The sequence below is a fragment of the Nitrobacter sp. Nb-311A genome, from assembly GCF_000152905.1.
Lineage (GTDB): Bacteria > Pseudomonadota > Alphaproteobacteria > Rhizobiales > Xanthobacteraceae > Nitrobacter.
The window spans coordinates 1-57,671 of record NZ_AAMY01000009.1; the positions used below are offsets into that span (position 1 = coordinate 1).

50 protein-coding genes and 3 pseudogenes (1 of these 53 running past the window's edge) are annotated in these 57,671 nt (G+C 61.5%); 37 read left to right on the plus strand and 16 right to left on the minus strand.

Going from position 1 to position 57,671, the window contains the following annotated elements; translation table 11 throughout:
* The first annotated feature begins 120 nt into the window (after nt 1-120).
* Genes istA through NB311A_RS04785 form a run of 4 tightly spaced genes read left to right on the plus strand, consistent with a single transcriptional unit; the run spans nt 121 to nt 3,151 of the window.
* The gene (gene istA, locus NB311A_RS04770) at nt 121-1,620 is read left to right on the plus strand and encodes an IS21 family transposase (RefSeq protein ID WP_009796680.1); all 1,500 of its coding nucleotides are present in this window, start codon (nt 121-123) and stop codon (nt 1,618-1,620) included.
* Nucleotides 1,620-2,483: an IS21-like element helper ATPase IstB gene (istB, locus tag NB311A_RS04775; RefSeq protein ID WP_009796681.1), complete on the plus strand. Its 864-nt coding sequence runs from the start codon at nt 1,620-1,622 to the stop codon at nt 2,481-2,483. The genes istA and istB overlap by 1 nt, the downstream gene beginning before the upstream one ends.
* A gap of 54 nt (nt 2,484-2,537) precedes the next feature.
* Nucleotides 2,538-2,930 carry a recombinase family protein gene (locus tag NB311A_RS04780; RefSeq protein WP_245256927.1) on the plus strand — a complete coding sequence of 131 codons (393 nt, stop codon included), beginning with the start codon at nt 2,538-2,540 and terminating at the stop codon, nt 2,928-2,930.
* Nucleotides 2,927-3,151 carry a WGR domain-containing protein gene (locus NB311A_RS04785; RefSeq protein ID WP_009797327.1) on the plus strand — a complete coding sequence of 75 codons (225 nt, stop codon included), beginning with the start codon at nt 2,927-2,929 and terminating at the stop codon, nt 3,149-3,151. The genes NB311A_RS04780 and NB311A_RS04785 overlap by 4 nt, the downstream gene beginning before the upstream one ends.
* A gap of 325 nt (nt 3,152-3,476) precedes the next feature.
* Here NB311A_RS04785 and NB311A_RS04790 read toward each other — a convergent pair whose 3' ends face one another.
* From NB311A_RS04790 to NB311A_RS04805, 4 genes are all read right to left on the minus strand, one after another.
* A complete protein-coding gene (locus NB311A_RS04790; RefSeq protein ID WP_009797328.1) occupies nt 3,477-4,055 on the minus strand; it encodes a Fic family protein in 579 nt (192 codons plus the stop codon).
* A gap of 11 nt (nt 4,056-4,066) precedes the next feature.
* A complete protein-coding gene (locus tag NB311A_RS04795; protein WP_009797329.1) occupies nt 4,067-4,273 on the minus strand; it encodes a hypothetical protein in 207 nt (68 codons plus the stop codon).
* A 221-nt stretch (nt 4,274-4,494) separates the two neighbouring features.
* A complete protein-coding gene (locus NB311A_RS04800; RefSeq protein WP_245256928.1) occupies nt 4,495-5,436 on the minus strand; it encodes a methyl-accepting chemotaxis protein in 942 nt (313 codons plus the stop codon).
* 112 nt (nt 5,437-5,548) lie between these two features.
* Nucleotides 5,549-6,097, minus strand: a complete 549-nt coding sequence (locus NB311A_RS04805; RefSeq protein WP_009797331.1) for a PAS domain-containing protein — start codon at nt 6,095-6,097, stop codon at nt 5,549-5,551.
* Between the two features lie 441 nt (nt 6,098-6,538).
* Between NB311A_RS04805 and NB311A_RS04810 the strand changes: the two are divergent.
* The 5 genes and pseudogenes from NB311A_RS04810 to NB311A_RS04835 form a co-directional block, all read left to right on the plus strand.
* Nucleotides 6,539-6,856: pseudogene (locus NB311A_RS04810) on the plus strand (type IIL restriction-modification enzyme MmeI); the annotation flags it as partial.
* 84 nt (nt 6,857-6,940) lie between these two features.
* Nucleotides 6,941-8,292, plus strand: a protein-coding gene (locus tag NB311A_RS04820; RefSeq protein WP_086008678.1) for an IS3 family transposase whose coding sequence is annotated in 2 segments (ribosomal slippage) — nt 6,941-7,283 and nt 7,283-8,292 — 1,353 coding nt in all. Because the reading frame shifts where the segments join, the coding sequence is not laid out codon by codon here.
* A gap of 73 nt (nt 8,293-8,365) precedes the next feature.
* Nucleotides 8,366-9,013 (plus strand): annotated as a pseudogene (locus NB311A_RS04825) (GIY-YIG nuclease family protein); the annotation flags it as partial.
* A 672-nt stretch (nt 9,014-9,685) separates the two neighbouring features.
* A complete protein-coding gene (locus tag NB311A_RS04830) occupies nt 9,686-10,042 on the plus strand; it encodes a hypothetical protein (RefSeq protein WP_009797336.1) in 357 nt (118 codons plus the stop codon).
* 2 nt (nt 10,043-10,044) lie between these two features.
* Complete coding sequence (locus NB311A_RS04835; protein WP_009797337.1) at nt 10,045-10,677, plus strand: DNA methyltransferase; 633 nt, start codon at nt 10,045-10,047, stop codon at nt 10,675-10,677.
* Between the two features lie 111 nt (nt 10,678-10,788).
* Here NB311A_RS04835 and NB311A_RS04840 read toward each other — a convergent pair whose 3' ends face one another.
* The 4 genes from NB311A_RS04840 to NB311A_RS04855 all read right to left on the minus strand — a co-directional run bounded on the left by NB311A_RS04840 (nt 10,789) and on the right by NB311A_RS04855 (nt 14,397).
* The gene (locus tag NB311A_RS04840; RefSeq protein ID WP_165475221.1) at nt 10,789-12,135 is read right to left on the minus strand and encodes a type IV secretory system conjugative DNA transfer family protein; all 1,347 of its coding nucleotides are present in this window, start codon (nt 12,133-12,135) and stop codon (nt 10,789-10,791) included.
* A gap of 151 nt (nt 12,136-12,286) precedes the next feature.
* Nucleotides 12,287-12,778, minus strand: a complete 492-nt coding sequence (locus NB311A_RS04845; RefSeq protein WP_009797339.1) for a hypothetical protein — start codon at nt 12,776-12,778, stop codon at nt 12,287-12,289.
* 65 nt (nt 12,779-12,843) lie between these two features.
* Nucleotides 12,844-13,164, minus strand: coding sequence for a hypothetical protein (locus tag NB311A_RS04850; RefSeq protein WP_009797340.1), 321 nt, complete (start codon nt 13,162-13,164; stop codon nt 12,844-12,846).
* 54 nt (nt 13,165-13,218) lie between these two features.
* The gene (locus tag NB311A_RS04855; protein WP_009797341.1) at nt 13,219-14,397 is read right to left on the minus strand and encodes a protein rep; all 1,179 of its coding nucleotides are present in this window, start codon (nt 14,395-14,397) and stop codon (nt 13,219-13,221) included.
* Between the two features lie 181 nt (nt 14,398-14,578).
* Here NB311A_RS04855 and NB311A_RS04860 point away from each other — a divergent pair, with 181 nt between their 5' ends.
* The 27 genes and pseudogenes from NB311A_RS04860 to NB311A_RS04990 all read left to right on the plus strand — a co-directional run bounded on the left by NB311A_RS04860 (nt 14,579) and on the right by NB311A_RS04990 (nt 42,555).
* A complete protein-coding gene (locus NB311A_RS04860) occupies nt 14,579-14,986 on the plus strand; it encodes a phage major tail protein, TP901-1 family (RefSeq protein WP_009797342.1) in 408 nt (135 codons plus the stop codon).
* 15 nt (nt 14,987-15,001) lie between these two features.
* Nucleotides 15,002-15,322 carry a gene transfer agent family protein gene (locus NB311A_RS04865; protein WP_009797343.1) on the plus strand — a complete coding sequence of 107 codons (321 nt, stop codon included), beginning with the start codon at nt 15,002-15,004 and terminating at the stop codon, nt 15,320-15,322.
* Nucleotides 15,319-15,531, plus strand: a complete 213-nt coding sequence (locus NB311A_RS04870; protein WP_009797344.1) for a rcc01693 family protein — start codon at nt 15,319-15,321, stop codon at nt 15,529-15,531. Before NB311A_RS04865 ends, NB311A_RS04870 begins: the two co-directional genes overlap by 4 nt.
* Nucleotides 15,524-16,108: a phage tail tape measure protein gene (locus tag NB311A_RS04875; protein ID WP_009797345.1), complete on the plus strand. Its 585-nt coding sequence runs from the start codon at nt 15,524-15,526 to the stop codon at nt 16,106-16,108. The genes NB311A_RS04870 and NB311A_RS04875 overlap by 8 nt, the downstream gene beginning before the upstream one ends.
* A 3-nt stretch (nt 16,109-16,111) precedes the next feature.
* Nucleotides 16,112-16,754, plus strand: a pseudogene (locus NB311A_RS04880) (TIGR02217 family protein).
* A 153-nt stretch (nt 16,755-16,907) separates the two neighbouring features.
* A complete protein-coding gene (locus NB311A_RS04885) occupies nt 16,908-17,801 on the plus strand; it encodes a DUF2163 domain-containing protein (protein ID WP_009797348.1) in 894 nt (297 codons plus the stop codon).
* An 11-nt stretch (nt 17,802-17,812) separates the two neighbouring features.
* A complete protein-coding gene (locus tag NB311A_RS04890) occupies nt 17,813-18,259 on the plus strand; it encodes an NlpC/P60 family protein (RefSeq protein WP_040674020.1) in 447 nt (148 codons plus the stop codon).
* Nucleotides 18,259-22,116 (plus strand): glycoside hydrolase/phage tail family protein, encoded by a 3,858-nt coding sequence (locus tag NB311A_RS04895; protein WP_009797350.1) that lies wholly within the window; start codon nt 18,259-18,261, stop codon nt 22,114-22,116. The genes NB311A_RS04890 and NB311A_RS04895 overlap by 1 nt, the downstream gene beginning before the upstream one ends.
* Nucleotides 22,117-22,122: 6 nt before the next feature.
* Nucleotides 22,123-22,671, plus strand: coding sequence for a DUF2793 domain-containing protein (locus tag NB311A_RS23030; RefSeq protein ID WP_009797351.1), 549 nt, complete (start codon nt 22,123-22,125; stop codon nt 22,669-22,671).
* Complete coding sequence (locus NB311A_RS23035; RefSeq protein ID WP_009797352.1) at nt 22,592-24,049, plus strand: hypothetical protein; 1,458 nt, start codon at nt 22,592-22,594, stop codon at nt 24,047-24,049. Before NB311A_RS23030 ends, NB311A_RS23035 begins: the two co-directional genes overlap by 80 nt.
* Nucleotides 24,050-24,229: 180 nt before the next feature.
* Nucleotides 24,230-24,895 carry a glycoside hydrolase family 19 protein gene (locus tag NB311A_RS04910; protein WP_009797353.1) on the plus strand — a complete coding sequence of 222 codons (666 nt, stop codon included), beginning with the start codon at nt 24,230-24,232 and terminating at the stop codon, nt 24,893-24,895.
* 14 nt (nt 24,896-24,909) lie between these two features.
* Entirely contained in the window at nt 24,910-25,209 is a 300-nt protein-coding gene (locus NB311A_RS04915; RefSeq protein WP_009797354.1) for a hypothetical protein, read from the plus strand.
* A gap of 57 nt (nt 25,210-25,266) precedes the next feature.
* Nucleotides 25,267-25,506 carry a hypothetical protein gene (locus NB311A_RS04920; RefSeq protein ID WP_009797355.1) on the plus strand — a complete coding sequence of 80 codons (240 nt, stop codon included), beginning with the start codon at nt 25,267-25,269 and terminating at the stop codon, nt 25,504-25,506.
* A gap of 20 nt (nt 25,507-25,526) precedes the next feature.
* Entirely contained in the window at nt 25,527-25,919 is a 393-nt protein-coding gene (locus NB311A_RS04925; protein ID WP_009797356.1) for a hypothetical protein, read from the plus strand.
* A 3-nt stretch (nt 25,920-25,922) separates the two neighbouring features.
* Entirely contained in the window at nt 25,923-26,174 is a 252-nt protein-coding gene (locus NB311A_RS04930; protein WP_009797357.1) for a hypothetical protein, read from the plus strand.
* Between the two features lie 127 nt (nt 26,175-26,301).
* Nucleotides 26,302-26,973, plus strand: a complete 672-nt coding sequence (locus NB311A_RS04935) for a response regulator transcription factor (RefSeq protein ID WP_009797358.1) — start codon at nt 26,302-26,304, stop codon at nt 26,971-26,973.
* Complete coding sequence (locus tag NB311A_RS04940; RefSeq protein ID WP_009797359.1) at nt 26,963-28,360, plus strand: sensor histidine kinase; 1,398 nt, start codon at nt 26,963-26,965, stop codon at nt 28,358-28,360. Before NB311A_RS04935 ends, NB311A_RS04940 begins: the two co-directional genes overlap by 11 nt.
* 254 nt (nt 28,361-28,614) lie before the next feature.
* Nucleotides 28,615-29,064 (plus strand): RT0821/Lpp0805 family surface protein, encoded by a 450-nt coding sequence (locus NB311A_RS04945; protein WP_040674022.1) that lies wholly within the window; start codon nt 28,615-28,617, stop codon nt 29,062-29,064.
* Nucleotides 29,065-29,320: 256 nt separating this feature from the next.
* A complete protein-coding gene (locus tag NB311A_RS04950; RefSeq protein ID WP_009797361.1) occupies nt 29,321-30,712 on the plus strand; it encodes a hypothetical protein in 1,392 nt (463 codons plus the stop codon).
* A 162-nt stretch (nt 30,713-30,874) separates the two neighbouring features.
* Nucleotides 30,875-31,978, plus strand: a complete 1,104-nt coding sequence (ccmI, locus tag NB311A_RS04955) for a c-type cytochrome biogenesis protein CcmI (protein WP_009797362.1) — start codon at nt 30,875-30,877, stop codon at nt 31,976-31,978.
* 31 nt (nt 31,979-32,009) lie between these two features.
* A complete protein-coding gene (gene ccmE / locus NB311A_RS04960; protein WP_009797363.1) occupies nt 32,010-32,498 on the plus strand; it encodes a cytochrome c maturation protein CcmE in 489 nt (162 codons plus the stop codon).
* Nucleotides 32,495-34,477, plus strand: coding sequence for a heme lyase CcmF/NrfE family subunit (locus tag NB311A_RS04965; protein ID WP_009797364.1), 1,983 nt, complete (start codon nt 32,495-32,497; stop codon nt 34,475-34,477). Before ccmE ends, NB311A_RS04965 begins: the two co-directional genes overlap by 4 nt.
* 19 nt (nt 34,478-34,496) lie before the next feature.
* On the plus strand, nt 34,497-35,048 hold the full coding sequence (locus NB311A_RS04970) for a cytochrome c-type biogenesis protein (protein ID WP_050752065.1): 552 nt from the start codon (nt 34,497-34,499) through the stop codon (nt 35,046-35,048).
* Nucleotides 35,049-35,326: 278 nt separating this feature from the next.
* Complete coding sequence (locus NB311A_RS04975; RefSeq protein WP_009797366.1) at nt 35,327-36,877, plus strand: Do family serine endopeptidase; 1,551 nt, start codon at nt 35,327-35,329, stop codon at nt 36,875-36,877.
* Nucleotides 36,878-37,223: 346 nt separating this feature from the next.
* Nucleotides 37,224-37,916, plus strand: coding sequence for a response regulator transcription factor (locus NB311A_RS04980; RefSeq protein WP_009797367.1), 693 nt, complete (start codon nt 37,224-37,226; stop codon nt 37,914-37,916).
* A 218-nt stretch (nt 37,917-38,134) separates the two neighbouring features.
* Nucleotides 38,135-39,595, plus strand: coding sequence for an ATP-binding protein (locus NB311A_RS04985; protein ID WP_040674024.1), 1,461 nt, complete (start codon nt 38,135-38,137; stop codon nt 39,593-39,595).
* Nucleotides 39,592-42,555, plus strand: coding sequence for a bifunctional [glutamine synthetase] adenylyltransferase/[glutamine synthetase]-adenylyl-L-tyrosine phosphorylase (locus NB311A_RS04990; RefSeq protein WP_040673987.1), 2,964 nt, complete (start codon nt 39,592-39,594; stop codon nt 42,553-42,555). The genes NB311A_RS04985 and NB311A_RS04990 overlap by 4 nt, the downstream gene beginning before the upstream one ends.
* On the opposite strand, the gene NB311A_RS04995 is transcribed toward NB311A_RS04990, so the two are convergent.
* The 3 genes from NB311A_RS04995 to NB311A_RS05005 all read right to left on the minus strand — a co-directional run bounded on the left by NB311A_RS04995 (nt 42,504) and on the right by NB311A_RS05005 (nt 47,057).
* Nucleotides 42,504-44,870: a PAS domain-containing sensor histidine kinase gene (locus NB311A_RS04995; RefSeq protein WP_009797372.1), complete on the minus strand. Its 2,367-nt coding sequence runs from the start codon at nt 44,868-44,870 to the stop codon at nt 42,504-42,506. The two genes, NB311A_RS04990 and NB311A_RS04995, sit on opposite strands and share 52 nt — an antisense overlap.
* 207 nt (nt 44,871-45,077) lie before the next feature.
* On the minus strand, nt 45,078-46,460 hold the full coding sequence (locus tag NB311A_RS05000) for a cation diffusion facilitator family transporter (RefSeq protein ID WP_009797373.1): 1,383 nt from the start codon (nt 46,458-46,460) through the stop codon (nt 45,078-45,080).
* A gap of 240 nt (nt 46,461-46,700) precedes the next feature.
* A complete protein-coding gene (locus tag NB311A_RS05005) occupies nt 46,701-47,057 on the minus strand; it encodes a VanZ family protein (RefSeq protein WP_009797374.1) in 357 nt (118 codons plus the stop codon).
* A gap of 284 nt (nt 47,058-47,341) precedes the next feature.
* Here NB311A_RS05005 and NB311A_RS05010 point away from each other — a divergent pair, with 284 nt between their 5' ends.
* Entirely contained in the window at nt 47,342-47,641 is a 300-nt protein-coding gene (locus tag NB311A_RS05010; RefSeq protein WP_040674026.1) for an HU family DNA-binding protein, read from the plus strand.
* 179 nt (nt 47,642-47,820) lie between these two features.
* Here NB311A_RS05010 and NB311A_RS05015 read toward each other — a convergent pair whose 3' ends face one another.
* From NB311A_RS05015 to treS, 5 genes are all read right to left on the minus strand, one after another.
* Nucleotides 47,821-50,316: a glycogen/starch/alpha-glucan phosphorylase gene (locus NB311A_RS05015; protein WP_009797376.1), complete on the minus strand. Its 2,496-nt coding sequence runs from the start codon at nt 50,314-50,316 to the stop codon at nt 47,821-47,823.
* Between the two features lie 321 nt (nt 50,317-50,637).
* A complete protein-coding gene (gene treZ / locus NB311A_RS05020; RefSeq protein ID WP_009797377.1) occupies nt 50,638-52,401 on the minus strand; it encodes a malto-oligosyltrehalose trehalohydrolase in 1,764 nt (587 codons plus the stop codon).
* Nucleotides 52,398-54,476 carry a glycogen debranching protein GlgX gene (gene glgX / locus NB311A_RS05025; RefSeq protein ID WP_009797378.1) on the minus strand — a complete coding sequence of 693 codons (2,079 nt, stop codon included), beginning with the start codon at nt 54,474-54,476 and terminating at the stop codon, nt 52,398-52,400. Before glgX ends, treZ begins: the two co-directional genes overlap by 4 nt.
* Complete coding sequence (gene glgB, locus NB311A_RS05030) at nt 54,473-56,623, minus strand: 1,4-alpha-glucan branching protein GlgB (protein ID WP_009797379.1); 2,151 nt, start codon at nt 56,621-56,623, stop codon at nt 54,473-54,475. Before glgB ends, glgX begins: the two co-directional genes overlap by 4 nt.
* Nucleotides 56,620-57,671 carry the 3' portion of a maltose alpha-D-glucosyltransferase gene (treS, locus tag NB311A_RS05035; RefSeq protein ID WP_009797380.1) on the minus strand. It continues 2,233 nt past the right edge of the window, so the window shows 1,052 of its 3,285 coding nt (coding positions 2,234-3,285); its start codon lies off the right edge, out of view; it ends in the stop codon at nt 56,620-56,622. The genes glgB and treS overlap by 4 nt, the downstream gene beginning before the upstream one ends.

Genomic DNA, 57,671 nt, shown 5'->3' on the forward strand with positions numbered 1-57,671 from the left:
CCTTCTTTGTCATTCGGCATGCAAAATTGACCCCGTAAGCCGGGGGATCGGCGTCCAAAATTGACCCCCTACAGGTTGGCTGTTGCGCTGCCTGCTTTGTCATGAAGCAGGTGGTCGGGGATGCTGATCGTGGAGACGATTGCGCGGATACGGCGCGAACACTTCATCAAGGGCAAGACGATCAAGGAGATCGCCCGTGACCTGAAGGTGTCGCGGAACACGGTCCGGAAGGTGCTGAGGTCGGGCAAGACCTTGTTCGAGTATGAGCGTTCGATCCAGCCGCGCCCCAAACTCGGGCGTTGGGCGGCGGAGCTTGATGAACTGCTGGCGGCGAACGCGGCCAAATCGGCTCGCGAACAGCTGACGCTGATCCGGATCTTCGAAGAGTTGCGCGGACGCGGCTATGACGGCGGCTACGATGCCGTACGGCGTTACGCCAGGCGTTGGAGCAAGGAGCGCGGGCAATCGACCGCGGCGGCCTATGTTCCGTTGAGCTTTGCGGCGGGCGAAGCCTACCAGTTCGACTGGAGCCATGAGATCGTTCTCCTCAACGGCGTGACGGCGATCGTGAAGGTCGCTCATGTCCGGCTGTGCCACAGCCGCATGCTGTTCGTGCGGGCCTATCCGCGGGAGACGCAGGAGATGGTATTCGACGCCCACGACCGGGCGTTCGCACTGTTCAAGGGTACCTGCAGCCGCGGCATCTACGACAACATGAAGACGGCGGTAGAGACGATCTTCGTCGGCAAGGATCGCCGCTACAATCGCCGCTTCCTGCAGATGTGCAGCCACTATCTGATCGATCCGGTCGCCTGCACGCCGGCGTCGGGCTGGGAGAAGGGTCAGGTCGAGAACCAGGTCGGGCTGGTCCGGGAACGGTTCTTCACGCCACGGCTGCGGTTCAAAACCCTGGACGAGTTGAACGCGTGGCTTCTGGATAAGTGCATCGCCTACGCCAAGGCGCACCGACATCCAGAACTGGCCGAACAGACGGTCTGGGAGGTGTTCGAAGCCGAGCGGCCCAAGCTCGTTCCCTATGCTGGCCGGTTCGACGGATTCCACGCGGTGCCGGCATCGGTCTCGAAGACCTGCCTGGTGCGCTTCGACAACAACAAATACTCGGTCGCTGCCAGCGCCGTCGGGCGCCCGGTCGAAGTTCAAGCCTATGCCGATCGCATCGTGATCCGTCAGGACGGGCGCATCGTTGCGGAGCATCCGCGATCGTTCGGACGCGGCGAGACGACCTACAATCCCTGGCACTACGTGCCGGTGCTCGCGCGCAAACCCGGGGCCTTACGTAACGGCGCACCCTTCAAGGACTGGGTGTTGCCGGCCGCGATCGAACGGATCCGGCGCAGGCTCGCCAGCACCGACGACGGCAATCGACAGATGGTCGACATCCTCAATGCGGTGCTGACGGACGGTTTGTCGGCGGTCGAAGCCGCCTGCGCCGAGGCGATCGCTCATGGCGTTCATTCCGCTGACGTCGTTCTCAACATCCTGGCTCGCCAACGCGAACCCGCTGCACCGGCCAACATTATGACGCCGGCGGCACTGACGCTCCGCCATGCGCCGATCGCCGATTGCGCCCGTTACGACAACCTCCGGAGGACCATCTGATGGAACGAACCCAAATCTTCGACCTCATGGGTGAGCTCAAACTCTACGGAATGAGGGCTGCCTTCGACGAGATCATGGCGACGGCCGTCAAGCGCCAGCACGAACCTCAGCACATCGTCGGCGACCTGCTCAGCGCCGAGATCAACGAGAAGCAGGCGCGGTCGATCAAGTACCAGCTCACCATCGCCAAGCTGCCATTGGCCAAGGATCTCGATGACTTCCAGTTCGAAGGCACGCCGATCAATCAGACGCTCGTCAATGATCTCGCCGGCGGCGGCTTCATCGCCCAGCAGCGCAACGTCGTGCTCGTCGGCGGCACCGGCACAGGCAAAACCCACCTGGCCATCGCAATCGCCAGAAGCTGCATCCGATCCGGCGCCCGCGGTCGCTTCTACAACGTGGTCGACCTCGTCAATCGCCTCGAGATCGAGACCCGTAACGGACGTCAGGGCCGGCTTGCCGAACATCTGACCCGGATGGACTTCATCGTGCTCGACGAACTCGGATATCTGCCCTTTGCCCAATCCGGCGGCCAGTTGCTGTTCCATCTCGTCAGCCGGCTCTACGAGCGTGCTTCCGTCATCGTCACCACCAATCTCGCCTTCGGCGAATGGCCCAGCGTGTTCGGCGACGCCAAGATGACCACCGCGCTGCTCGACCGGTTGACCCACCACTGCGACATCGTCGAAACCGGTAACGACAGCTGGCGCTTCAAAAGCCGCGACGACGATCACGCCACCCGCGCTCGTCTCGTCTCCGCAATCCCGGCCAGCTCCGACGAGTCGAGCGCTACCCTCAAACCACGCCGCGCGAAGGGGTCAAAATTGAACGCCGATACGGGGTCAAATTTGCGAGCCGATTGACACTCAGGCAAGAGCCTTGCCGGTCGACCGCAACTCGAACTGGCGATCGAGCAGCTGCGCAAGGGTGACCAGCTGGTGCTGGCCGAATGGGACCGGGCCACGCGATCGATCTGGGACGGGCTGCACATCATCAAATCCGTCATTGAGGCCGGCGCCACCATCCGCGTGCTCGACCGATCTTACATCGACCTCGACACCCCGATGGGGAAGGGGTTCATGGCGCTGTTCTCCGCCATGGCCGAGGACGAGCGCGAGCGCATCCTCAAACGCACCAACGAAGGCCGCCGCCAGGCGAAGGCGCGCGGCGTGAAGATGGGTCGCAGACCGAAGCTCAAGGCTGTGCAGCTCGCTGAAATCCGCGAGCGCCTGGCCAACGGCGAATCCCAGGTGAAGCTGGCCGAGTCCTACGGCGTTCACCGTTCAACAATCGCAAGGAGTCAGGCATGACCGCTATCGTACTCACCCGCATCGACGCGACCCAAAATATGCAGCGGTTTTACAAGCTCGACGTGCAGCCCGATTTGTTCGGGGGCTGGTCGCTCATTAGGGAATGGGGACGCCTCGGCCGTGCCGGACAGGTGCGCATGGAGAACTACCCGACGCGCGGCACCGCCGACCTGGCCATGGTCGGCCACTACACCCGGAAAGCCCGCAAGGGGTATCATTGAGTAACAGCGGCATTTACCTGAAACGACAAAAGACCCGACTGCCGGTTGAGGCAGCCGGGCTAGTTGTGGGGGAAACAGACCCAGAGCGGGCCTGAATACCGCCAGGCAGAGGTCTCTTGCCGGCGATTCATGACAGCCCCGGTAGGGGCCAAATCACAGCATCCACTTAACATCCATTTCAGATACATGTTTTGCGCTATATCAATAGGCATCATCGCACCAGCAGCAGAAGCGTCACTGCAAACAGCACAGCATCCACGAGCACACCCGACGGGCTCTCGCCCATGGTCGGCCATTACAGCCGCAAGGCCCGCAAGGGGTATCACTAAGAACCCTGGACGAGACGTAGTATCTCTGCGCGCAACGACGTTTCGTCACCGCCAAAACTTGCAATCATCGCCTTTAGCAAGGCGTCGGGATTAAGATTGTCGATGTTCAACGGATGGCCTGCCGTATCGGCTAGCAGTGCGAAGAACGTCAGTTGCGTGCGGCCGTTGCCCTCACGAAAGGCATGGATGGCGTTTAGTTCGGTCAGAAAAGTTGCGGCCTTCCCGGCAAAGGTCTCGGTCGTCAAGCCTCGCAAATAATCATCGGACTTGAGTTGGCTGAAAAGCTTGGTTGCTTCGGCCTCGATATATTCAGGGTAACAAAACTGGCTGCCACCTTTGGCGATACGCACCGTCCGTGGCTTGCCCGCCCACTCAAAGACATCCTGGAATAGATGATAGTGGACGGCGCAGTAGTGCGGAAAATCCAGCGAGCCGGTCGGCAGGGACTCGGTTGACCGTTGCGCACTTATTTCGGCCTCGAAATCCTCAAGCTCCTGAGCATCGGTAAGGCCAAGCTTGTTCCGCAGGACGGTCGAGCCCTCATAAGTGTAAGGGTCGTCTATCGCATCGTACATGCGCCGGGCACCTAACCCTTGCGCTTGTACGCATCGATAATGGTTTTGCGGGATTCGCCGGGCGACAGACCTTTTGCGGCCGACATGGCCGCGCGTTTTTCCATTGCGCCGGAAAACCGAATACCCTCGACCGAGCTAATCTTCACGAAGCTAGCACGCCCGACCACATAGCCGGCACGGGGCAGGTTCTTTCCGGTCGGTTTATTATCTCTTGCCATGGCGCATCCTAACACAGACGGCGATAAACCACTACAACCGCAAAGCTGGATTTATTTGGTGGCTGGTCGCTCATCCGGCAATGCTCTCGGCCGCGCCGACCAGGTGCGCATGCAGAACTTCCCCACGCGCGACACCGCCGATCTTGCCATGGTCGCCATTACTCCCGCAAGGCGCGCAAGGGGTATCAGTGAGGGACCTGGACGAGGCGTAGTATCTCACTTCATCGCAGTTGTTTCAGATCGGTCATGAACAACGTCATGCGTTCTCGGAGTTCGGCAAGCTGGTTCTTGGAGCATTGCCCCAGCTCTTCAGCCGCGCCCATCACCTGCTGGGACGCGTCATGGATATGGCCCATGTGATTGCCGATCACGCCAATGCGCTCCGCAAGGCCAGCGTCGCCATCCTTTCCATCTGCAAGGATCATACTGGAAATCTGCTGCGTCGCGTTTTTGATGCTTGATACCTTCTCGACAATGCTTTCCGTCAATTTGGCGGTTTTCAGGGCGAGTTTCTTTACCTCGTCCGCTACAACACTGAACCCGCGTCCGGCATCTCCCGCCCGTGCCGCCTCTATGCTGGCGTTGAGCGCCAGCATGTCGGTTTCACCGGCGATGGTGCGTATGAGATTCACCACTTCGCCGATGGTGTCGCTACTTTCCACGGCGGACGTGATACTGCCCCGGGTACCGTCGGCCATTTGCACGATGGTCAGCGTCTCGCGCTTGGTTTCGTCGGCATTGGACACCATGTCGACGGCCGTCTGCTGGAGCATGGAGATGGCCGCATCCATTTCCCGGCTAACTTCAGTGAGCTTCCTTTCCAGTTCCTCCGCAAGTGTCGTGAAGCTTGCAATGCGTTGCGCGTCTTCCTTCATGGCGGTGTTGATGGCGATGGCGGTACGGCTGATGCTTCCCTGCATGCCCTGGGGAAGAATGCGCCGGAAGGAGCTGTTGCCCGTCATACAGGCTGAGGTTTCGCGCACGAAGGCATCCACGTGATCCGTATGATCGTTGACGGCGTTGGCCAGATCCCGGAGTTCGGGTTGTGCCTTCGGCCGGGTAAGCCGTACTTCGAAATCGCCGGTGCACAGGCGGCGGCAGTCCGCAATGAGACCGTGGAGCGTGTTGAGATGGCGTTCCGTAGACCATGCCATGCCGGCCACGCCTGCCAAGCCGGCAATCATCCCCGCTGCGGCGATGCCCGGCCCGGCGGACGGCCAAAGCCCGCTGCCTGCCGTAAGGCATAGTCCGGCGAAGGCCGCGCCCGCTCCGAGCCTATTTGAGGAGCGAAAAGATAAATTCACCGTAGCTCATTCCTTTTTGTTGGAGCATCGTTTGAAGGAAGGCCACACCGGCTTCCGCTTTATCCTTGGGATTGGAGAATTTCGCCTCGGCGTCGCGCATGGATGCGTAAAGCGGCTCCACCACGTTTTTCCGGACGTTTTCATCCACAACCCGGCGGGTGGAATGGTAGCCGATGATTTTGCCATTGGCGTCGTATGTCGGGGTGACGTGTGCCAACACCCAATAATGGTCGCCGTTCTGGGAACGGTTCACGATGAAGGCGAAGACTTCCTTGCCTTCACCCAGCATATCCCATAGCAGCCGGAATACACCGTGCGGCATGTGGGGATGGCGGATAAGACAGTGCGGCGCCCCGACCGTCTCTTTCTCGGGGTATCCCGCGAGGCGCAGGAATACCTCGTTCGCATAGGTGATGTGCCCCTTGAGATCGGTCTTGCTGACGATCAGCTCGTTAACGCCGAACGGGCGGGCCACGCCGGTCAGGGTCTGCATTGTTTCGCGAAAGCGCACGTGGGCCATCAGCGCGCACCCCCTGAACACTGTGTTGCGAATGGAGCCTGGCACCCTGTCCCAACTCGGTGGTTTGCAACCGGCGCAGCGATGAATTTCATAGGGCCATGCTACGGCGTTCTCGCGTATACAGGCAGCGTCGGTATCGGCTTCATGCGCGGATGTGTGGCTTGCTGGTCGTCCCACGCCACACCGGCGTCGACGGGTCAGGGCAGGGAGCCAGCGCTGCCGCAAGGCCCGCAAGGGGTATCATTGAGCGGGTTGCGGGCCGCGCTCTCATCTGCTCATGTTTTAAGCAGTTACGCCCGCAGCACGTTGACGGATTGTATGCCGCCTTCCCATGGTAGGCGAATGAACCGGCAGGCCATCGTACAGAATACTGAATCCGATCGAGAGCGTGTTCGCAACTATGGCCGCATAGCGCTGCCGGCGGAAAGGGAATGAGGGCAGATGAACGCCGTCGAGATTGAAGAGGCCATATCCAGGCTTGCCGAACAGCCGTTCGATGCAGCGGAATTTCCGTTCGCCTTCCTTCAGGCCTTCGGCGCGAAGGAAACGACGCTGCGCAAACTGCGCAAGGGCGAGTCGAACAAATCGGACTTTACCGGCCCCCTGGGCGGCGTCCTCCAGCGTGACAATATTCATATCGCGGTCGCCGCCCCTGGTGAGGTGACAAGCACGCTTGCCGCGCTCCGGGACAATCCGGCTACGGCGCGCTGGAAGGCGAAGTTCGCGCTGGCGACGGACGGGCAGACGTTCGAGGCGGAGGTGTCCGGGATCAGCACCTATGGCACAGAATTGATGGTGTGATCTAAGGAGTGTTCGGTTCTCGTCGCAGACGAAGGAACGAACATGAGCACGAAGTCGACTGGCGGCAAACGCTCCGCCGAACACGTAGTCAAAGATATCCGCCGTGCGACGCGGCGGCACTTTTCATCAGAGGACAAAATCCGGATCGTGCTGGATGGGCTTCGGGGCGAAGACAGCATCGCCGAGCTGTGCTGCAAGGAAGGGATAGCCCAGAGCCTCTACTACACCTGGTCGAAGGAATTCCTGGAAGCTGGCAAACGGCGGCTGGCTGGCGACACGGCTCGTGCTGCGACGACCGGTGAAGTTCAGGACCTGCGCCGTGAGACCCGTGCCTTGAAAGAGGCGGTTGCCGATCTGATGCTGGAGAACCGTCTGCTCAAAAAATGTATGATCGCGGATGGGGGCGACGACGAATGAGATACCCCGCATCCGAGAAGCTCGAGATCATCAGGATGATTGAGCAGTCGCATGTTCCCGCGAAGAAGACGCTCGATCAGCTCGGCATTGCTCGGCGCACCTTCTACCGCTGGTATGACCGCTACCTTAAAGGCGGGCCCGAAGCGTTGGAGGATCGTCCTTCCCGGCCGAGCCGGGTCTGGAACCGCATCGGCGACAATATCCAGGCTCAGATCATCGAATTGGCGCTGGAGCAATCCGAGCTGTCGCCGCGCGAATTGGCGGTGCGATTCACCGACGAGAAGCGCTACTTCGTCTCGGAAGCCACCGTCTATCGCCTGCTCAAGGCCCACGATCTCATCACCAGCCCGGCATTCGTGGTGATCAAGGCTGCCGACGAGTTCAAGGACAAGACGAAGCGGCCCAACGAGATGTGGCAGACCGACTTCACTTACTTCAAGATCATCGGCTGGGGCTGGGTCTATCTGTCGACCGTGCTCGACGACTTCTCCCGCTACATCATCGCCTGGAAGCTGTGCACGACCATGCGGGCCGAGGATGTCACCGACACACTGGAACTGGCGCTCACGGCATCAGGCTGCGACAGCGCCAGGGTGCTGCACAAGCCAAAGCTGCTCAGCGACAACGGGCCGTCTTACATCGCGGCCGAACTCGCTGAATGGATCTACGCCAACGGTATGAGTCATGTTCGCGGAGCGCCGCTTCACCCGCAGACCCAGGGCAAGATCGAGCGCTGGCACCAGACGCTCAAGAACCGCATCCTGCTGGAAAACTACTTCCTGCCGGGCGATCTCGAACACCAGATCGAGGCCTTCGTCGAACATTACAATCATCGCCGCTATCACGAGAGTCTCAGCAACGTCACGCCGGCCGACGCCTACTTCGGTAGGGCCTCTGCCATCATCGAACAACGCGAAAGGATCAAACGACAGACAATCCAATTCAGGCGCTTGCAACACCGCAAGCTCGCCGCTTAACATCACCAACCAGAGGCCGACACTCCGCTAAATCAGGCAGCCATCTGCGCCAAATGTTCTGACGACGGACAGCGAGTTTTTCATTGTCGGCGGCCAAGTCGCCTATGTCGCAGAAGTCGGCGCGGAGTTCATGACCGAATACGAGCGCCGTGACAGCCGGTTGCGCGTCATCTACGATAACGGCACCGAAAGCGACGTGCTGTTGCGGTCGCTCCAGCGCGCGCTTCACCGTGACGAAGCTGGGCGGCGCATCACCGACCCCGATGCCGGGCCGCTGTTCGCGGGCGAGAGCGAGGAAGGCGACCTTGCAAGCGGCACCATCTATGTCCTGCGCAGCAATTCCGAAAATCCGGTCGTCGCCGCCAGCCGTGACGTGCTCCACAAGATCGGGGTCACCGGCGGTGACGTTAAATCACGCATCGCCAACGCGAAACTCGACCCGACATTCCTGCTCGCCGATGTGGAGATCGTCGCTACCTACGGCCTTTACAACATCAACCGCACCCGCCTCGAAAATATCATCCACCGCATCTTCGATCCGGCGCGTCTGGACATCAAGATTAAAGACCGCTTTGGCAACCCTGTCATTCCGCGCGAGTGGTTTCTTGTGCCGCTGTTCGTGATCGATGAGGCCGTTGAGCGCATCAAGGACAATTCGATTGGGGAATATATCTACGATCCGAAAGCTGCTCGCCTGGTAAAGCGCGGTAGCGGCGAATGACGACTTGCGCGGCCATAAGGCCGCCAGGATCACCTGCGGCGAAGCGCACTTCAAAGCGCTGGCAGGTATACGTGGTGCCTCGTCATGCGACAGCCAGAAATAAAGCGATGAAAAAAAACCCCGTTGAAACGGCAGCTACTGAGAGAAAGCACCGCTCAACGAAATCGGTTCTGAGTGGAGACATTGCGCCACCCTCGATTCGAGTAATCTCTGAAAGCAGATCGTAGTGAGGTAATACGAAAGTATGCGCCTAATTTGGCGGAGATGCGAGTAATAACTCTTTTACTTGAGAAATTTTTTAAGGCCGTGCCGCTCACTCAAAACCAGCCTTTGGCGCACTTCAATCATGGCATACGTTTTTCTCATCGGTCTTGCTGTTAGCTTTATTGTATTGTTGGGCGCGCTGATAATTTTGGTCTTCAGCCTTTGATTCCTAATGAAATTGGGAAAGGGCTCAAAAGCGCGATTGAGCGTATGTCGCTCGCTATCCCGCAACCTTAGCTGCGGCCAATAAAAAAGCCCCGCTCAACCACGGGGCCAAGCCACCCTACCACAAGTCGCGCGCCGGTATCTAAGGAAAATGGTCAGCGCATGCGTTCGGCCGCGGTGCGGCCTCCGCAAGCGCCCGACCTTTCCTTGGGTATAAACTGAAACAATGAAAGCATACTCCCCATGGCCTCAACCACATGGAGCACTACCGTCACCATCAAGAACAACAACGAAGCCGTGCAACAGATGCGGACCGTACTCCGGCGCAACCGTACTGCCGTGCCGTACCGCAATGGCGATGTTGTCGCCCGTTACCTGCGGCACCTCATCGACAGCGGCAATGCTTCTGGCGGCATACAGGCGGAGGTGGCCGCGTTACGGCCCTGCGCCGTCTCTTCGCGCCGCAAGGGCCTTGAACAGGAACTCAATTCCTTACTGGCGCCACCTTCGCCCCGGCTTGTGCAACGGCTTAAACAGCTCGCCAGTTGTACCTTCGGCGCCCTTGTGTTGCTCGCTCTTGTCGTGACGTTTGCGGGGTAACCATGCAACAGCCCACCATCCTGCACGGCGACTGCATCCAGACCATGCGCGGGCTTGCCGGCGCATCCGTCGATTTCGTGCTGACAGACCCGCCTTATGGCGTGCGCTACCGTTCACGCGACGGCCAGACGATTGCCAATGATAACCATCTGACATGGCTTTACCCGGCCTTTGCCGAGGTTTACCGCGTCATGATGCCGGGCTCGCTGTGTTTTAGCTTTTACGGCTGGAACGCGGCGGACCAATTCCTGACCGTCTGGAAAGCCCTTGGCTTCCGAGTGGTCGGCCATGTCGTCTTTGCCAAGCGGTACGCGGCATCGCGCCTGTTTCTGGCGCACCGGCACGAGCAAGGCTATTTGCTGGCGAAGGGCAATCCTGTCTTGCCGCAAAACCCGCTGCCGGACGTGCTGCCCTGGGCCTACACCGGCAACCGGCTGCACCCGACGCAGAAACCGGTCAAACCGTTGCAGCGCCTCATCGAAACCTTTTGCAAACCGGGCGGCATCGTGCTTGACCCGTTTTGCGGTTCAGGGTCAACCCTGCTCGCCGCCAAACTCTCCGGCCGTCCGTTCATCGGCATCGAGATTGACCGGCAGCATCATGCCACGGCGCTCAAGCGATTGACGGCCGCATGACACGAATCCCTTGAGATGTTACAAAGGTATCTAAGGAAAAAAGAGCGGCTGCTGCGCGCGGGCCGCTGGCGCGGCCCGTGCTCGCATCCGCCGTTGTCCCCGCTCCCCGCATCATCCCAGTTCCACACCCGGCACCACATGCGCTTGCAGGTAACGGACATCGCCCCGCCGGGCATCGTAATAGTATAACCGGCCATCGCGCAGCCTTGTCGGCCGCACCGGCAGCGCATCGTACTCGTCGTCGATCTCAAGCATCGAGCGCGCCGTTACGCTGCTCCCGCAGCGCAGCACCAGCCTGCATCCGAGATTATTGCGCAAGGCGCTGGGCATCTGGTCGTCCGTGGCTTTTTGCAGGGCGCATGTCAGAATGATCCCGAACGCCCGCGCCCGGCGGGCCAGGCTGAGCAGGCTCGCGGACAGCCGCCTGGCCCTGGCCTTCTTTTCCTTGTCGTCTGCCGTGTCGATTTCCGTTTGCAGCTCCGCGAACTCATCAATGACGAGGGCGATCCTGCCGTGGGGCCACAGCTGCCAGCGGTTTTCACGCATGACGGCCGCGCGCTCGCGGGCCACCTCGTTCAGCCTGTCGACGACACGCACCAGGTCGTCGAACTCCCACACCACCTGGGCCTTGCTGTTGTCCCGGTATGTGTTGAACTCAACGCCGTCCTTGAGGTCAACCAGGATGACCTGCTCGAACTCCGGCAGCGCCATCATCTGATGCACCAGCAAATGCAGCAATACGCTCTTGCCGCTGCCCGACACGCCGACGCAAATCGTGTGCTGCAACTTGCGCACATCGACCATGAAGGTGTCGCCGGTTTCCACCTCGGTGCCGAACACGACATTGCCGGCGACGACGCCGGCGAAAGGTATCGGGCCCGAAAGCAGGCGCTTGCGCGCGGCCTCGCGTTCCTCCGCGATCCTGCGCTCCGCTTCGCGCACGGCCTCCTGCCGTTTCCGTTCCTCGGCCTCGCGCTGATTTTCTACATCACGCGCCGTCGCCAGCACCACCCGCCGCAGCTGGTCATACAAAGCCTCCGGCGGCTTCATCTCATTGAGCCAGTCGCGCAGCTGCGCCTGCTTTCCGGCCTGTAGTGCGGCGACCACACCCTTGGCGTCGGCCTCGACCGCCTGCTTGAACCTTGCCGCAAAGACCTCCACCGCGCGGGCGGCATCCTGTTTTGCCTTCTCGATCGCGCGCACCTTTTCCTGCATCGGCTTCACGATTCCCGCATACGCGGCCTCGGCGTACTCCATCACCTCGTACAGGATGTATTCGAGCATCTGCTGATTGAGGATATCGTCGCCGCCGCTCACGCGGTAGACATAGCCACGCGCGACCCCCTGCGGCAGCACATAGCAGAACGTCATCCGCTCATGACCAAAATACGAGCCGAGGAACGGATAACGGATTGTGCGCCGGAACGCATCAGGCAGGCCGCGCAGTTCGTCGGGCACGTTGCACTCCTGCCAGCGCGCGCACGAAGCGATCTCGTTTGTGCGCTTGCCTGTCCAGGTCGGCACAGGCCGTGGCTTCCGAAACAGTCCGAACATTGCTCTCTCTCCCCCGCGGCAAAGGGCCACGCTCCCCGCGTGGCCCCGTTGTCGTTCAGCGCTTCCACGCCCTGAACAGTTCGAGCAGCTTCGGCGTCAGCTTGATGTCGCTGTCGTAATGCGGCGCCGTGCCGATGGGCTGCGGCCGCAGCCGGTCAAGCTCCGCGTCGGAGAGCTTCACGCGCGCGCCGGATTCGTACTCGACGTACTGCTCCGAGGTTTCGACCAGGCCGCGATGCAGCAGCCGGTACAGCCAGGGCTCGCGGCCGGCGTAGTTCGTCGGCCGGGGCTGGTGGATTTCACCTCTCTCCTCAAGCTGGAAGACGGTACGCCGCACCAGGCTCCCCACCTTTACCTGCGGAATCGGCGGCGGCTCGCCCAGCGCCTTGTAATACGCCACCACGCACTCATGGTCGAAAAGCCCGCTATCCTTGAGCCGATGACCGATGGGATGCTCGTTGTGCGCATTGCCGCGATGCATGTCGCGCAGGAATTGTGCGCGGCTGATTTCGCCGCGCGCGACCTTCGCCTGATAACTGTCACTCATTCTGAGTTACTCCGGGTTACAGGGGGCGACCGGGCATGATTGCCCGGCCGGTAGCGGTTGCAATGTCATGGGCTGGCGGTGGCCTGCCGCGTTGCTGCGCGCCCGGCGCCGCGCTGATCGGCGCGAAGATCGCGGAGGAATCGGAAATACACGTTGCGCTCGACCGCGACGAAATCGACCGCGAACTCGATGTCGCTGCCTTCCGGGTATGCCTTTACGCACTCATCAAGCGCGGTGCCGTCCGGCATCTTGATATTGATGATGTCCATCGAGCCCTTGGCGGTGCGCTTCAACATCTGCACCGCCACTGATGTTTTGCCTTCAAACGTCGAAGGCTTCAGCGCGAGCACCTTGCCGCGCGCAATCAGCTGTCCATCTTCACTCATGTTCAAAACCTTTCCTTTTCAGTTTTTCTAAACGGCGGAATCCTCGGTTGATGCTTATGGCGGCATGGCGAGCCTCCCCTGCGGTTCGTCGAACGAGCGGCCGACCAGGAAGTAATCCGCGTCAAGGCCGCGAACCCGCCAAACGTAGACTTCCGTGCAGATGAACCGGCCGAGGTCGCGCGGCCCGCGCGCGTCCTCCGGCTCGACGTCTTCGGGATACTCGCCGAACTCCAGTTCGGGCACGTCGTCGTCATCGGCGCCGAGGTTCTGCGACATCGACAATATGCGGCGGTTCTTCGTGGCATCGAGGACGGCGCGCAGCGGCACATGGTAATGCGGCTGCAAACCCCGGCCGTCGCCGATGTCATACGGCTCCTTATGCCCGGCGCCGACCATGACGGGGCGGCCGCCGCGCGGTATCACCAGGCTGGACGGCTTGGTGTCGTATTTCACGGCCTCGCGCAGGCTCTTGCGGCCTTCAGCGTCCATTGGCGCTTTGACGCCACGCAGCACGCGCACGTCGACGACCGGCTGATAATCGAGGCGCCGCCGCTTTCGCCAAAGCTCCGCCCACTTCTTCTGGTCAATGTAGAACTTGCGCTCGCGCCAGAAATACTCGGCCGGGACAATCAGCAGCGCATGGATATGCGCGATCCAGAGCCAGCTGACGGGATTACGGGCCAGCTCGACCTTGCGCACCCAGGCGAGCACCGCGCGCTTGACCGCCGCAGTCAGCATCAGCTTCGGAAAATCCCGTATCAGGTCGCCGACCGCCGTTTTCAGCTCATGGGCAGGGACAGCGCGGCCGAATGTCAGGGTCAGCATCAGGGCCTGCGAGCCAGGATGCTTCGCCATCAGCTTCATAATGCGCCGCTCGACGCTTGCGGCATGGCGCCGGGCATCACGCCGCTCGCGGTCAGGACAGACTGGCACGCCGCATTCGTGCGCGGTAAAGCGCACGCCGTTCTCATGGATGTGCTTATAGATTTTGGTGCAGCAGTTGCGCATGCGCAGCGCCAGCTCTGGCTTGCCGACGGCATCGAGGCCTTTGGCAATCACCTCTTTGGTCAGCTGGCGGAATCGCCGCGCTTCGTTACCCTCGCGCTTGCCCGCGTCGGGCAGGTCGCTTTCGCCGTCATCGAGCGGTGGGCTATCGGGATCGCGCGCGAAGTGCAGCGCGTCGGCGCTGATACTCTGCGCCAGGGCGTCCCAGCTGTAGGCCGAGTCGGTCACGGCTACGCTGCCTGATGGTCGAATACGCTTTCAGCTCGGTGCGGGCGCCGCCGAAAATTCAGCAGATGCGCCAATGTGTCGATCGGCACCCGCACCAGAAATGAAGTTACTGAATTATCGCGGGTATCCCGATCCCGCGCCGTGACCGAACCCACAACCTGATTGCAGTTAAGGAGCCGTCATGGGCGCACAAAAGGGCAAGGACCTGCTTCTGAAAATGAGCGACGGATCGAGCTTCGTCACGGTGGCGGGGCTACGCAGCCGCAGGATCGCGTTCAACGCGGAGATTGTCGATATCACGAATGCGGAATCGACCGACCGCTGGCGCGAACTGCTCGCGGGCGCAGGGGTCAGGCGAGCGTCGCTGTCGGGCCGCGGCCTGTTCAAGGACGCCGCGTCGGACGCGCTGGTGCGTCAGGCGTTCTTCGACGGCGCGATCAATGATTGTCAGGTGGTGGTGCCGGATTTCGGCGCCATCGAGGGTCCGTTTCAGATCGCAAGCCTCGAATTCGCGGGCGAGCACAATGGCGAGGTGACGTTCGATCTCGCGCTCGAATCCGCAGGCGCGCTGACGTTTACGGCGCTGTGAGACGAAAGGATTCAAATGCCCAACAAATATCGTGGTGAGATCGGCGCAGAGCTTGGCGGACGGCAGCGCACGCTGGTGTTGACGCTGGGCGCGCTGGCGGAGCTTGAATCCGCGTTCGGCGCCGGCGACCTGATGGCGCTCGCGGAGCGGTTCGGTTCGGGCCGGGTGTCGTCGCGCGACCTGATCCGCATCATCGGCGCGGGCCTGCGCGGCGCGGGAGAGGCCGTCAGCGATGACGATGTGGCCGTGATGACGGTCGAGGGCGGCGCCGCCGGCTTCGTCAGGATCGCCGCCGATCTGATCAGCGCGACCTTCGATGACGGCGCTGCGCGGTGAAGCCGTTTCCGTGGGCGGCGGCGATGGGATTCGGCTTCGGCGTGTTGCGTCTTGCGCCGGATGTTTTCTGGCGGATGACGCCGCGCGAACTGGCGCAGGCAATCCGGGCGATCCGGGGGCCTGCGACCGCGCCGCTGGTTCGTGCCGAACTCGACGATCTGCTGGCGCGGTTTCCCGACGCGCCGGGCAAGGGAGGACGCGATGACTGACGATACGAGTCTCCATGAGACATCTCGCACGCTCGACGATCTCACAAGCAGGACACAGGCGCTCACGATCAGCGCAGGCGGCTTCGCGCGGGCAATGACGCAGGCTTTTTCGTCGTCGATCACCGGCGGCAGGCAGTTCGACGACGTGCTGAAGACGCTGGCGCTGCGGGTCTCCAGTCTCGCCGTGACGGCGGCGTTCAAGCCGCTGACGGCGAGCCTGACCAGCGGCATCTCCAGTCTGTTCTCTGGCCTCGCCGGAAGCATCGGCTCGTTCGGCGGCGTGCAGGCCCATGCTCTCGGCGCCATCAAGCCGTTCGCGGCCGGCGGCGTGATCGGCGCGCCGAGCTATTTTCCGCTGATGGACGGCGGCGTCGGCCTCGCCGGCGAGGCGGGACCGGAAGCGATCATGCCGCTCACGCGCGGACCTGACGGCCGGCTCGGCGTGTCCGGCAAGGGCGGCGGCAACACGATCACGGTGCAGATCGCGACGCCCGACCTCGACGGCTTCCGCCGCTCCGAGAGTTACGTCGCGGGCCAGATCGCGCGTGCGGTGGCGCGGGGACAGCGGAGCCTGTGACGCATGACCAGCTTCCATGAAGTGCTATTTCCGCTCGATGTCGCGCTGAAGAGCGCGGGCGGGCCGGAGCGGCGCACCGACATCGTGAGTTTCGGCTCGGGCCGCGAGGCGCGCAATGCGCGCTGGGCGCAGTCGCGGCGGCGCTTTGATGCCGGCTACGGCGTCAGGACGCTGGAGGCGTTGCAGGCCGTCGTCGCTTTCTTCGAGGAGCGGCGCGGCAGGGCTCTACGGCTTTCGCTGGCGAGACCGGCTGGATTGCTGTTCCGCGGCGACCGGCAGCGTTATCTCGCCGCTCGATCAGGTTATCGGGATCGGCGACGGAACGATATCGACGTTTCAGTTGATCAAGACATATGGCGGCGCGTTCGCGCCTTACGCACGCGCGATCGGAAAGCCCGTGAACGGCAGCGTGCGGGTCGCGGTCGCCGATGGCGAGGTTGCGGCTGGGTCGGCCTTCACCTGCGACGCCGCCACCGGCGTCGTGACGTTTCTCCCCGAGCACACGCCGCCGCCGGGAGCGGCGGTCACCGCCGGATTCAAGTTCGACGTGCCGGTGCGCTTCGATACCGACTATCTCGAAGTCGATCTCGCGACCTTCGCCGCCGGCGCTATTCCGAAGATTCCGCTGGTCGAAATCAGGTTGTGACCCGTCACCCTCCCCTTGAGGGGGAGGGTCGCCGCGAAGGCAATGGGCGGCGGAGTGGGTGATCGATAGTTCTCACACCTCACTCCACCCCACCCCGATCCTCGCTACGCTCCGATCGACCCTCCCCCTCAAGGGGAGGGTGAAGGAAATCACATGCGTTCTGTTCCCTCCGCGCTTCAGGCCAAACTCGACTCCGGCGCGACCACGCTGGCGCGCTGCTGGATCGTGACTCGCCGCGACGGCGTCGTGCTCGGCTTTACCGATCACGACCGCGATCTGACGATCGGCAGCGTCGTCTGCCGCGCCGCCACCGGCTTCACCGCTTCGGAGGCGACCAGCCGGTTCGATCTCGCTGTCGACGGCGCCGAGATATCGGGCGCGTTCTCGGACGATTCACTGAGCGAGGCCGATCTTGCCGCCGGCCGCTACGATGCCGCCGAAGTCGCGACCTGGCTGGTCGATTGGAGCGACGTCTCGCTGAGGATCCTGATCGCGCGCGGCACGATCGGAGAGGTCCGGCGCGAGGGGGCTGCGTTCACCGCGGAACTGCGCGGACTCGCGGACGCGCTGGCGCAGGATAGCGGACGCCTGTTTACGGCGCGGTGCGGTGTCGATCTCGGCGACGGGAAATGCCGTGTCGATCTGACCAGCTCGGCGTTTCGCCGCAGCGGGATGGTCACGGCTATCGAAGGAACGTCGATCATTGCCGTCTCTGGTCTTTCCGGCCTTGCGGCCGGCTGGTTCACGGCGGGACGATTGAACTGGACCGGCGGGGCCAATGCCGGCCTTGCGATCGAAGTCAAACAGCACCGCGTCGTCGCAAGCGAGGTGCGATTGTCACTGTGGCAGGCGATGGCGGAGCCGATAGCCATCGGCGACAGCTTCGTGATTACCGCCGGTTGCGACAAGAGTTTCGCGACCTGCCGCGACCGCTTCGCCAACGCCGACAATTTCCGGGGCTTTCCCCAGATTCCCGGCAACGATTTCGTCGTCAGCTATCCGCTGCCCGGTTCGCCCGACAATGGCAACGGCAGCAAGGCGCTGTGAAGGAGCCGCCCGTGACCTTCCCCCGTATAACCCGCGCGGCCATCGTCGCGGAAGCCCGCGCCTGGATCGGCACGCCCTATCGGCATCAGGCCTCGCTGAAGGGCGTCGGCTGCGACTGCCTCGGCCTGGTGCGCGGCGTCTGGCGCAATTGCATCGGCGATGAGCCGGAAGCGCCGCCGCCCTACGCGCCGGACTGGGCCGAAGCAAAAGGCGACGAGACACTGGCCGCGGCGGCGCTGCGTCATCTCGTTCCTGTCGCGCGCGAGGGTTTCGGGGCCGGCGATGTTCTGCTGTTCCCGTGGCGTGACGGGTTCATCGCCAAGCATGTCGCGATCGCGTCGAGCGAGCGCACCATGGTCCATGCGCATGACGGCGCGGCCGTCTGCGAGATCATCCTCGCGCCATGGTGGCGGCGGCGGCTGGCTTATGCATTTCGTTTTCCCGGAGTCTCGGTCTGATGGCAGCGCTGGTTCTTTCCGTTGCAGGCGGCGCAGCCGGCGCGTTGTTCGGGCCGGCGGGTGCGATCGCCGGGCGTCTCGCCGGCGCGCTGATCGGTAACGTCGTCGATCGCAAACTGTTCGGGCCGGGCAATCAGACCGTCGTCGGTCCGCGCCTCGCCGATCTCGATGTGATGGCCTCGACCGAGGGCGCGCCGATTCCGCGTGTCTACGGTCGTGCGCGGCTGTCGGGCCAGGTGATCTGGGCGACCCGGCTTGAAGAGGTCGTCAACAGCGAAACCTCGTCATCCGGCGGCAAGGGCGGCGGCCTGTTCAGCGGACCGAGCACGACGACAATCACCTACAGCTATTTCGCCAACTTCGCGATCGGTCTTTGCGAAGGCGTGATTGGCCGTGTCGGGCGAATCTGGGCCGACGGCAGTCCGCTGGATATTTCCGGCCTGACCTTCCGGGTCCATCGCGGCACCGAGGATCAGGCTCCCGACGATCTGATTGTTGCTAAAGAAGGGGCGGGAAACGCGCCAGCCTATCGCGGGCTCGCTTATGTCGTGTTCGAGCGGATGCCGCTGGCAAAATTCGGCAACCGGATTCCGCAGCTTTCATTCGAGATCATCCGCCCCATAGGCCAGCTCGAACAAATGGTGCGCGCGGTGACGCTGATCCCCGGCACTACCGAATTCGGCTATGAGCCGTCCGCCATCGTGCGATCGCTCGGTCCGGGTCAGTCGGCGCCGGAAAACCGGCATGTGGCGAATGCCGACTCCGATGTGATCGCGGCGCTCGACGATCTGCAGGGCATGTGCCCCAATCTCGAAAGCGTGGCCGTGGTGGTGGCGTGGTTCGGATCGGACCTTCGCGCCGGAAGCTGCGTCGTGCGTCCCGGCGTCGACAACGCGAGCAAGACCACGCGCGGCAGCGATTGGTCAGTGGCGGGGGTGACGCGGGGAAGCGCTTACGTCGTGTCGCAGGTCGACGGCCGTCCGGCATTCGGCGGCACGCCGTCCGACGCCAGCGTGAGACATCTGATCGCGGAGCTGAAGGCGCGCGGCCTCAAGGTCACGTTCTATCCCTTCATCATGATGGATATTCCGGCCGGCAACAGCTTGAGCGATCCGTGGAGCGGAGCCGCGTCGCAGCCGCCCTATCCCTGGCGCGGCCGCATCACCTGCGATCCCGCGCCGGGCCAGCCGGGCTCGCCGCAAGGCACCGCCACGGCGGCAACGCAGGTCGCCGGCTTCTTCACCGGTGGAAGCTGGAACTACCGCGCCATGATCCTGCATTATGCGAGTCTCGTCGTGTCGGCCGGAGGCGTCGATGCGTTTCTGATCGGCTCGGAGTTACGCTCGCTGACGCGCGTGCGCTCGGGGGCGGGCGTCTATCCTGCCGTCGATGCGCTGGTGACGCTTGCGGCGGAGGTGAAATCCATCGTCGGCTCGTCGACGGTCGTGACCTATGCCGCGGACTGGACCGAATATGGCGCCGATGTCGTCGACGCCGGCGCGTCCGAGGTTCGCTTTCCGCTCGATCCGCTGTGGGCGTGCAGTGCGATCGACGCCGTAGGAATCGACTATTATGCGCCGCTCGCGGACTGGCGCGACGAGGCTGGGCACCTCGACTCTCACATCGCGGCTTCCACCTATGATCTCGGCTACCTCGCGGGCAATATCTATGGCGGCGAGGGGTTCGATTGGTATTACACCGATGGCGCCGCGCGCGCCGCGCAGAGCCGTACGCCGATTACCGACGGACTTGGCAAGCCCTGGACGTTCCGCGTCAAGGATATCAAATCGTGGTGGTCGTCGGCGCATCATGAGCGGGTCGGCGGGGCCGAACTCTCAAGCCCGACCGCGTGGGCGCCGCAAGGCAAGCCGGTCTGGCTGACGGAGGTCGGCTGCCCGGCGGTGGACAAGGGCGCCAACCAGCCGAACGTGTTTCCCGATCCCAAATCGTCGGAAAACCATCTGCCGTATTTCTCCAACGGCAGCCGCGACGATCTGATCCAGCGCCGCTATCTGCAAGCCTTTCTCGGCAAGCTGGATCCGTCGTTCGGCGCGGCGGATGCCGACAATCCCGTCTCGTTGATCTACGGACGGCGGATGATCGAGCCGTCCGCGATCTACCTTTGGACCTGGGATGCGCGACCCTATCCGGCGTTTCCCGCCGCGACCGAGGTCTGGAGCGACGGGCCGAACTGGCAGACCGGGCACTGGCTCACCGGCCGTCTCGGCGCAGCGCCGATGGACGCGCTGGTGCAGGCGCTGCTTGCCGATTGCGGCGTCACCGACGCCGACACCTCGGCGCTGCGTGAAGCTTGCGATGGCTACGTGGTCGACCGACCGATGTCGCCGCGCGCCATGATCGAACCGCTCGCCGGGGCTTACGCCTTCGATGCGTCCGCTACGGACGGAACGCTGCGTTTCGTGTCGCGGGGCGGAGTCCCTGTTGCGGAATTTTCTGAAGACGATCTGGTGCTGGCGGACGATGGCGGGCTGGCGCGGCTCACGCGCGCGCAGGAAACCGAACTGCCGCGCGAAGCGCGCTTCGGCTTTACCGATGGGACGGTTGATTACAGACGCTCTGCTGTGACCTCGCGCCGGCTGGCCGGCGGCTCGAACAGGAGCGTTCATTCCGATCTTGCCGTTGTCAGTGATGACGCGGCGATGGCGCGCCGGACCGAGATCTGGCTTCAGGATTTGTGGGCCGGCCGCGAAAGCGCCGGGTTCTCGCTCGGCCCGCAATGCCTGTCGCTGACGCCGGGCGATGTGATCGCGGTGACGGTCAACGGTCGGCGGCGATTGTTCGAAATCGGCGCGCTGCTCGATGCCGAAGCGCGGCAGGTTACCGCCCGCAGCATCGATCCCGAAGTTTTCTCCGTGCCGCTGTCGATTCCACGGCCGACGCGGCCTGCGATTCCAGCGGCGCTCGGACCGGTTCAGGTTGCCGTGCTTGATCTGCCGATGATCGAGCCATTGGAGCCGCCGGTCCTGACGCGGCTCGCCGTCTTCGCCCACCCTTGGCCGACGTCGGTGACGGTCTGGACCTCGCCTGACGGCGCGGGTTTTCAGCCGGCCGCGATCATTCCGGCACCCTCGACCTTGGGCGAAACGCTCGATCCGCTACCGGCGGGAGCCTCGGGGCGATGGGATCACGGCAACGTTTTGCGCGTGCGCCTCTACGGCGGTGCGCTCACCTCGGTGTCTGATGCCCGCGTGCTCGCCGGCGCCAACGCGGCGGCCGTGCAGAACCCGAACGGTGATTGGGAGGTTTTGCAGTTTGCCAATGCGGAGCTGGTGGACGCCGGCACCTATGAACTGTCACGCCTGTTGCGCGGGCAGGCCGGCAGCGATTACGCCATCGCTGAGGTGTTGCCGCCGGGCGCACCCTTCGTCCTGCTCGACACGCGTCTTGCGCCGCTGGCGAAAGGGTTGAACGCGCTGGATCGTCCGATGCTGGTGCGCCTTGCCGCCGCCGGACGCAGCCATGACGATCCCACAGCCGTCGCGCTGACGGTGACGCCGCGCGCGACGGCCCTGCTGCCGCTGTCGCCGGTTCATGTGAAGGCGGCCCGCGAGAGCGGCGGTGTTCGCATCTCGTGGATTCGCCGGACCCGCATCGACGGCGATGGCTGGGGTATCGAAGTGCCGCTGAGCGAGGATGTCGAAGCCTATACGCTCGACATTCTCTCAGGCGGCGCGATCGTGCGCAGCATCGCATGCAGCGTTTCGGAAGCGTTTTATCCCGATGCGGACGAGCTGGCGGATTTCGGCGCGCCTCAGGCAAGTCTGCATCTTCGCGTCGCGCAAGTCTCCGCGACCGTCGGCGCCGGTCATTCCACTGAACTCACTCTCACCCTCTGAGACGCCATGACAGACACACCGAATCTCGGGTTGCCGTATATCGACGGCAGCCAGGCCCAGAAGCACGTCACCCATAACGAGGCGCTGCGCATACTCGACGCGGCGGTTCAGATCGGCGTTCTCGATCTGACGCTCACCGCGCCGCCGTCGAGCCCGGCGGACGGTGAGCGGTACGTCGTCGCAAGCGGGGCGACCGGCGACTGGGCCGGGAAGGATGATGCGATCGCGACCTGGCAGGACGGCGCCTGGGCGTTCCTCACGCCGAAAGCGGGATGGTGTATCTGGTCGGCGGCGGATGAGAGCCTGTTCGTGTTCGACGGTTCCGCCTGGCAGGGCGCGGGCGGTACGGCATCGCTCGATAACGTGGCGCATCTCGGCGTCAATACCGCCGCCAGCAGTCCCCAACCTCCTCAGCGTCAAATCCAACGCCGCGCTGTTCGCCGCCATCGACGCCGTCGACGGCGGCACCGGCGACATGCGACTTCAGGTCTCGAAGGAGGGTTCGGCCAACACGGCGTCAGTATTTTTCTCGAACGGCTTTTCGGGGCGGGCTGAATTCGGGCTGGTCGGCGCGGACACCTTCAAGCTCAAGGTGTCGGCGGACGGCTCAGGCTGGATCGAGGCCCTCGATATCGATCAGGACACCGGCAACGTGACGCTGGCGCGCGGGCTGGCGCTGACCGGCGTTGTGTCTCCCGCGCAGATCACGGCCGATCAGGATGATTATGCTCCGGCGGGACTGGCGGCCGCGTCGGTGCTGCAAATCAGCTCGGACGCCCCGCGCGGCATTTCGGGCCTGGCAGGCGGGGCTGAAGGGCGCTGTCTCATCGTCATCAACGTGGGCAGCCAGCCGGTCACGCTGCTGAACGAAAGCACGTCGTCGTCGGCGTCGAATCGTTTTTCTCTCGACAACGACCTTACGATTTCCGCGAAGCAGGCTGCGATCCTGCGTTACGACGGCACCGCCGCGCGCTGGCAGGCGATCGCGGGCGGGATGGCCGGGGCAGGGGCTTCCGGGGGCGGCTTCCTCTCCCCACCGCAAGGTCGTCTGACGCTTGCGAGCGGCGTGCCGGTGATGACGACGACGCAAAGCGCGAAGACCACGCTTTATTACGCGCCTTACACCGGCAACCGGATTCCGGTCTATAACGGCGCTGAGATGGTGCCGACGGCATTTGCCGAACTGTCCGTCGCGACGACGGACACGACCTATAATCCGGCTGCCATCGGCGCCGGCAAGGTCAACGATTGGTTCGTCTGGGACGACGGCGGCACGCTGCGGCTCAGTCATGGTCCGGACTGGACCGACGATACGACGCGTAGCGCCGGGACAGCATTGACCATGGTCGATGGCGTCCTGCTCAATGCAGTCGCGATCACCAACGGCCCCGCCGCCTCGCGCGGAACGTATGTCGGCACCACCCGGAGCAATGGTTCGTCCCAACTTGATTTCCTCCTGGGGGCGTCAGCATCCGGTGGCGGCGCGGCGGTCGTCGGTCTGTGGAATATGTACAACCGGCGGCCGGCGCAGCTTTTCGTGCAGGATTCGACTGCGGGCTGGGCCTATACGAGTGCGGCGTGGCGCGCGGCGAACAACAGTGCCGGCAACCGGATCGCCTTCATATGCGGCCTGGTGGAGGATGGAGTCCAGGCGAGCTATGCAAGCCTTGCTTTTTCCACTTCGAGCGCCGTTCAGGTCGGCGTCAGTATCGCACTGGACGCGACAAATACGATCGCAGCGAATGCGACGAGCTTCACGACGTATTTCGCGGCCGGAATCAACAACCAGATTTCGTGCATGGCGAATTATTCCGGGTATCCGGGTCTCGGTTTCCATTACTTGCAGGCGATCGAGTACGGCGGGACCAACGCCTTGTTCACCAGCGCCAGCGGCCCGACCCGTTCAGGTCTGAGCGCGACGATCTGGTATTAGAGCGTTTTCAAGCGAAGTGGACACCGGTTCGCGTGAAGAAAACGCGACAAAACAAAATCTGAGAGCCCGCTTCTGATTCTATCAGAAGCGGGAAGGCTCGAGGGCGGACGGTTGGCCCGCCAAATCAAGCGCACCCGATTCCGCGAAAGACTCCTCCGTAAGCCATAAGGATCCTGTTCAATGCCGAACGCAGCCTTGGCCGCGAACGCTCCCGCCATGCCCGAATTCGGAGCCGCGCTTCGCAAGCTCTGGCCGCGCGGCAACAGCAAAATCGCCGGGCTGGTCGAGAGCATCACAGCAACAGCGCCGGCCGTATTTGACGAGTATGAGATCGTCACGCGGCCGCTGATCGCGCGTGTCATGGCCCAGATCAGCCATGAATGCGGGGCCGGGACGACTGTGATCGAGAACCTGAACTATTCGGCGGTCCGGATGACCCAGGTGTGGCCGTCGCGGTTTCCGAATGTGTCCAGCGCCGCGCCTTATGCCCATAATCCGCGCGCGCTTGCCAACAAGGTCTACAACGGCCGCATGGGAAATCGCGCAGGCTCCGACGACGGCTGGAATTTCCGCGGCCGCGGAGCCGTTCAAACAACGGGAAGGGACGGCTATCGGCGGCTCGCTGCGGCGACCGGTCTCGATGTCGTGACGCACCCCGATCTGGTGAACGATCCGGTGCATTTTCTGAAATGCGGCGTCGCGGATTTCGTCAACTGCGGATGCCTTCCGTTCGCGCGAAGGGACGACGTGCGGGGTGTCACAAAGCGGCTGAATGGCGGTCTCATCGGGCTGCGGGACCGCAAGGCATGGCTTGCGAGATGGAGGCGCGGCCTCGGAGTTCATTAAAGGAAACATCTTTCATGCTCTCTCAAATCGTCGGACCGGTGGATTTCGATTCCGCCGCCGTGCTTTGCGTTGCCTTCATCTGCCTCTCCATCGTTGCGACGTCGCTCGCGGTCACGCGGCGCAGCCGTCCCGTCCTCAATCAGGAATTTGAACTCGCGAAGATCCGGCTCCGGAATGAGGACGAAGCCAACAAGCGGCAGACTGACGCCAAGCGAGACTGCGAGCTGGCCAGGATGGCGAGCGAGCGCGAGATCGAGTTCAAGCGCATCGACGCCAATCTGATTACTTCGCATGCGCGTGTTGCAAGCGAATAGAACGCCCGCCGCGCGACGGCCTCGCGCAATTCTCAAGACATCAATCGGAGACAAGATATGACATCGGATTCGGTGTGGCAGATCGTGCGCTACCTGCTGATCGCGGCCGGAAGCTTCGCGACCGGCAAGGGATGGGTCACCGCGGATCAGGTGACCAGCATCATCGGCGCGATCGGCACGCTCTTTACGGTGGCATGGGGACTTTACGTCAAGGCCGACACCAGGGCGGTCCGCTCGGCCACCGCCGCGCGGCCCGACGTGCCGACCGTCAGCGCCGCGACCGGCGCGGTCAAGTAATCCAGACAACAGGAGTTCTCATGCGAAAGCTCATCGCCGCGATAGCGGTCGTTTCCGGTTTGGCGTTGGCAGGTTGCCAGACCGTCGCGTTGCCGTCGCTGAATCTGAATACGACCGTTTCGCTCAACACGGTGTACGGCATCGAAAACGCCTTTGGCGTCGCGGTGAATGCCGCCAATGCCTACAAGGCGCTGCCGCTTTGCCGGACCGGAACCGAGCCGGGGGTAGCCAACATCTGCGCCAAGCGTTCGGTGGTCGAAAGGTTGCAATCGGCGATGCGCAAGGCGCGCCTCGCCGTCAACAATCTGGTCGCGTTGCAGAGGGCCTATCCGTCCGTCGACATCACCAATGCGCTCGCGGCGGCGCAGTCGGCGCTGATGGTCGTCCAGCAGATTCTCGTATCAGGAGCATAGCGCATGGTCACCGTAGCAGAAGTGGCAGCCGCTCTCGCGGCCGCTGAAGCCATCGTCAACGCCATCATCAAGGTCGCCCCCGCGATCGAGCAGGGCGTGGCATCTTCGATGCCCTATGTTCAGGCCATCGCCGGCCTGATCGGCGGCAGCAATGCAACCGCCGACGAGATCGATGCGGTGCTGGCCCGGATCAACGCCGAGGTCGACGAGTTCCTGAGGCCGCTGCCGCCTGATGATGGTTCGACCACAACATGACATGGTTGAGCAGCGGGGGCACAGGCATGCCCGCTCCGGCGGAAAGAAGACCTTAAGCGGGTTTTGCCGTTCATTTGCCATTCACGCGGTGGCGGTTCATCTTGACAGAAGGAATCAGGAGCCCGCTTTGCGCCTTCTCGTCGTCGAGGATGATCCGGATCTCAATCGTCAGCTCGCGACCGCGTTGACCGACGCCGGCTACGTGGTCGATCGCGCGTTTGACGGCGAGGAGGGACATTTCCTCGGCGACAGCGAACCTTATGACGCGGTGGTGCTGGACATCGGCCTGCCGAAAATGGACGGCATTTCCGTGCTCGAGGCTTGGCGCCGCGGGGGCCGCACCATGCCCGTCCTGATTCTTACCGCGCGAGACCGCTGGAGCGACAAAGTTCAGGGATTCGACGCCGGCGCCGACGATTATGTCACCAAACCGTTCCATCTCGAGGAAATCCTGGCGCGGATGCGCGCACTGCTGCGGCGGAGCACAGGGCATGCCCAGTCCGAACTGACCTGCGGGCCGGTGACGCTGGATACCCGCACCGGCCGCGTCAGCGTCGGCGGCAATCCGATCAAGATGACGTCGCACGAATACCGCCTGCTGGCCTATCTTATGCACCATACCGGTCGGGTGGTGTCGCGCACGGAACTGGTCGAACATCTTTACGATCAGGATTTCGATCGCGACTCCAACACCATCGAAGTTTTTGTCGGCCGCATCCGCAAAAAGCTGGACGTCGATATCATCCAGACGGTGCGCGGGCTCGGCTATCTGCTGACGCCGCCGGCAAATGCGCGGTAGGAAATTTCCGGGCCTCCGTTCCAATTCGCTGGCGACGCGGCTGTTCCTGTCCGCGACAGCGTGGGTTGTGGTTGTTTTGCTGATCACCGGCGTGGTGCTGTCGTCGGTCTATCGCTCGGCATCCGAGCGCGCCTTCGACCGTCGCCTCAACCTCTATCTTCGCACCCTGATTGCCGAAGTGGCGACGCCTGACGAGCCTGCCGACCGCCAGTTCCAGTCGCTCGGTGAGCCGCTGTTCGATTTGCCGTTATCCGGCTGGTACTGGGAAGCTGACCGCGCCGATCCGGACAAGAAACAAATCCGCGCGTCACGCTCGCTATGGGACAAGAAGCTGCCGAAGCTGGAGGATCAGGGCATTGCGCTTTCCTCGTCCGGAATCCGCGTCGGATATGTCGACGGGCCGGAAGGGCAGACCCTGCGCATGGTGGAACGGCCGGTCGATCTCGGCGCCGACGGCAAGTTTCGTGTCGCCGTGGCCGGAGACGCCACCGAAATTTTCAATGAAACGCGGACTTTCGATTATTACCTCGGCGGCACGTTTGCCGCGCTCACGATCGGATTGCTGCTCACCACGATCTTTCAGGTGCGGTTTGGTCTTGCTCCGCTGAAACGCATCTCAGATGCGATCGCCGACATCCGATCCGGCCGCGCTGAGCGGCTGGAGGGCGAATTCCCCGTCGAAATCGCGCCGCTCGCCCGCGAGACCAATGCGCTGATCGATGCCAACCGGGAGATCGTCGAGCGTGCCCGCACCCACGTCGGCAACCTCGCGCACGCGGTCAAGACGCCGCTTTCGGTTATCATCAACGAAGCCAGCGCCCATGAGCGCGATCCCTTCGCCGTGAAAATGCTCGATCAGGCCCGGATGATGCACAATCAGGTCGCTCACCATCTGGAGCGCGCCCGTATGGCCGCGCGACTCACAGTCGTTGGAACGGTGACCGATGTCGCCCCCGTCGTCGAGGCGCTGCGCCGGACCATGGGAAAGATTCATCGCGACCGCGATGTCGCTATCGACGTCGATGTCAGTCCGGCGGCGAAGTTTTGCGGGGAGCGTCAGGATCTTGAGGAGATGGTCGGCAATCTCGTGGACAATGCCTGTAAGTGGGCGCATTCGCGGGTGTTCATCAACGTCTCGGTCCGCCCGCCCGCCGGAGCGGAACTCGCGATGTTGCACATTACTGTCGACGATAACGGTCAGGGTCTGTCGGATACCCAGCGGGTGCAGGCCTCGAAGCGCGGGCGCCGACTCGACGAGACCAAGCCCGGATCAGGATTGGGCTTGTCGATCGTCACCGATCTGGCGGCCCTCTATGGTGGTCGGCTGACGCTGGATAGGGCGCCGACCGGGGGACTGCGCGCCGAGCTATTGCTGCCGGCCGCTTGAGTCTGCATTCGCTAGAGCATGATCCCGACCCGAAGGGCCGCGTCAGCGCAAACCCGACCCGAAGGGCCGCGTCAGCGCAAAGTGGAAACCAGCTTTCGGAAAAGATTATGCTCAAACAAAAAGATAAGCGGCGAATCTGATTCAACGCAGTTGAAGCGGACTCTAATGGGTCCATGCCGCAGTCCCGCCCGAATTGCCCGCTCCTGTGCAACCGGATGCGAAAGCGTCCCGGCGGGAGGGCGCCGGAGGAGGGCATGAGCAAGACGAATACGCTATTGGTTATCGCGGTGGCGCTCGCTCTCGGCGGTTGCGACGTGACGGGTTCCGGTGGTCTCGACGCTCCGGGCATGACGGCATTCGCAGGCTTCAGGGAAGGGGCAGGCGCCCCCATGGCCGCGGCGACGGCGGCGGCACTCGGTGGATTGATCGGACCGAAACTCGGTTCCGCCCTGGATGATAACGACCGTCGCCTGGCCTATCAGGCGCAGATCGATGCTCTTGAGCGTGGTGCGCCGGGCGCGCCGATTGCGTGGCGCAATCCGGAGACCGGTCGCCACGGCAATATCGTCGCCGGACCGGAATATGAGGTGGAGGGTGCGACGTGCCGAGGCTATTCCCACACCGTCACGCTCGCCGGCGAACCTCACACCGTGCGCAAAACCGCTTGCCGGAAAGCTGACGGACGCTGGGGTGCAATTGGCTGATTCGTAAGGCCGCGAGTTTGAATCAAATCAAAGCCTCGCTGACCTGTATTCAACCCTCCAACGAGCCCCCTTTCGCTTCCGATGGAATCCGCAGCGGAAATACGATTCGGTTTGACGTATTTTCTTCACGCAAACCGGTATCCCGTTGTCTCGAAAGTCCTCTCGCCTTGCGCAACGCATCCTTAAGATGGCCTCTGATATGACACGCTAGAGCCTTCCGGCGCCCGCGCGATCGTTCGCGCGAAGATGTGCGAGCATGGACCAGACCTCGATCGAACGGCTGAAGGACTATCTTGCGCAGCTTCCGCCGAAATCGCAGGCGTTGCTTATGCGGGAGTTCCAGCGCGCGGCGGAGCGCGGCGAAGACGCCGCGGTCGCCAACCTCGTACTCGGTGAGTTGCGCCGGATTGTCCGCAGATCGGATGACAGCGAGCAGCGGAGCGAAGATCCAGCCCGGCATCTGTTCCGTCCTCTGGACCCGTTTCTCGTGGAGGACGGCGTTGCGCTGCGCCCCGGGCAGATCCGGCGCACCTCGCTGATGCCAGTCTGGCAGTGGCTGGCGCGCGAGGGTGCATCGGATGCCGCGCGTGCGTTCGAGGCAGTGTTGGCGAATCAAACCGGATCGGCGTCCGAAATCGAAGCGGCCGCGCGGACGTTCCAGCCGGTCGCGGCAGCCGCCATCCAGCGGATTCTCACGGATCGTTCCGACCTGGACCGCCAGCGCGCGCTTGGCCGCATCGGCGCCCCCAGCGTCGTTGAAGATCTGGCCGCAATCGGAGCGGTTCTGAACGCGCGCGATGCTCTCGACACCCTGAATATCCGGCTGCCGAGTTTTCTGCGCGTCTTCGGCGAGTCGCAGATTGCCACCGTGATGACTGCGCTCAATGCTCCCTCCCTGCAAACGCCGCTGGCCTTGCCGTTTGCATTGTCGCTGGTGATGCAGCGATTGTCCGCATCGTGGCAGATCATACGCCTGGCAATCCGGGTAGCGGGTTCGGACGACGAGATACGAGTGGCGGCGACGCCTTATGGCGTGGCGATCAAGATGGCGCTCGACGATCTGTCGCAGATTTCCGCAGTCCTGCGGGCCGATATCCGGCGCGGCCGGTTCGAGAATGTCTCTCAACACTTGAAGACCTTGCACGACGGCGTTCGCGGGCTGCGGACCGAACTGGATATCCGCGCCGATTCAAACTGGGGCCGTCAGCTCGCGGCGATCAGGGTGGTCACTTCCGAGGCCCTGCAATCGGAAATCGAGAGCGTCTCCGGCCGGGTGCGGCGTCTGCTGCGCCAGCGGCCCGACAAGGACATTCCATCGGGTGCGCAACTCGACGCGATCGAGGTCGAGGAAACCGCAGCGCTGATCGATTTCGTCGCGGTGTGCCGGACCTACGCCAGCGAACTGGCTATCAACGAAGTCACAATGCGGACCTATTCGGATTTGCAGCATTACGTCGAGCGGGGTGCTGAAACCCTGGTCGAATCGCTTCGCAGCGGTGATGAGCGGGTCCGCGCGTTCCGGCAGCAGCAGGTCAAGGCGGCGATCCGTTTCTGCGAGGTTCTGTTCGGCCAGGACTATTCGTCGATGATGAGCCGGGCGGCGGACCACGCACTCACGGTCGAACGCAAGTCGTCGCGGGCCGGGTAAGCGGGCGGGGGCGTTTCCGAATAAACACCGTCAAATCATGAGGTTGTGGATGTTTGCCGCCGATTGTGCCGCAATTGTCAATTGCGTCCTTTTCCCAGTCGTGATGTAACCCGGCCATCGGATCGGCCGTTTCCGTCGCCGGTCCACCGGAACCCTGATGAGATGACGTTGTGGTTTGTGTTCGCGCTGATGACCGCTGGAGCGGCTTTTGCGGTGCTGTGGCCCCTCGGTCGGTCGAGCAAGCGGCGAATCTCGGGTGGCAGCGAGACCACAGTTTACCGCGATCAACTGGCCGAGGTCGGGCGCGATGCCGCGGCGGGCCTGATCGGTGAGCCGGAGGCGGCCGCCGCGCGAGTCGAAATTGGACGGCGGCTGTTGGAGGCGGCTGATGCCGAAAGCCATCAGCCGCGCGAGTCGAAACTCTGGCTGCGTCGTGCGGTGGCGGTCATAGCGCTGGTCGGGATACCGTTGCTGGCGCTCGTGGTTTACCTTCCTCTCGGATCCCCGCAACTGCCTGATTTTCCGCTGGCTGCGCGCATTCAAACGGCCGATGCGTCGCAATCCCTCGGCACTCTCGTGGCGCAGGTCGAATCGCACCTGGAAAAAAATCCCGCCGACGGCCGGGGCTGGACCGTGCTGGCGCCGGTGCTCGCGAAACTCGGCCGCTTCGACGCCGCCGCGCGCGCCTATCGCAACGTGATCACGTATGAGGGCGAAACCGCGCAGCGCCGGTCCGATCTCGGCACCGCGATCGCCGGGGCTGCGAACGGCATCGTTACCGCCGAAGCGAAGAAGGAATTCGAGCGGGCGCTCGCCTTGAATCCCCGGGAGGCGAAGGCTCGATTTTTCCTTGGAATGGCCGCGCAACAGGACGGCCGCACCGCCGAAGCCGTGACGATTTGGAAGGCCCTGCTGGCCGACGCGCCTGCGGACGCGGAATGGCGTGCGACCGTGCAGGAAGCGCTGGCGCAGGTCGGGGACGGCGCGCCTCGTCCGACCGACGAAGCCGTGGCCGCGGCGAGCGACATGAAGGAAGCGGATCGCTCCGCGATGATTCACAGGATGGTCGATCGGCTAGCGGCGCGCCTGAAGCAGGACGGTAACGACGTCGAAGGGTGGTTGCGGCTGGCCCGCGCCTATATGGTGCTCAATCAGCCCGAGAAGTCGCGTGCCGTGCGCGATGACGCGCGCCGCGCGCTCGGGCAGAATGAAGCAGGTTTGCGCCAGCTCAACGAAGGGTTCAAGGCGCTCGGGATAGACGGATGATCGAGGTATTTGCTTTGCGCGCAGGTGAAATATGACTCGCAAGCAGCGGCGCTTGACGATGATCGTCGGATCGCTCGTGGTGCTCGGCATCGCTGCCGGGTTGGTGCTGAATGCGCTACGCGATTCCATCGTGTTTTTCTCGACGCCGATGATGGTGTCGGAGAAGCATATTCAGCCGGGACAGCGCTTCCGGCTGGGAGGGCTGGTGCAGACTGGCTCACTGGTCCGCGGTGAAAATCTCGCGGTCACATTCAAGGTGTCTGACGGAAGCGCGACGCTGCCGGTGGCCTACACGGGCATCCTGCCCGATCTGTTCCGCGAAGGGCAGGGTGTGGTCGCCGAGGGCGCGCTCGATAGTTCGGGTGTGTTCCAGGCCGACACCGTGTTAGCCAAGCATGACGAGACCTACATGCCGAAGGAGGTCGCGGATGCCCTGAAGAAGCAGGGACACTGGAAGGACGATTATGGCGCGCGGGCCGGAGCTGTTGAAGCGTCGGGCAAGCAGGAGGTGTCGCAATGATCGCCGAGGCGGGACATTTCGCGCTGGTGCTGGCGCTCGGGCTCGCGCTGATCCAGTCTGTGGTTCCGATTATCGGTGCAAGACTGCATGACGGCGCGTTGATGAACGTGGCGCGCTCGACCGCGCTCGCGCAATTGCTGTTTGTCGGTGCTTCGTTTTTCGCGCTTGCGACGCTGTACGTCGTTTCCGATTTCTCGGTCGTCAACGTTTTCCAGAATTCCCATTCGCTGAAGCCGCTGATCTACAAGATCACCGGTGTCTGGGGCAATCACGAAGGCTCCATGCTGTTATGGGTGACGATCCTCGCGCTGTTCGGGGGGCTGGTCGCCGCGTTCGGCAATAATCTTCCGCTGACGCTGCGCGCCCATGTGCTGGCGGTGCAGGGCTGGATCGCGACCGCGTTCTACCTGTTCATTCTGCTGACATCGAATCCGTTCATGCGGATCGCGAACCCGCCGATGGAAGGCCGCGATCTCAATCCGGTGCTCCAGGATATCGGGCTCGCGGTGCATCCGCCGATGCTTTATCTCGGCTATGTCGGGTTCTCCATCGCGTTCTCCTTCGCCGTCGCCGCCCTGATCGAAGGCCGCATCGATGCCGCCTGGGCGCGCTGGGTGCGGCCATGGACGCTGGTGGCGTGGATTTTCCTCACTCTCGGCATCGCGATGGGGTCCTACTGGGCCTATTATGAACTTGGCTGGGGCGGCTGGTGGTTCTGGGACCCGGTAGAGAACGCCTCGCTGATGCCATGGCTGGCGGGAACGGCGCTGTTGCATTCCTCAGTGGTGATGGAAAAACGCAACGCGTTAAGAGTATGGACCATCCTGCTCGCGATCCTGACCTTCTCGCTGTCGCTGCTCGGCACCTTCCTGGTGCGCTCGGGCGTGCTGACGTCGGTCCATGCCTTCGCCACCGACCCGACGCGCGGCGTCTTTATCCTGCTGATCCTCTGCACCTTCATCGGCGGCAGCCTGACCCTGTACGTCTGGCGTGCCTCCGCGTTGAAGCAGGGTGGATTGTTCGCGCCGATCTCGCGCGAGGGTGCGCTCGTGCTCAACAATTTGTTTCTGACGACGGCCTGCGCCACGGTCTTCATCGGTACGCTGTATCCGCTGGCGCTCGAAGTCATCACCGGCAACAGGATTTCGGTCGGGGCGCCGTTCTTCAACCTCACATTCGCGCCCTTGTTCGTCCCGCTGCTGATCGCGGTGCCGTTCGGGCCGCTGCTGGCATGGAAGCGGGGTGATCTGCTCGGCGCTTCGCAACGGCTGGTCGCCGCCGGAGTCGCCAGCGCGATCGCGGTGGCCGTGCTGTGGGCGTGGACGCGGGGCGGCAGTACGTTCGCGCCGCTGGCGATCGGACTGGCGGTGTTCGTGATTGTCGGCGCCCTTTGCGATCTCGCCGAGCGCATCAACCTGTTTCGGGCGTCGCTGCCGGTGTCGTTTCGCCGGGCGAAAGGATTGCCCCGTTCGGCCTGGGGTACGGTCTTCGCCCATGCCGGCCTTGGAGTCGCCTTGATCGGCATCGTCTGTGAGACCACCTGGAACACCGAATACATCACTTCGATGAAGACGAACGATGTGGCACAGGTCGGTGGTTACAGTCTGACGTTCGAGGGTACGACGCAGCAGCAGCGATCCAATTATCGCGAAGATATAGCGCGCTTCACCGTTAGCCGGAATGGGCAGCCGATCGCGGTGATGACGCCGTCGAAGCGTAACTTCACGACGCGCGCGGCTTCAACCACGGAAGCGGCGTTGCTGACGCGGGGCGTGAGCCAGCTCTATATTTCGCTTGGCGATGCCTCCGCCGATGGATCGATCGCGGTGCGCATCTACCACAAGCCGATGGTGCTGTTGATCTGGTTCGGGCCGGTTCTGATGGCTTTCGGTGGGGTGCTCTCGTTGTCCGATCGCCGTTTGCGGGTTGGCGCGCCGAAACCGGCGAAGGCCGGCCGCGTACTTCAGCCGGCGGAGTAAGGCCGCCATGCATGAACCCATGCAAGCATTATCATCGTTGCGCAGACGGCTTATAGCACCGAGCAGGCTCCTGCCTGTTGTCGGCGCCGCGCTTTGTTTGGTGCTCGTGGCGGTATCGTCCGCTCATGCGGTGCAGCCTGACGAGATCATGTCCGACCCGGCCCAGGAAGCCCGCGCCCGCGACCTGTCGCGCGGGTTGCGCTGTATGGTGTGCCAGAACCAGTCGATCGACGATTCTTCAGCGCCGCTGGCGCGAGATCTCCGTCTGTTGGTGCGCGAGCGCATTGCCTCCGGCGACAGCGATCAGCAGGTGCTGGATTTTCTGGTGGCCCGTTATGGCGACTTCGTTTTGCTGAAGCCGCCGTTCGAAAGGAGTACGCTGCCGCTCTGGCTTCTGACTCCGCTGCTTCTGGCCGGCGGCGGACTAGCGCTTTGGGGATACAGCAGGCGGCGGGCAAAGGCGATAAGGGCGGCCCAGGATGCGCCGCCGCGATTGAGCGAGGAAGAAGAGGCCCGGCTCGCGAAGCTGATGGCAGCGGAACGTCCTGCGGGTGAGGAGACCAGGGCGTGAGTCAACTCCGCCTCTTTGGGTTGACATGATCGCATCCTGAACCGGTTTCCCGATTTCTCACAGAGCGCTCTGTCGGGCTTCCGAGCGAAACGCACGCAGCCACTTCTCGGAAGCGGAAGTTTTTTTGGTGTGCGCCAAACCGCCGCACGAGGCGCTTGGCATTGTTACGAAACATTAATTCCGCGGCCAGCGCGCCGTAAGGCGCAAATATCCATCTTCAGGGACATGAAGTGCTGACGTTCGGCACTATATCAAACCTGTCCTCTGGAGATCGCCGCATGACCGACTTGCCGCCTTCCAAGTTAAACCCCACTCGTTCCGGGGTCACCGTGCGCAAGCTCGCGTTGATGGCGTCTGTTTTCGCGGGCGTCGGCATGGCCCTGTACGGGTTCAGCCCCTCCGCAGATAAGGCCGAGCTTTTTACCAGTCCTGCTTATGCGCAGGTGAACGCCGACGTGAGCAAGGTCGCGCAGCCTATCGGCTTTGCCGACATCGTCGAGCGGGTGAAACCATCGGTGATTTCGGTCAAGATTCGTATGAAGGACAAGGCGGAAGCCGACGGCGAGGAATGGTCGTTCCAGCCGGGGTCGCCGATGGAACGGTTTTTTCGCCGCTTCGGCGGACCGGACGGTCTGCCGCCGGGAATGCGCGGCCGGCGCGGCCATGGCTTTGTGACGGGGCAGGGCTCCGGCTTCTTCATCTCGGCTGACGGGTATGCGGTGACCAACAACCATGTCGTCGACGGTGCCGACAAGGTTGAAGTGACGACCGACGACGGCAAGACCTACACCGCCAAGGTGATCGGGACCGATCCGCGCACAGACATTGCCCTGATCAAGGTCGAGGGCGGCTCTAATTTCGCGTTTGCTAAACTGTCGGACGACAAGGTGCGGATTGGTGATTGGGTTCTCGCGGTCGGCAACCCGTTCGGTCTTGGTGGCTCGGTGACCGCCGGCATCGTGTCGGCCAGCGGCCGTGACATCGGTACCGGCCCCTATGATGACTTCCTCCAGATTGACGCCCCGGTCAACAAAGGCAACTCCGGCGGCCCGGCTTTCAACATGAAGGGCGATGTCGTCGGCGTGAACACCGCTATCTATTCGCCGTCCGGCGGTAGCGTCGGCATCGCGTTTTCGATTCCCGCGAATACGGTGAAGAGCGTCGTCGCTCAGCTCAAGGACAAGGGCTCGGTGAGTCGCGGATGGATCGGCGTCCAGATTCAACCGGTGACGTCCGATATCGCCGATAGCCTCGGTCTCAAGAAGGCGGAAGGGGCGTTGGTGGCGGAGCCGCAGTCCAACAGCCCGGCGGCCAAGGCAGGTATCCAATCCGGCGACGTCATCACAGCCGTCAACGGTGACCCGGTCAAGGATGCGCGCGAACTGGCGCGAACCATCGGCAGCTTCGCGCCGGGAACGTCGATCAAGCTGAACATATTGCGCAAGGGTAAGGACAAAGTCGTCAACCTCACCCTTGGCACCTTGCCGAATACTGTGGAAGCTCGGGCTGATCACCATGGGGATCGCGGCTCGTTGCACGACAGCGATATTCCGCGGCTTGGCTTGACGGTTGCGCCGGCGGGATCAGTGGCGGGCGCTGGCGCGGAAGGTGTTGTGGTCATCGACGTGGACCCGAGAAGCCCGGCGGCCGATCGCGGATTTAAGGAAGGCGACGTGATTTTGGAGGTCGCGGGAAAGAGTGTGTCCAACTCGGCCGATGTGCGTCAGGCGATCACATCGGCACGCGCGGACAACAAGAACAGCGTTCTGATGCGAGTTCGCACCGGCAGCACGGCGCGTTTCATCGCAATGCCGATTGCGAAAAGCTAAAGCATGAGGCGGAAAGGGAGACCGGTTTCCGGATGAAATCATAAGGCTCAAGCGGATCTGACGCAGTTCGATCAGACGTGATGTGAGAGCCTTGCAAGAGATGGGAAGCGTCGCCGGCATCAGTCGCCCCCGCCGACGGCACTTTCCGGGGGACGGGTCAAAAGCCCGTTCCCTTGAGTTACCTTCCGATCGAAACAGCCCCCCTTCGTCGGAAGGACTAGGGCGGTGGAGTTGCCCCAAGCTTCACCGCCCGCTTTTTGCGTGGGCCTGGTCTTGCACTCTTGCGCGCGAGGGACCGGCGCGCCATGCTGATGGAAAGACAACCTTGGACAATTCCCGTAACCAAATGCGCCTGCTGATCATCGAGGACGATCGCGAGTCTGCAGACTACCTCGTGAAGGCGTTTCGCGAAGTCGGACATGTCGCGGAACTCGCCGGCGACGGTGAGGAGGGACTCTCCCTTGCCGACGGCGGAGACTACGATGTGCTGGTGATCGACCGGATGCTGCCCAAGCGCGACGGACTTTCCGTGATCGGCTGCCTGCGCGACAAGGGTATCCAGACTCCAGTGCTCATTCTCTCTGCGCTCGGCCAGGTTGACGATCGCGTCAAGGGCTTGCGCGCTGGTGGCGACGACTATCTGCCAAAACCATACTCATTTGCCGAGTTGCTGGCGAGGGTGGAGGTGCTGTCGCGCCGCCATGTCGGCCGGGCTGAGGAGACTGTCTATCGCGTCGGCGATCTCGAACTCGACCGGTTGTCGCATCGCGTCGTGCGGGGTGTGGAGGAACTGACGCTGCAGCCGCGTGAATTTCGTCTCCTGGAGTACCTGATGAAACATGCGGGTCAGGTCGTGACTCGAACCATGTTGCTCGAGAATGTCTGGGATTATCATTTCGATCCGCAGACCAACGTTATCGACGTGCATATTTCGCGGCTGCGGTCCAAGATCGACAAGGGCTTCGAGCAACCCTTGTTGCATACGATCCGGGGCGCTGGATACATGATCCGTAATGGTGTTCACTCATCCCGCGCTTGAAATCATTGACATCCATTGCAGCGGTTTCGAGCGGAGCGTGTCCTCAAGCTTGGCTTGAGGACGGAGAATAAACCCGCATATGGTGAACAGGCGTCCTGCGAGGACAAGTCACGGAGATTGGCGGATCATTACAAACACCTCATAAAACTGGCCTATTGGTCACTCGCCGTGTCTGTTAGACTTCCGAATGATCGATGGACGGCAAGAGTGATGATTCCGTGACGGCGTTGGGCAAGCTGTTCCGTACTACGGCGTTTCGGTTGACGTTAGTCTATCTGCTGTTGTTCGCGCTGTTCGCGGCCTCTCTTCTCGGATACTTCGCCTGGAATACCCGCCGCCTGATCACCGATCAAATCGCGGCGACGGTGAGCGAAGAAATCGGCCTGCTCACGGGCGTGTTTAACCGCCGTGGCTTACGCGGATTGGTTGGCGCCATCGAAAATCGGGCGCTGCGGCCGGGCTCCAATCTTTATCTGGTGACGACGCCGGCAGGACTGGCGGTCGCGGGCAATGTCGGGTCGCTTCAGCCCGGCGTGTTGCAGACGGCTGGCTGGGCCGAAACGGCGTATCGTCGGCTGGACGAGCAGGACCAGGCCCATCACTACGCGCTGGTGCGCGTGACGGACCTGTCAAACCGTTTCCGGCTTCTGATCGGCCGCGATCTGGAGGAGCGGCATCGCATTATCGGCGTGGTTGCCTCGGCCGCGCAGTGGTCGCTGCTTGTCGTCGTGGTCCTCGGCCTTTGCGGCGGCATCTTCGTGGCGAGGCGCGTGCTGCGCCGGATCGACGCCATGACCGGGACCACGAAGCGCATCATGGCTGGCGATTTGAGCGGCCGGCTTCCGGTCGGTCGTAGCGGCGACGAACTCGACCGGCTGGCGGCAAATCTCAATGCGATGCTCGAGCGCATTGAAGCGCTGATGAATGGATTGAGAGAGGTGTCCGATAATATCGCCCACGATCTCAAAACGCCGCTGACGCGGCTACGCAATCGCGCCGAGGAAGCGCTCGCCAAGTCCGGCAATGAAAACGATTATCGCGCGGTATTGGAACAGACGATCGAGGAATCCGATAGTTTGATCCGTACCTTCAACGCGCTCTTGATGATCGCTCGGGCGGAATCTGGACATGCGTGCGACAACATGGCCGATTTCGACGCGGCGGCGGTTACGCAGGGAATTCACGAACTCTACGAGCCGTTAGCCGAAGATAACGGGTTGAGACTTCAGGTTCAGACCGAGTTTGCGCCGCTGCATGGCAATCGCGAACTGATAAGCCAGGCACTTGCAAATCTCGTCGAAAACGCGATCAAGTACGGACAGCCGAGCCGGGCTGCGCAGCCGCTCGATGCGAATGAGGCCGCGGCCGACAGTACGATACTGATCGAAGCACGCCATCGCGGCGATCGGGTTATTCTCGCCGTGACCGATCATGGCTGCGGGATTCCCGAAGCTGATCGGAAGCACGCGGTGGAACGGTTCGTGCGGCTTGAGGCCAGCCGGACCCTGGCGGGATCCGGGCTCGGTCTGAGTCTGGCGTCCGCGGTAGCCACGCTGCACGGCGGCGATCTCATCCTCGAGGATGCATCTCCCGGTCTGCGTGCGGTTCTGTCGCTCCCAGCGCGAAGCGCCTCAGGGCTTGCAGCACCGGCGGTGGACGTGCAACAGACTGATGCATGATTTCATCCGTTAAGGACGACGCAGATCCGGCCTGCTTGGCGGCGCGTCTTGCGGACGGGCCCAAGCTGTTCGCTCCTTTTGAAGCCGAACGCCGGCTCGAGGATTGGCTGTCCGATCTGACACCGCAGCAATCCGGCGAGATCAGGATGCTGGCCGGTACATTTCCGCAGGTCAAAGCCGTCCTGCTCGGCATCGCGGAGTCCTCGCCCTATCTTTTTGATCTGATGCGTTCCGATCCCGACCGGACGATTCGCCTGTTCCGAGGCGACCCCGAAGGCTATCTCGGGCGGCTGATCACGGAAATCCGGGAAGCGGCGCAGGCCGCCGATGAAGCCGACGTGATGCGGCGGCTTCGAAACGTTAAGGCCGAGGCGGCGCTGTTGATTGCGCTCTGCGACATCGGTGGAGTGTGGCCGGTCATGCAGATCACGGCCGGATTGACCGATATCGCCGTTGCCGCAGTCCAGAGCGCGTTGCGATTCCTGTTGCGGCAGGAAACGGGACGCGGCCGCCTGAACCCTCCTGACATCGATCAGCCGGAAGGAGCCAGCGGCCTTGTGGTGCTCGCAATGGGCAAGATGGGCGCCGGCGAGCTCAATTATTCCAGCGACATCGATTTGATCGTGTTTTTCGATCTTTCGGCTCCGACGCTCGCGAGCGGGATTGAGCCGCAGCCCTTTTTCGTACGCTTTACCCAAGGGCTTGCGCGCTTGCTGCAACAAAGGACCGGTGACGGTTACGTTTTTCGGGTCGATCTGCGCCTGCGACCGGATCCCGCCTCAACGCAGGTCGCGGTCTCGACCGCCGCCGCGCTTGACTACTACGAGCGGGAAGGACGGACTTGGGAGCGCGCCGCCATGATAAAGGCGCGGCCTTGCGCTGGTGACCCTCAGGCCGGCGAGGCGCTGATCGCGGAGATATCGCCTTTTGTCTGGCGCAAGCATCTCGATTTCGCGGCTCTAGCCGAAGTTCATGACATGAAGCGGCAGATGCAGACCTTTCGTGGGCAAAGCGAGGTCGCGGTCGAGGGCCACAACGTCAAGATCGGACGCGGTGGTATCCGTGAGATCGAGTTCTTCGCGCAGACGCAGCAATTGGTGGCTGGCGGACGGCATCCCGAATTGCGGGTGCGTCCCACGCTTGACGCGCTGAGTATTCTTGCCTCAAGCAACTGGATTACCTGTCAGGCCAGGGATGAGCTGACCGCTGCGTATCTGTTTCTGCGGAGGGTCGAGCATCGCATCCAGATGATCGCCGACGAACAGACTCACGTTCTGCCCGCGGACGCCGAGGCGATGGAGCGGTTCGCTCGCTTCCTGGGGTTTGAGGATCGGGCGAGTTTTGCTGCCCAACTGCTCGCGCATCTGGATTGCGTTCGGGGGCACTACAGCCGGCTGTTCGAGGGCGACCCCGCCGGCACGGTAAACATCCCCGTCGCGGATTACAGGGCCGGGCCCGATGACCCGCGACTTCTCGATCATCTCACGAGGCTCGGCTTTAAGCAGCCGAGAATGGTTGCCGACACCGTCAGGCAATGGATGGAAGGCGGATATAGGGCCCTCAAGGTCGAGGCGACGCGCACCGCGTTTGAAGCATTCGTGCCGGCGCTGATTGACGGTCTGGCGCGCGCCGAAGAGCCGGATAGCGCCGTGGTGACGTTCGATAGTTTCCTGCAGGCGCTGCAGCGCGGCGGCCGGCTGATATCGTTGCTGAGCCAGAACAGGGATCTCGTCGCGCTGGTTGCCCTTGTACTTGGTGCGGCGCCACGGCTTGCCGACATGCTGGCTCGGCGGCCGCAGATCATGGATGGGCTGATTGATCCTCGCTTTTTCGGCGCCATGCCCGATCGGCTGGAGTTGTCCGCGCGGCTCTCGGCCACGCTTCAGGATGCGAATTCCTACGAGGAATTTCTCGACCGGATACGGCAGTTTGGCCAGGAAAGCCTTTTCCTGATCGGTACCCGCATTCTGTCCGGCACCGTATCCGCGCGGCAGGCGGGGCATGTGTTCGCCGATGTCGCCGAGGGCATCGTGGATACCGTGCATGGGCTGGTGAAGCACCAGTTCGCAAACCAATACGGCCAGATCGCCAGGCAAGAGACTGCGATTGTTGCGATGGGCAAGCTTGGCGGTCGCGAAATGACTGCATCGTCCGATCTCGATTTGATCTTGCTGTATGATTTCGATCCCGACCATCCGGACTCCGACGGAGCGCGGCCGCTGCACGGCGCGCAATACTTTGCGCGCTTTACCCAGCGTCTCATCAGCGCATTCACAACACGGACAAACTACGGCGTTCTCTATGAGGTCGATATGCGGTTGCGCCCATCCGGGCGCTCTGGTCCCGTTGCCTCGCATATCGATTCATTTGCTGAATACCAGGAGCATGAAGCATGGACCTGGGAGCACATGGCGCTTACGCGGGCGCGGGTGATTTCGTCGTCACCCGATTTTCGTGCGCGGATCGAGCGAGTCATTCGTGACGTCTTGATGCGACCGCGCGATGCCCGCCTTATCGCCAACGATGTCGCGGAGATGCGCCGCGCGATTGCGCTGGAAAAAGGCGAGGACGATATTTGGGACCTGAAGAATGCCGCTGGAGGCATGGTCGATATTGATTTCATCGCGCAGTATCTTCAGCTCGTTCATGCGGCCGATATGCCGGACATTCTCAATGTCGATACCCAGCAGGCGCTTGATAACGCGCAGCGGCTCGGCGTCCTGTCGCTGCCGGATGCGGAAATCCTGCGGCCAGCAGCGCGGCTCTATCACGATCTGACCCAGATCTTGCGGCTCTGCGTCAGCGATAAATTCAAGCCGGAAACGGCAGGCGACGATCTGCTGCCGGTGCTGGCGCGAGCGGGGGACGCCCCCGACTTTTCGGCACTCGAAGCGCAGGTTCGCGATACTCAGGCCGATGTGCGTGCCGTATTTGTCAGATTGTTGGAAAACACGACCTGAGCTGCGGCACAGATCGCCGTTCGCGCCTGGCAGTGACGGGGCAGGGTAACCCGGACGACGGTCCCCACACCGGGTTTCGAGCGAAGCTTCATCGAGCCATTGTGCAGGTTGACCAGCGACTTGGCGATGGCAAGGCCAAGGCCGGATCCCGCATGCGTTTTTGTCAACTGGCTTTCGACCTGTTCGAACGGTTTGCCAAGTTTGCGGAGTGCATGTGATGCAATGCCGATTCCGGTGTCGGCAATTGTCAGAGTTATAAAATTCTCGAATATTTTGCTTCGCGCCATGATTCGCCCGCCGTCGGGCGTGAATTTGATTGCGTTGGAAAGCAGGTTGACGAGGATCTGCTTGACCGCGCGACGATCGGCAACGATGGAGATGCCGTCATTGTTTCTGAGGTCGAAAGTCAGGCTCTTGTCGCTGGTACGGCCCGAGACGACCCGCAGCGATTCGTCGAGCACCCCGGTGAGATCGAACGCCTCCATGTCGAGATTCATCCGACCGGCTTCAATCTTGGACATATCCAGGACATCATTGATGACCTCGAGCAGATACTGGCCGCTGGTTAGAATGTCGCGGCAGTATTCGCTGTACTTCTTCGAGCCGAGGGTTCCGAACATGCCGTTGCTCATGATCTCGGAGAATCCGATGATGGCATTGAGCGGCGTTCGCAGTTCGTGACTCATGTTGGCGAGAAATTTCGATTTCGCTCGATTGGCGTCTTCGGCGCGATTTTTCTGGTCCGCATACTTCTGCGCCAGGTCCGCGAGTTTGAGGGCCTGTCGCTCGAGCGTTGCCTGCGTCCGTTTAAGGTCAATAACGGTTGCCCGCAGTCGAAGATCGTTTTCGACGAGCTTCTGCTCATGCTCCTTGATCCGGGTGATGTCGGTTCCAACCGACACATAACCGCCATCCTTGGTGCGGCGTTCGCTGATGTGAAGCCAATTGCCGTCAGCGAGCTGTACATCAAAGGTGTGCGCCTCCGATGTAACCGTCCCTGTTTCAGGCTGCCGCGCCCTGATTTCGGGCATGCGGCCGACCTCGACGACGGTTTCGTAAGGGGTGCCGACCACAACCGCGCTGTCCGGGAGCTTATGGAGCCGCTGGAAATGGGAGTTACAAAGAACCAGACGGTCGTCCGCATCCCATAGCACAAACGCCTCGGGAATCGATTCAATTGCGTCCCGCAGCCGGAGATCGGCTTCGACCGATTTCTCCGCGAGGCTCTTCTGTTCCGTGACATCGACGGCAATACCGATCAGATGGGCGCCACCGCTCGCATTTTGACTGAGTTCGCAGCGGACGCGCAACCAGATCCAGTGCCCGCTGCTGTGTCGCATTCGGAAACTCTGATCGATGTGATCGATTTTTCCCGAGATGAGCTCGTCCGCGATTTCGAACAAATCAATATCCTCGGAGTTGACCAGAGAACTCACCTCACCGAAGGCGAGAAGGTCGCTGCGGCTTTCCAGCCCGAGCAGAGTGAACATCGATTGCGACCAGAAGATCCGGCCACGCGACAGATCCCAGTCCCAGAGTCCGCATCGGCCACGATTGAGCGCGGTATCGATGCGGCCACGGACCGCATCATTGATCAGATCACCTTCGCGAGCTCTGGTAGATTGCCAGTGAAAGGCAAAGCCCAGAATCAGAACCACGAATCCGGTCGTGGCTGATAGGGTGATCGATAACGCGGTGTCCGGGCGCCACACCGCGTCGGCTTCCTGGATGACGGTCACCTGGCCCAGCAACGATCTGATGGCGCGCTGGACCGCAAGCGCGCCGCTGCCATCCAGCAGGACGATGTCGGCGACGCTCGCAGGCGACATGCCATGCAGGGCTGGCGATTGTGTGATGCCGATGAGTTCGAGTATCCGGCTGCTTTCGCTGGACGTTATTCCGATCGGTATCCGAGCGAGAACGCGCTGATCGGCACCGGTGACGATGATATGGCGGCCGGCGGCCACGCCCCACGATGGAATGAGTTTTGGCAACAGGTTCTGGAAGCGCTCAATGGAGGCGGGACGATCCTGATAGACGACGCCGGCATGCTCAAGCCGTTCTGCCAGGAGATCGGCAAGCGCCAGCAGATCGTGTTTCGTCATCGCTTGCTTTTGCCGCGTCTGATCGATGACCTGCACCAGGGCGCCGACGCATATGGTCACCAGGAAAGCGATGATCAGGGCTGGGACGGCACGTCGAAGCACGGGCTCGGCAGTCAGCAGCCTGCGATAGGCAGGTTTCGCGATCGATTGCGCCAATCCCTTGATCGAATCGGATTGAACGCAAGCGCTCGCCGCCTGAGCGCGCGCCATGCCTTTAGCCCCCGTGTGAATTTTTCCGCACACTTGATCGGAGTGATTTTTGACTTCTCCGAATCACTTCGATTTGAATCTACTTTTCCGAATCTGTCGAGAGTCAACGATTTGTTAACAGGAAAAATTTTGACCAACAGAGAAGCGCAGAATCCCGCAGAGGCCGCTGACTGAGTCCGAAACGGGAACATGGGACAGCTGCGGGATTCAGCTTTCGCGCGGCGGCTCCGCGTGGCTGATCACGCGCTTAACGCTCGGGAACGCGTGGCGCAGAGCCCTTTCGATTTCGTCGACGCTGTCGTGCACCTTGGCGACACTCATCGACGATGCAGCGCGGCAATGGAAGTTGACGATTTCGCCGGCTTCGGTGTCTCTGACTCGCACGTTGTGAATGTCATGGATCTCGCCATCGGCGGCGAAACCAGACAAGGCTGTCCGGATGGCATGGACGCGCGTGGGGGCCGCATCGGTCCCTAGCGGAAGCTCCGGCTCCAACGGCTCGATGTGAGTATCCACTTCGACATCTGCGCCGAATTCGTGACGAATATCATGCTCCAACCGATGCGCGATTGCATGGGCATCCACCAGCGCCATGTCGCCGTCGACCTCGAGGTCGATGCTGACCGTCAGCTTTTCCCCAAGGTCGTGCACCGTGACGTGATGAATCGCGAGCCCCGCATTGCGGGCAATCACCATGATGCGTTCGCGTACGCTTTCGTTGTCGCGGGCGACCGGTATCGCAGTGAACGTCAAGTCGGCGTCGCCGAGAACTCCGGATACCGCGTCCTGCACCTGCTGCTTGATGGTATCGATGCGGTCGATCGGATAGGTTCGCGGCACTTCAGCGATAACGTCGACGAAATGCCGGGGGCCGACCATTCGTATCCTTAGCTTTGCGATGCCGACCACATCCGGCAGCGCCCTAATCGCCGCCTCTGCTCTTTCCGCAGCACCTTCCGGCGCACGATCCAAGAGAGTTTCGATGGTAGCGCCTCCGAGCCGTAAACCCAGAAGGGAAATCAAGACGGCGACACCGATCGCAGCAGAGGCGTCACCCCACGCATAGCCCAGTCCCGACAGGGTCAGCCCGATGATAACCGCGACGGATCCAAGGACGTCTGAGGCGAAGTGCAGGGCGTCGGCCTCCAGCGCCTGACTGCGCGTGTCGAGCGCGGCCCGGTGCAGCGCGCGGGCGCGCCAGGCATTGACAATAATGTCCGCAATCAGCACGACGAACGGAATGGCGGAGAGGGTCGGCGGCGGCGCGCCTTCGCGCAGATGAGCGTAGGCCTGCACCACAATGCCACCGGCAAGGACATACAGCATGGCAATGACACCAAGGGCCGAAAGGCTCTCGATCTTGCCATGGCCATAATGATGTTCGGCATCGGCGGGACGATCGGAAATCCGCACCACAATCCACGTGACGATGGTGGCGACCAAATCGATCGAGCCATGCAGGGCTTCGGAAATCAGCGCCAGACTGCCGATAGCAATGCCGACCACGAGCTTGATCGTCGCCATGCTTGCGCTGGCGATTATCGAGATGGCGGCGACTTTCGTTTTCGACTTGGAGGCAGGGGGCGGCATCCGCGGGGTTTAGCAGCCTGCCACCCAGGATAAAAGCGCGGGCTGATTGCGCCAGAGTCTGGTTCAACTGCGCTGAATCAGACTCGTCGCTTATCTTTTTGTTTGAGCATGATCTTTTCCGAAAACCGGTTTCCACTTCTCGGGATCATGCGCTGGCGCCTTTCATTCGCAGACTTTTCGTTATTACGAATTATTCTGATTAGAATGCGGTTAGCTACCGCTGGCGATGCTCGTGTGAGATTACCGGGATATTGATCCACGCAATCGCGTGGTAAGCCGGCCGATCGCCGCAGCAGCGGCAAGGCCGAGACACGCCGCCGCGGCATCGACCATAAAATCTTCCAGCCGCGCATGGCGTCCTGGCGCCCACAGTTGCATAATCTCAAGAAGGCCGATCAAGAGGATAGTTGCCGCAGCCACGCGTAGTCGTCGTTGGGGAAACGAGAGGCCAACCGCGAGACCAACCAAAACGAAGGCGAGGGCGTGTTCACCGTCTTGTCCGAGCGGGGCATGCGGACGATAGCGCGCCGGCCCGAGCGTCGCGAACACGACCGCCGTAATCAGAACGAGCGCGCCGATCCGGAAGAGAATCTTCATTGCAGGCGCATAGCACAATTTGCCGCCACGGGAAGGCCGGGCGAATTCTCAACCGCTTCACATCTGCGGCACGCCAGAATTGAAGCGTTGCTGGCGGTGGCTGCGGGGCAAATCCTGCCCATCGCACAGGCCGCGCGGACCATGAGCCGTGGTTTCGCCTGCAAATGGCGGGGGACAGCTGGCCCTATACTTGAAGTAAGCTGTTATAAATTCCACAAGACGCGTTTTTTTAGTTGGATTTGGAAATATTGTTTTTCGGGCCGAATCAACAGACAGGATCGATGATGGCAACCCAGATGACGAAATCGCAGCTCGTTGAGAAGATCTCGGCTCAGGCCGGATTGTCCAAAACGGACGTAAAAGGTGTTCTCGAGGCGCTTGCGACGACAGGTTACAAAGAGCTTAAAAAGACCGGTGTCTTTTTGCTTCCGGGTTTTGCGAAGTTCGTGGTGATCAAGAAGCCGGCGACCAAGGCGCGCAAAGGAACCAACCCTTTCACCGGCGAGCCCATGACATTCAAGGCGAAGCCCGCCCGAAAGGTCGTCAGAGCGCGGCCGGTCAAGGCTGCGAAAGACGCGGTGTAATGCAGGGGCCCTTCGGGGCCCTTGTTGTTCCGGCCCCGGGTTCCGTTTTTGAGAACTGCCGGCTTGTCCCCTGGTGCCGATTCGGCTCCAGGTTTTTGTCGCGATCAGGCCCGTCGGTGCGTCAGCCTCTCCATTGCGCCGCCGCATGTGGCGCAATGAATCCCTGTGCGTAGCCAGTGTCAGGCGACGGATATGTTCCAGATATCCTCGGCATATTCCCGGATCGTGCGATCCGACGAGAACCAGGCCATCCGCGCGACGTTGAGTATACTGGAGTGGGTCCATTCCGGACTGCCCCACTTTGCGTCGACCGCGCGCTGCGTCCGGTAGTAATCGTCGAAATCGGCGGATACGAGATAATAGTCGAGAAACCGCAACGCGTGAGCAATGGGACGGAAGCGGGAAACGTCATCCGGCGAAAATGCGCCGCGCTCGATAGCTTCGATCACACCGGCCAGCTTCGGCGACGACGCAATGACATCGGTTGCATCCAGCCCCATGACACGGCGCTGCACAACTTCATCCGCCTTCATGCCGAAGATGTGAATATTCTCTTCGCCGACATGTTCGGCAATTTCAATGTTGGCGCCGTCGAGTGTTCCAATGGTGATGGCCCCATTCAGCGCGAGCTTCATGTTGCCCGTTCCAGAGGCTTCCATGCCCGCGGTAGAAATCTGTTCCGACAGATCGCTCGCGGGGACGATCACTTCAGCAGCGCTGACGTTGTAGTTGGGGATGAAGACGACCTTGAGAAGGTCTCTGATTCGAGGATCGTTATTGATCACATTTCCAATGTCATTGATGAACTTGATGATGAGCTTGGCTTGTTTATAGCTCGCGGCGGCTTTTCCGGCGAAAATCTTGACGCGCGGCGTCCAGTTGCCCTGTGGGTCGGCCAGGATGGCCCGATAGAGCGCGACGGTCTCGACCGCGTTGAGAAGCTGGCGCTTGTATTCATGGATGCGCTTGATCTGGACGTCGAACAGTGCAGACGGGTCGACGATTATCCCGAATTGTCTGGCTATGATCTGGGCGAGCGCAATCTTGTTCGTTCGCTTTATAGCCTGGAATTGCTGCTGAAATGCAGGGTCATCCGACAGCCGCTCCAGCATTCGTAAGCGTTCGGGTTCGTCGAGAACTGCGGCTCCACATGCAGACTGTAACAACGAGGTGAGTTCTGGATTGCACTGATGTAACCAGCGGCGGAAGGTTATTCCGTTGGTCTTGTTCGTGATGCGATCCGGATAGAGGCTGTTCAAATCGGCAAATACAGTCTCACGCATGAGTTCGCTATGCATGGCTGAAACGCCGTTGATGCGATGAGAGCCGACGAATGCAAGATGACCCATGCGGACACGGCGGCCGCCGGTTTCGTCAATCAGCGACACTGAGGCTTTGGTATGCGCGTCCGCCCCGAAGTGCCTTTCCGCGGCCGCAAGATGATCTGCATTGATCCGATAAATAATATCGAGATGCCGCGGCAGCATCCGTTCGAACAGTTCGACGGGCCATGTCTCGAGCGCCTCGGGCAGCAGCGTGTGGTTGGTGTAGGAGATTGTCTTCGTCGTGATGTCTAACGCATCGTTCCAACCGATATGATACTTATCCATCAGCAGCCGCATCAGTTCGGGAACAGCGAGGCTGGGATGGGTGTCGTTGAGCTGGATTGCCGCATGGGACGGCAGCGACCGGAGATCACCGTCGGTGTAGAGATGGCGGTTGAGAATATCCTGCAACGATGCGGAGACAAAGAAATACTCCTGGCGCAGGCGCAACTCGCGCCCGGCTGGCGTTTCGTCGCTTGGATACAGGAATTTCGATATCGCTTGCGCCCGCGCCATCTCCGACATCGCGCCGAGGTGATCGCCGCTGTTGAAAGTATCGAGGCGCATTGGATCGACCGCGCGCGCGGACCACAACCGCAGCGCATTGACGTGACGGCCGCGCCATCCGACGATCGGCGTATCGTAGGCGATCGCCTGGATGGTCTCATCGGGTATCCAAAGGGTCCGGCCCCTCTGGCCGTCCTCCTCAACGCGATCGAGGCGTCCACCGTACTGGATGTCGAACACCACGTCACTGCGCTCGAATTCCCACGGGTTTCCTGAGAGCAACCACTGCTCGGGAAATTCTTCCTGCCATCCGTTCGAGATGATCTGTCGAAACAGCCCGTGTTCATAGCGAATGCCATAACCTCGTGCTGGAATCGCGAGCGACGCCATGCTTTCCATGAAACATGCGGCAAGTCTGCCGAGGCCGCCGTTGCCGAGCGCGGCATCCGGTTCGACATCGCGCAAATCGTCGAAGTCGATGCCGAGATCCTCGAGCGCCGTTCGGAATGGCCCCATCAGAGACATGTTCGTCAGCGCGTCGGTCAGCAACCGCCCGATCAGGAATTCAAGCGAGAGATAATAGACGCGCTTAGCGCCATGGTTCTGGGTGGCGCGGTCGGACTTGAGCCATTGATAAACGATACGGTCACGCAGCGTCAGCGCGGTTGCTATGTACCAGTCATGGATATTGGCATGCTTGACGTCCTTTCCCGCCATCAAAGCGATCTTGGCCAGTATCGCGCTCTTGATGTCCGCGACGATGTCGTCGTCTTCAAGTTCGGACCAAGCCGACGCGTCTCCTTGGAGGCCGCGAGGTCGCTTTGGCGAAATCTCAAAAACCATCCAATCTCCTGATCTGTTTCCGCCTGGAGCCTTTCCGCTTCTGAAAGCGGGGCCCTATGTCTGGAATCAATTGGCGGTTTGCAGAACTGACTTTGTTTCTCGATTATATCGTTCTTGTTCCGTCTTTGGAACCTTTGTTCGCCGCTGCCGAGACGGCCATCGCTCGATGTCAAAAAGGCTCGATATCATGGCCCTCTATGCTTCGCCGTTCATGAAGACGCGGGGCAATACCCATGGTTACGACATCCCGTTGCAGCATAGTCAAAAGTGACGCCGGGCATGAGTTGAGGGCGATAGGTTGCAAGCGGAATGCTCTGACCATCAGGTCGCTCCCATGGACCAGAATACCGACCATGCCGGCAGGCGCGCCAGCAACTCGCCCCCCCAAATCGAGCGCTCCGCCATCGGGGGCGTATCATCAGTAACGTTATGATCCGAGATGTTCGCGCGAAGATTCAACCGCGCGCCGTTTCCCAGCGACCAGCGTGCGAGCAGCAGACGGTCGTCCTGACGAAGCTCAGCGAAATCGAACAGTGCGTTGCCAAGATGCGGTAGGAGTTTATCCCGGCGAACCTGCAATAGCCGTTTGATGAGTGTATGACGTGACGGGCGTTGGCCCGGATCAGGCCAGGAAAGAACCGCCGATTCAAATGTAGACAGTGCGAGGGGATCAGGCACGTCGTCGCCGAACATTTCGTAAGCGTCGGCGAATTCTCTCCGCCGGCCTGCTCGCACGGCATCGGCGAGGTCGCCTTTGAAGTCGCAAAAGAAAGGAAAGGGCGTGGTTGCTCCCCATTCCTCGCCCATGAACATCAGCGGCGGCATGGGCGCGAGCAATGTGATCGCAAGCGCCGCCTCGATCGCGCGCGCGTCAGCAGACCATTCGAGACGATCGCCCAGCGCGCGGTTGCCAATCTGATCGTGGTTCTGAAGGAAGTTCACGAAAGCCGCCGGGGGTAGTCCGCCGATCCGCTCCCCGCGAACTCGCCCGTTGCGATGAGCAGAGGGCTCGCCCTGGTAGGCAAAGCCCGCATGGAGTGTTCGCGCGAGAAGATGACGTGGATGTGCAACGTAATCTCCATAATAGCCGTGGGTTTCCTGAGTGAGGATGACATGCCAGGCGTGATGGTAGTCGTCGTTCCACTGCGCGCGATACTTCCCGTCCGGCGCTCCTGGAGAAGGATTGAGCAGACCCGCGCGGTTATCGTCGTTCTCCAACACGAGGTGGATATGGCGTCCGTCTTGCCGTGCCAGAATCCCGATAGCGCGGCTGATATCGTTCAGGATTGATGGCTCGCCTGGTTCCGGGATGGCATGCACCGCGTCGAGGCGAAGGCCGTCAAACCGATAGTTGCCGAGCCAGTGCAGCGCATTATCGATGGCGAAGGCGCGAACCTCGGGAACGCGATAATCGATCGCCGCTCCCCAGGGAGTCTTCGCATCACAGAAAAACTGCGGTGCGTATCGCCCTAGATAATTTCCTTCCGGACCGAAATGGTTGTAGACGACATCGAGAAAGACCATCAGGCCACGCAGATGAGCCTGATCGATAAGTTCTCTCAGATCGTCCGGCGTGCCGTAAACATGATCAGGCGCATACCACAGCGCGCCGTCGTAACCCCAATTTCGCGACCCAGCGAAGTCGGCGAGCGGCATCAACTCGAGGGCGGTGATTCCGGTCGACACCAGATGATCGAGCTTGTCGATCATGGCCCGATAGCTGCCCTCAGGCGTAAAGGTACCGACGTGGCATTCCAGGATGACCGTTTCATGCCAGGGTCGTCCGCGCCAGTCGGTTGCCTTCCAGTGGAAACGGCGGTGGTCGACAAGTTCGCTCCGGCCGGATACATCATCGCGTTGAAAGGATGACGCAGGATCCGGCACGTCCAGCTCATCGTCGATCCGGTAATGATAGCGCGTACCGGCCCTTGCCGTAGCCACCTCCGCGACAAACCAGCCGCCGCCGTCCTTTTCCAAAATATGTGGGGTATCGGTGACGAGGGTCACTTTGCCGGCCGCAGGCGCCCACAGCCGGAACGTTGCGCCATCCGGCGTGAGAACAGGGCCGAAGCGGCCGGAACTCATGGTTGACCTGCAAACGCGATGACGCTGCGAGGCGGTGCTTGCAGGGTCGCGTTAGGATGGTGCGGGGCGACCTCGGCATCGTTGCTCATTGTATGAAGTACGATCGACCAAGTTTTGTATTCTTCCAGATCGGGAATCCTGAACTCGATCGGCTCCGACGCGGCGTTGAGGACGACGTAAAGCGCCTGCTGATGGTGCTCCATGGGTCCAAGCACATAGGAAAGAAACCTTCCTTCTGGGAAATTCCAGTCAGCCTCGGTCATTTCGTTGCCCTCCGGCGTGAGCCACAGCACGCCATACGAGCTATCTATTCTTTTTCCCGTCACCCATTGTCGTGACCTGATTTGCGCAAAGCGCCTTCGAATTGCTGTAAGGCGTCCGACAAGGTCGGTCATGTCGTTATCCTTGTCGCCCAGATGGCTCCAATCGATCCAGCCGATTTCGTTGTCCTGACAATAGGCGTTGTTGTTTCCGCTCTGGCTGTTGCCAACCTCGTCGCCCGCAAGAAGGAGCGGCACTCCCTGGGCCAGTAACAAGCATGCGAGCTGGTTTTTGCGAAGCTGACGGCGAAGCGCCTGGATCGCAGGATCGTCGGTCGGTCCTTCGTGGCCACAGTTGTTGCTGAGGTTATCATTGGAGCCATCGCGATTGTCCTCGCCGTTGGCTTCGTTGTGCTTCTCGTTATAGGAAAACAGATCCGCCAGTGTGAAGCCGTCATGGACGGTGACGTGATTGACGCCGGCGCGCGGTGCGCGGTCGTCATGATTGAACAGGTCGGACGATCCTGTCATGCGACCGCTGACGTCGCCGATCAGATTTCCTTCGCCGGCCCAGTAACGGCGCATTGTGCTGCGATACCGGTCGTTCCATTCCGACCATTGCGAAGGAAAGCCGCCGACCTGATAACCGCCGGGACCGACATCCCATGGTTCTGCGACGAGCTTGACATTGGCGAGAACGGGATCTTGCCGGATTGCATTGAAAAAAGCGCTGTTGCGATCGAAGCCGTGAGGGCCTCGCGCCAGGGTGCTTGCGAGATCAAAGCGGAAGCCGTCGATATGACAGACTTCGACCCAATAGCGGAGCGAATCCATGACCATCTGGAGCACACGCGGGTGGGTCAGATTTAGAGAATTGCCGGTGCCTGTGAAGTCGTCGTAGTAGCGAGGATTGTCTGGCATGAGCCAGTAATAGGAGGCGTTATCGATGCCGCGGAATGACAGAGTCGGGCCGAGGTGATTTCCTTCCGCGGTATGATTGTAGACGACGTCGAGCATGATCTCGAAGCCGGCGTCATGAAGACGGGCTACGGTCATGCGGAATTCATCCAGCGCCGCGTCCTTTGCGTAACGCTGCTCCGGTGCGAAGAACGAAATGGAGTTGTAACCCCAGTAGTTGCTTAGCTTGCGCTCGACAAGGTGGCGGTCGTCGACGAATCCATGAATCGGCAGAAGCTCGATGGTGGTGATGCCCAGGCGCCGCAGGTGATCGATCATGGCCGGCGCGGCTAGCGCACCGTATGTGCCCCGAAGTTCTGGAGGGATATCCGGGCGCGTCTTGGTCAAGCCTTTGACGTGAGCTTCATAGATGATCGTGTCTTCCCAAGCCACACTGGGCCGCGGTTCACGCCTTCCCCAGTTGAAGGTCTCGTCGATGACAGTAGCTTTCGGCATGGCGCGGGCGTTGTCGCGTCTGTCGAAGGATAAATCCTCACGCGGACTTCCGGTACGGTAGGCGAAATGGGCATCGCTCCAGACCAATCGTCCGCTAATCTTTTTCGCGTAAGGATCGAGCAGCAGCTTGTGAGGGTTGAACCGATGGCCGCGCTGAGGATCGTAGGGACCATAGACGCGATAGCCATAGAGCTGCCCGGGCGCGACATCGTTCAGATATCCGTGCCAGACGTTCTCGGTGTGCTCGGGCAGGGCGATGCGCTCGATCTCCCTGCGGCCCTTGCTGTCGAACAAACAAAGCTCAACCTTTTCCGCATGGGCTGAAAACAGCGCAAAATTCGTTCCGCGGCCGTCCCAGGTCGAGCCGAGGCGGACATGAGTGCCTTCCGAGATCCGCCTCATGCTGTTTCCGGAACCAGAAAGATCACCCCGAGAGGCGGCAGCGTCAGGCTGAGCTCGGGAATGACTTTTCCTGATGTCTCGACCACGCCGTCGTTCCCAACGTTGCTTCCTCCATAATGGGCGGAGTCGGTATTGAGGGCCTCGCGCCACCGGCCGGCAAATGGTACGCGCACGCGATAGTCGCGATGGACAGTTGGTGTAAGATTCGCGATCACGAGACAGCGTGCTCGTCCGCTTTCGCCCTTTCGTATCCATGCGAAGATGCTGTGATCCGCGTCGTTGGCCACGATCCATTCGAATCCAGCGGGATCGCAATCGAGTTCGTGCAACGCCGGCACCTCGAGATAGAGCGCGTTGAGATCCCGGACGACAGCCTGAACTCCCTGGTGCCGGGCTTGATCGAGAAGGTGCCAGTCGAGCGAGTGATCATGGTTCCACTCGCGCTCCTGGCCGAACTCAGCTCCCATGAACATTAACTTTTTTCCGGGGTGCCCGAACATGAAAGCATAGTAGGCGCGCAGATTCGCGAACCGTTGCCAATCGTCGCCCGGCATGCGGCCAAGAATTGAACGTTTGCCGTGGACCACCTCATCGTGGGATAGCGGCAGAATGAAATTCTCCGAGAATGCGTAGTGCAGTCCGAACAGGATCTGATCATGATGGTGCTTGCGGTAAATCGGGTCCTTGCCGAAATAGCTCAACGTGTCATGCATCCAGCCCATGTTCCATTTGTAGCCGAACCCTAAACCGCCGAACTCAATCGGTCGCGAGACCTGGGGCCATGCCGTCGACTCCTCAGCGACGGTTGTGGCGTTCGGAAATTTTCCAAATACCTCACGGTTGAACCGGCGCAGAAATTCGATAGCTTCCAGATTTTCCCGGCCGCCGTGTTTGTTCGGAATCCAACCGCCTTCGGGGCGGCTGTAATCCAGATAGAGCATCGACGCGACAGCATCGACGCGGAGACCGTCGACGCCGTAGCGATCGAGCCAGAACAGCGCGTTGGCGACTAGAAAATTGACAACTTCCGTGCGGCCGTAATTGTAGATCAGGGTATCCCAGTCGAGATGGCGGCCCTGCAATGGATTGGCGTGTTCATACAGCGACGTTCCGTCAAAACGGCCAAGCCCGTGCGGATCGTCCGGAAAATGTCCTGGCACCCAATCCAGCAAGAGGCCGAGTCCTTCGCGATGGCAGGCATCGACCAGATGCGCGAAATCGTCCGGCGTACCGAAGCGGCTAGTCGGGGCATAGAGGCCGGTCGGCTGATAACCCCAGGAACCGTCGAACGGATGCTCATTCACCGGCATCAGCTCGATATGAGTAAATCCGAGGTTGCGTGCATAGCGCGGCAAGGTCTCGGCAAGCTCGCGATAGGATAGCCAGCGATTTCCGTCGCCACGGCGCCATGATCCGAGGTGAACTTCATAAATCGAGATGGGCGCATTGTATGCATTGATCGAGATTGCCAGTGGCGTCGGGCGTGGCAACGCGGCCTCGTCGAATACGATCGACGCCGTGTTGGGTCGCACCTCGGCCGCGAAGGCCATCGGGTCGGATTTCAGCGGGAGCAGGGAGCCATCCTGAGCCGTGATCGCGAATTTGTAGCGATCGCCCACCTTTGCACCGGGTATGAACAGTTCCCAATATCCGTTCCCTCGCACGCGCATCGGATGCCGGCGTTTATCCCAGCAGTTAAAATCACCGACGACAGTCACGGCCCGAGCGTTTGGCGCCAGCACGACGAATCCTATTCCGTCCACACCCTCCATCGCCATGGGATGAGCGCCAAGCCTCTCATAGAGGCGCTGGTGCGTGCCTTCTCCGAGCAGATGGAGATCGAAGTCGTCTAGAATGGGCGCAAAGCGATAAGGGTCCTCAAGTTCAACCATGTCCGCGCCATACCGGGCACGGAGACGGTAGCGCTCCGCCCCGTCCGGCAAGTCTCCAAGGAAAAGTCCAGCGTCATGAATGCGCGTCAGCGCGATCTCCTCGCCAGCCTCATCGACGAGGCGAACTTCCGACGCCTCGGGTAGATAAACACGAACCACATTGCGATCAGTCTCGCGGTGACAGCCGAGATAGTGAAAAGGATCGGAATGCTGTCCTTCAACAATGGCGCGTGCTTCGGAAGACAGTTCTGTCATGCGCGGTCTCGCTTCCTGTTGTGCAGCACCCGCAGTGCGCCGTCCAGCGCCACCCGTAGCCAATCCGGACGATGCGCCAGCTCGTAGTCGATCTCATAAATCGCCTTTTCGAGCAGGAAGAACTGCAGCATCCCGTCTTCATCGTTCTTGTCCTGTGGCCAAAGTCGAAAATCGGACATCGCTTCGCGATAGGAAGCCAGAAAGGTCTGCGTTGCCTCGTCGCGCCATGCCGACAAGGCTTCCGCCAATCGTCCATCGTCGTCCGCTTCGGTTTTAAGAACCCTTTCTTGCGCCGACGTCACGGAATAGTCGATGGACCGGATCAGTCCGGCGACATCGCGGGCCGCCGGCGCCTTCATCCGCCGCTCGGAAAGGCTCCGTCGTGGTTCACCTTCGAAATCGATGATAAAAACATCGTCACGTACTACCAGAACCTGCCCGAGATGAAGGTCGCCATGATGCCGAATATTGTGCATCTGAATCGATGACGGAAGCAGCCTGGTAAGCAAGCTATGCAAAGCGGGGCGGAGACTTTGGATTTCTTCGACAAGAAGCTGGTCCGATTCCAGTAGCTTTGTCTGAGCGAGGCGGTCAAACGTTTGCTCCGCATGTGTCATCAGACGATCGATGAGATGAGCGACGTCGGAAGCAGTCACAGGCTCAGGACGAAAATTCTCGATATCGTCGCGACTGGCCAGCGCCATGTGCATTTCCGCGACGCGCTTGCCAGTTTGCACCATGTAGCGCTGATAGGCCGCCTTTTCTTCAAGCGCGGGAGCGGAATAGACCGCCCCGACGAGCCGCTGCTCATCGACAAAGCGATCCAGCGCGGCGCTAGTGACGGTCCATGCGTCACCCTGATTACCGACGAAGGCATGAACGATAGCGATGGCGGTCTCGACGTCGGGTCCCGTCAACTCAACGCTGCCAAGCAAAGCGGGCGTATTGGCAAATCCGGCGACATCCGTCAGGAAACGTCCAACTTCTACTTCGGGATTGATGCCATTTTCGATCTTTCGGTAGAGTTTCACCACGAACTTCTGATCCA

Excerpts from the sequence above, each read along its gene's own strand:
- istA (WP_009796680.1), top strand. The coding sequence starts at position 121 with ATGCTGATCGTGGAGACGATTGCGCGGATACGGCGCGAACACTTCATC.
- istB (WP_009796681.1), top strand. The coding sequence starts at position 1,620 with ATGGAACGAACCCAAATCTTCGACCTCATGGGTGAGCTCAAACTCTAC.
- NB311A_RS04785 (WP_009797327.1), top strand. The coding sequence starts at position 2,927 with ATGACCGCTATCGTACTCACCCGCATCGACGCGACCCAAAATATGCAG.
- NB311A_RS04790 (WP_009797328.1), bottom strand. The coding sequence starts at position 4,055 with ATGTACGATGCGATAGACGACCCTTACACTTATGAGGGCTCGACCGTC.
- NB311A_RS04795 (WP_009797329.1), bottom strand. The coding sequence starts at position 4,273 with ATGGCAAGAGATAATAAACCGACCGGAAAGAACCTGCCCCGTGCCGGC.
- NB311A_RS04805 (WP_009797331.1), bottom strand. The coding sequence starts at position 6,097 with ATGGCCCACGTGCGCTTTCGCGAAACAATGCAGACCCTGACCGGCGTG.
- NB311A_RS04830 (WP_009797336.1), top strand. The coding sequence starts at position 9,686 with ATGGCCTCAACCACATGGAGCACTACCGTCACCATCAAGAACAACAAC.
- NB311A_RS04835 (WP_009797337.1), top strand. The coding sequence starts at position 10,045 with ATGCAACAGCCCACCATCCTGCACGGCGACTGCATCCAGACCATGCGC.
- NB311A_RS04845 (WP_009797339.1), bottom strand. The coding sequence starts at position 12,778 with ATGAGTGACAGTTATCAGGCGAAGGTCGCGCGCGGCGAAATCAGCCGC.
- NB311A_RS04850 (WP_009797340.1), bottom strand. The coding sequence starts at position 13,164 with ATGAGTGAAGATGGACAGCTGATTGCGCGCGGCAAGGTGCTCGCGCTG.
- NB311A_RS04860 (WP_009797342.1), top strand. The coding sequence starts at position 14,579 with ATGGGCGCACAAAAGGGCAAGGACCTGCTTCTGAAAATGAGCGACGGA.
- NB311A_RS04865 (WP_009797343.1), top strand. The coding sequence starts at position 15,002 with ATGCCCAACAAATATCGTGGTGAGATCGGCGCAGAGCTTGGCGGACGG.
- NB311A_RS04875 (WP_009797345.1), top strand. The coding sequence starts at position 15,524 with ATGACTGACGATACGAGTCTCCATGAGACATCTCGCACGCTCGACGAT.
- NB311A_RS04885 (WP_009797348.1), top strand. The coding sequence starts at position 16,908 with ATGCGTTCTGTTCCCTCCGCGCTTCAGGCCAAACTCGACTCCGGCGCG.
- NB311A_RS04895 (WP_009797350.1), top strand. The coding sequence starts at position 18,259 with ATGGCAGCGCTGGTTCTTTCCGTTGCAGGCGGCGCAGCCGGCGCGTTG.
- NB311A_RS23030 (WP_009797351.1), top strand. The coding sequence starts at position 22,123 with ATGACAGACACACCGAATCTCGGGTTGCCGTATATCGACGGCAGCCAG.
- NB311A_RS23035 (WP_009797352.1), top strand. The coding sequence starts at position 22,592 with ATGCGACTTCAGGTCTCGAAGGAGGGTTCGGCCAACACGGCGTCAGTA.
- NB311A_RS04910 (WP_009797353.1), top strand. The coding sequence starts at position 24,230 with ATGCCGAACGCAGCCTTGGCCGCGAACGCTCCCGCCATGCCCGAATTC.
- NB311A_RS04915 (WP_009797354.1), top strand. The coding sequence starts at position 24,910 with ATGCTCTCTCAAATCGTCGGACCGGTGGATTTCGATTCCGCCGCCGTG.
- NB311A_RS04920 (WP_009797355.1), top strand. The coding sequence starts at position 25,267 with ATGACATCGGATTCGGTGTGGCAGATCGTGCGCTACCTGCTGATCGCG.
- NB311A_RS04925 (WP_009797356.1), top strand. The coding sequence starts at position 25,527 with ATGCGAAAGCTCATCGCCGCGATAGCGGTCGTTTCCGGTTTGGCGTTG.
- NB311A_RS04930 (WP_009797357.1), top strand. The coding sequence starts at position 25,923 with ATGGTCACCGTAGCAGAAGTGGCAGCCGCTCTCGCGGCCGCTGAAGCC.
- NB311A_RS04940 (WP_009797359.1), top strand. The coding sequence starts at position 26,963 with ATGCGCGGTAGGAAATTTCCGGGCCTCCGTTCCAATTCGCTGGCGACG.
- NB311A_RS04945 (WP_040674022.1), top strand. The coding sequence starts at position 28,615 with ATGAGCAAGACGAATACGCTATTGGTTATCGCGGTGGCGCTCGCTCTC.
- NB311A_RS04950 (WP_009797361.1), top strand. The coding sequence starts at position 29,321 with ATGGACCAGACCTCGATCGAACGGCTGAAGGACTATCTTGCGCAGCTT.
- ccmI (WP_009797362.1), top strand. The coding sequence starts at position 30,875 with ATGACGTTGTGGTTTGTGTTCGCGCTGATGACCGCTGGAGCGGCTTTT.
- ccmE (WP_009797363.1), top strand. The coding sequence starts at position 32,010 with ATGACTCGCAAGCAGCGGCGCTTGACGATGATCGTCGGATCGCTCGTG.
- NB311A_RS04965 (WP_009797364.1), top strand. The coding sequence starts at position 32,495 with ATGATCGCCGAGGCGGGACATTTCGCGCTGGTGCTGGCGCTCGGGCTC.
- NB311A_RS04970 (WP_050752065.1), top strand. The coding sequence starts at position 34,497 with ATGCAAGCATTATCATCGTTGCGCAGACGGCTTATAGCACCGAGCAGG.
- NB311A_RS04975 (WP_009797366.1), top strand. The coding sequence starts at position 35,327 with ATGACCGACTTGCCGCCTTCCAAGTTAAACCCCACTCGTTCCGGGGTC.
- NB311A_RS04980 (WP_009797367.1), top strand. The coding sequence starts at position 37,224 with ATGCGCCTGCTGATCATCGAGGACGATCGCGAGTCTGCAGACTACCTC.
- NB311A_RS04990 (WP_040673987.1), top strand. The coding sequence starts at position 39,592 with ATGATTTCATCCGTTAAGGACGACGCAGATCCGGCCTGCTTGGCGGCG.
- NB311A_RS04995 (WP_009797372.1), bottom strand. The coding sequence starts at position 44,870 with ATGGCGCGCGCTCAGGCGGCGAGCGCTTGCGTTCAATCCGATTCGATC.
- NB311A_RS05000 (WP_009797373.1), bottom strand. The coding sequence starts at position 46,460 with ATGCCGCCCCCTGCCTCCAAGTCGAAAACGAAAGTCGCCGCCATCTCG.
- NB311A_RS05005 (WP_009797374.1), bottom strand. The coding sequence starts at position 47,057 with ATGAAGATTCTCTTCCGGATCGGCGCGCTCGTTCTGATTACGGCGGTC.
- NB311A_RS05010 (WP_040674026.1), top strand. The coding sequence starts at position 47,342 with ATGGCAACCCAGATGACGAAATCGCAGCTCGTTGAGAAGATCTCGGCT.
- NB311A_RS05015 (WP_009797376.1), bottom strand. The coding sequence starts at position 50,316 with ATGGTTTTTGAGATTTCGCCAAAGCGACCTCGCGGCCTCCAAGGAGAC.
- treZ (WP_009797377.1), bottom strand. The coding sequence starts at position 52,401 with ATGAGTTCCGGCCGCTTCGGCCCTGTTCTCACGCCGGATGGCGCAACG.
- glgX (WP_009797378.1), bottom strand. The coding sequence starts at position 54,476 with ATGAGGCGGATCTCGGAAGGCACTCATGTCCGCCTCGGCTCGACCTGG.
- glgB (WP_009797379.1), bottom strand. The coding sequence starts at position 56,623 with ATGACAGAACTGTCTTCCGAAGCACGCGCCATTGTTGAAGGACAGCAT.